Origin of the sequence: Variovorax restrictus (genome assembly GCF_051216715.1) — a bacterium.
Taxonomy (GTDB): domain Bacteria; phylum Pseudomonadota; class Gammaproteobacteria; order Burkholderiales; family Burkholderiaceae_C; genus Variovorax.
Window position 1 is genome coordinate 56,593 of record NZ_JBPJZH010000009.1, and the last position, 45,108, is coordinate 101,700.

The following is a 45,108-nucleotide window of genomic DNA, read 5'->3' on the forward strand; positions in this document are numbered from 1 at the left end:
GCGGCGTGCGAGGAGAACTGGATCGCTGTCAGTCCTGCGTTTACTCTGGGCAAGACGCCCTTCGGGGCGGCCGCACCCCATAGCGCGGCGCTGCTGTACATGGAGATCGCCTCTGGGCATGCCTCGAGGACGACTGCAATGCCACGCGCGCTGTTCACGGCCGCCGCAAGCTGCAGCAGGACCTGCGCAGTGTCAGTGCGCGTCTTCTGCGCCAGCCATTCCTCGTTCTCGTCCCACTGGCGTGTCCCGAGCCCGGCGGCCGTTCCCTCAGCCTTGCGTTGGGAGAACGAAGAGAAAAAGCGGGTTGCGATCCTCAGCAGCAATGGCTCAAAGCCGGGCACGGCGGCGATGCTGGCAGGAACCCAGGCACCATCCTCCTCGGTGATTGCGGCGTCGCAGACCCCAGCAAGCGCCGCAATGTTCGGAAGCGCATCCGCACAGTACAACGCCACGTCAGCCATCATCCCACTCGGCTTCGCTGGGCAGCAGACCGTATCGGGCACATTGAACCAACCCGCATCCAGCATCGAATCGAGCCAACCGATCGACTGATCGAAGGCCTTTTCTCGAACCATGGCGATCGAGGTTCTCGGCGGCAGGACTGCCAGGACACTCAAACGGTAGGCGTGCCCTACGTCAAGCGCAGTTGATCGCTCGTGGGGCACTAGGCTGCGGTGAGAAGGGATGGCTGGGTAACAAGACTGCAGCGGGAACTGGGACATCGTGCAAGACTCAAGCAATAAACTAAATTAGAGCGCGTCATATCAAATTCCCTTATGGGTTAAATGATGATCACGACGCTCAGTCGACGCGCGGAATTGAACGGCGACTTGCAGTAATTGATTCTAGTGATCTGACATCACTCGCAAACAGAACAAAGTCACGATCTACCCTTCCTTGGCGCCACCCGGCATCCGATACTAATAAGTAAGTTGTACGCGTCGCGCACAACAATCGAAATCCATCAATGATTAAACGTTCTGGCCGACGTCGCACTTCTCCGGAAATTCCTCGCAATTGGAACGAGCTTATCTCGCGCCATTCGGATGAGCACTCTCCAGCATGAAACGCACGCGCTGGCTATCGAACCACGCACACTAGGAACTTCTGCAGTACTGCGGTCCGTGAAGGGCTGGGTGACGGAGGCGAAACGACACTCGAAAACCTAATACCAATGCTGTAGCTATCGGCAGAAGTGGGTCTGGTCTGTAGGAGCCTTCCCACACAGGGCGTGATCAAAGTCACAGTATTTCTCATGTGTTTGCAAATTACACAGAGTGACTCCGGGGGCTGTGTTCTACTTTCCTCAAGTTATCTAACACCGGAACTCAAGTGAATTTTCAGACTGGCGATGCTGTTGACCCGGCAATGGACCGTGAAATTGGCGATATCAATTTGGCGTACATGCTATTGGCGCAAAAGTTGGTTAAACAGGACCGCGCTGCAGCAATGTTTCGGCTGGGAATTTCGCGTGAATTGGCTGATCTGCTTTCCGCAATGTCCCTCGGCCAGATCGTGAAAGCAGCTGGCAGCAGTGAACTGCTCTGCGGATTCCGCCTGCAGAATCTTCCGGTCACTGCATCCGTCAGCGAGGAGCAGTCGGCCAACCTGCAGCAGGCCCACATGTCCATACTGATGTCGGCCCGGCCCTCGAATGTCGCGCTGGCTTGCGCATGACCGAGAAGACCGTTCTCGGCGACATAGGGCATGTGAAGCTAGCCGTTGAGCTCTTCACCCTGGGCGCGCGACTCCAGTTCGTCGAGTCCGTCACCAGCGTCAGTCGCGAACGGTTGATCAAGCTCTACAAGGAGCTCAAGGGCATGTCGCCGCCAAAGGGCCTGCTCCCTTTCTCGACCGACTGGCACATGACGTGGCAAGCCAATATCCACAGCTCGGTCTTCTACAACGTCTACAAATTCATGCTGGAACAGGCGGGCGAGGAAAAGCTTCCGGCCCTCATCAAGTCTTACAGGATCTACCTGGAACAGTGCACCGGCCAGGACGACGTCCCAGTTCTGGACTTCACCCGCGCTGCCACGATGGTCCGGTTTTTCGACAGTGGGATGCTGGAACTGGTCCCCTGCACCCACTGCGGTGGGCTTTTCGTTGCTCATGCGCATGAGCACCGCCACACCACATACGCCTGCGTCCTGTGCCGACCACCTTCGCGCGCCGGTAAGACCGCGAAGCCGGCCGGCTCAAAGAAGCCGCGGGCGGCCAAGGATGCAAGTTCGAACGCGCTTTCATTCCCTCAGTCCCCGACAGCATTGCACTGATCAGCTTGGCAGGCGCGCCGCGAAGCGCCGTCCACGTCATGCTTGCCTGAATCGAGGCCTAGCGTTGGAGCTCGGTGAGTAGGAGTCGCCCCAGGACCGCTCACCGCCGGCGTACACCGCCCAGGCTATGTCGAATGGCGGATCTCCTTTCCGGCCCTTCTCTGCCACGCTCGCCCCGCGCACGCGGGCCGCGAGCCTACGGCGCAATCGGGGAGGCGTCGACCAGGGAGGGATCTATGTCCGATGTACCGAATCGCGTCGCGTCAGGCGTGATGCGCGTTGCCAGCCTTGCAGCCGCGCTCATGCTTCTCGCATTTGCCGGTGCGAGCCACGGTCAGCAGCCGTCAACGGCGCTCGAGAACTGCAGTGGCGTTGACTTGGGCACCGTCACCGTGTCCAACGTCGAGCGCTTCGTCCCGACTCCTATGGGGAAGGCAACAAGATCCGCGAAGGAAACAGACCGCGGAGGGCCGAAGCCCGCGGAGAACGAGGCGCACCTGCCCGGAGATCTATTGCAGCTTCGCGACACCGTCCGCGTGACGCTAGCGGACCTGCCGATGCTGATGAAAGCTGAGCGCTGCTCCGCGTCGCGAGCTAGGGTCGTACTGTTCCTGGACGGGAGGCCGGTCAAAGGTGCATTTCCGGATCCACCGGGTGATCCGAAGAACGGCGTCTTGCTCTTCCAGATGGAGCGGCGGGAGGACTCACGGCAACTGTGGACTCAAATCCTCGGGCGACCTAGGCTCAGAGACAGGTACGTCACGGTCAGCGTGGGCCTTGAAGACGGCTACGCGGTGGCTCCGACACCGAAGCCTGCGGTCCAGCCGGCGGGCCAGCCGCCGAGTGCCCCCGCACAAGGCATCTACATGCGAGCGCTACCTAGATTCTGGCTGTGGCTCTGGACGGGAACATTGGTCTTCCTGTTGGCTGTATTTCTGGTGCTGGCCGCCAAAAGTGACGTCCTCCGCGATCCGGCTGCGGTTCGAGCAGTGCCAATTGGGGGGGGCCAGCCGGGCGTCGCACCACAGACGCGCCCGGGAAAAAAACCATACAGCCTTGCCCGCATGCAAGCAGCGTTCTGGTTCTTTCTTGTGCTCACGTCTTGGGGATTCCTCGGCCTCGTCACAGGTGACTACGACACGGTGATCACTCCCGAGGCCTTGGCCCTCATGGGCATCAGTGCTGCAACGGCGATCGGCTCTGCGACGATCGACGACGGGCGGGCAGCAGCCTGGCGCGAGCAGAACCCCGGGACGGAGTTCTTCGGGCCGCCCGCTACTGGGCACTGGTACATGGACATCCTGAGCGACGCTTCAGGCGTCAATTTTCATCGCTTTCAGATGGCGGTTTGGACACTCGTGCTGGGGATCGTCTGGGTGCACGACGTGTGGGCGCACCTGGCCATGCCGGAGTTCAGCGTGACCCTCCTTGGATTAATGGGCATCAGTGCCGGCACCTATCTCGGCCTGAAAACGACTAGCGAACGCCCAAAGCCGCCCTGACATCACCTGCCGCGTAGCTCGCGAGTCGAGCTCGAGCGGCCGCGGAATCAAGCGTGGGCGCTGAACCGCCCAAAATGCACAAAATCGAACCGGAAAGTAGACTTCCGGTCATGCCATCCAAAAGCCGCTCACCCGCCTTCACCGCGCTTGCGGGTGACCCACAGCGAAACGGCAGCGTCACCATGTTCCTTGGCAAATCGGTTGTTGTTGAGCCCGATGGGTCGCCGATGGTCGTGTATCACGGGACGAACTCAGACTTCACCCGGTTCGACTCGGTGCTTACGCGTGACGGCGGATTCCATTTCGGCACGGCAAAACAAGCGTCCGTCCGGGTCGCAGGCCCAGGAAGCAACCTGCTGCCGGCGTACTTGTGCATTGAGAAGCCCCGTCGGAGCCGCGACGCCGGCGGCGCCTGGCGCCAAAAGATCCGATCCGCGAAGAGCGCAGGATTTGATGGCATCGTGTACTTGAACCGCTACGAGGGCGTCGACCTGTCCACTGTGCAGCGCGCCCTTCTCGAGCGCGTCGACCTCGACAAACTCACAGACGCGCAGTTCCGGCGCTACGCACCCGAAGCCCGCGATAGCTACATCGCGTTCGAGCCCCAGCAGATCCGATTGGCGCTCGCGCAGGCGGATGCTCACCTCCGCTCCGAGCCCGCCATGCCAGACCCTGTAGCGGGACCTGGCGCCCTCGAGTCCGCCGTACGGGCGCGCACGTGGCTGGAGAGCCAGCAACCTGCTCCCGGACTGCATAGCCGCGCGCGGACTGGTACACCGGAATGACAGCTGTGCCCGCTTCTATCGACCGTGCGATCGCCGCTACGAGGCCTTCCAAGCCCCGCCTGGCTACCTTTCGAGATGAGCCGGTGCAGATTGCAGGATCCAGCGGCGATCTGGCCATGTTCCTGCTGCCAGTCAACGACCCTGCGATCGCAGCTCGCATCGGGGCCGAGCGCATCCTTGGCCGGCGCGCGAAGGACCTTCTGAGGACCGAAGGTGAACTGTTCAGCTCGCCGGCCGGACGTTCGGTGAAAGGAGGCCGTTACCTGCTCCTCGACGGCGAAACGATCGTCGCAGCGCTGAACGTGACCACGATCGGGCGCCAGGGCACTGTCGCCTCGAATTTGTACGTCGCACCAACCCATCGCCGCAAGGGCCTCGCAACCCGCTTGATCGACTGCGCGAAGCTGGATTTCCCGGGGCTCACCGCTGATACGTCTCTCACGTTTGAAGGAGCAGCTTTCCTTGGGTACCGACCTGCGCCGGAGATGGAGATTGGCACGGTTCAGGACACCGCCAGCGACTCGGCCCTTCAGCTCTTCCACGGCACGAACAGTGCGATCGACGCCTTCGATATGAACTTGTCCGGACGCAACTTCGCGTGCTCCGCGGGCGCCATGTTCTTCACGGACGAACTCGCCGTCGCTGAGCAGATCGCGGATTTTGTGGCCGAGAACGAAGGCGGGGTGCCCCACATCGTCACCGCTACGGTCGCCATGAAGAACCCGCTCGTACGGGACTTCTTCGGCGGAGCAATCGACATCCGCACGCTCGTGGAAGAAGCGAAGACACTCGGCCACGACGGCATCGTTGCAATGAACGCACTAGACGGCATGCCGGCGTGGCCAGCGAACCAGTTCATCGCATTCGACCCAGGACAGATCGCGATCGTCAGCACCGAGCCGTCCGCGGGGTCCGGGCTAACGGCAGTCGACGCCCACCGCGCCGCCGGCGCCAAGCGCGCCAAGGAGTGGGTTGCCACGCGAGGAGCGAAGGCGGCTCCACGTGCCTGAGGCACACCTCCAGAATCTGCTGCGCTGGTTCGCCGGTAGTCACGTGGTCACGCCCGACGGCAACCCACGCGTGGTCTTCCACGGAACGGCAGCCGACGTAACGCGCTTCGACCCTGAGTACTCGGGGAGGAAGTCAGAGACAGGCGCGCCTGCCGGTACGTTCTTCTTCACTGATCGTAGCGACGTTGCAAGCAGCTACACCGTCGCATGGCAAGGCGACTTCTCGGCCAAACACCACGACAACGCCAACGTGATGCCCGTCTACCTCAACCTGCGCCGGCCCCTGAAAGTCGATGCGCGTGGCGCGAGCTGGCGCGAGATTCTCTTTCGCGGCGAGGAGATGGACATCAACGAACTTGCGGCGCTGGCGCAGTCTTCTGGGCGCTACGACGGCATGGTAGTTCGGCGAGTGAAGGACAAGGGGGTAGGACACGTCGACTCCCCCGTCTCGACGACGTATGTCGCATTCAGCCCCTTGCAGATCAAAAGCGCGTTAGCCAATTCTGGTGCGTTCGATCCGGGCGATCCGGATATCACAGACCGAGCGAAGCTTGCCAAATCAGCTCTGAAATGGCTCGAACGCCTCGACAGGAAAGCAGCACCACATGCAGCCTGATGCGAAACTGAACTTCACGAGCTGGTTCGGCAACAGCCCCGTCGTGAGCGCAGACAACTCGCCGATGGTGGTTTACCACGGCACGCCCACTCCAGACGACATCACGAGCTTTGTTCCAGGTGGGCGCGCCAACTCGGCGCAGACCGGAGACGCTTACGGCGTCGCCGCGTACTTCACGTCGAGCGCTACCGAGGCAGCTAACTATGCACGGGATTTCGGTGCGGTTATTCCGGTCTTCGTCACCGGTACGCTGCTTCACCTGGACGAAGACCTGCCGCCAGCCCATGCCAAGCGACTGACAGAACTCGCTGCACGCACGCTCCTGCCATCAGACCGAGCGCGCTTCACGATGTCCCATACCACCAGGCGTTTCAACGATCGAGCCGATGCGAGCGATTTTCTTCGCAACCGGCGCGAGAACTGGAAGGTCTTCGGCGACGGCATGGAGCGCGCAAAGCCATGCGCAAGCACCGACGGCACTCAATACTGCGTGGAGTTTGTCGACTTTGATGCGCCGATCGCAATCAGCACCGGAAAGGACGCGGAGACGCTCTTCAAGGCAATCGGTTGGTCCAACCTTACGGCCGCGGGATTCGATGGCCTGGTGATGCAGCGGGACGGCGGCGCCCTGTGGGTCGTGATGCATCGCACCGACGGACTCATCAAAAGCGCGTTAGGCAACAGCGGCGCGTTCGACATTGCCGATCCTGATATCACCGACCGCAGGGCCCTAGCAGCGCACGCCGCGCGAGCGTGGCTGAGTGGCACTCCGGAGTGCAGGATGCCGTATGTCTGAGTCGGTACCGAGTCACACCGACTGGTTCGCCGGCAGCCAGGTGGTCGACGCATACGGTGCCCCACTAGTCGTTTACCACGGCACGCGGACCGCACTTGTGGAGTTCGAGGATCGTCCGACGTTCTTCACGAGCGACTCCCATGTCGCCTCTGGTTACGCCGGCGGCTACGCGTCACGAGCTGGCGACGGCGGTACCGTCATTCCGGTCTACCTGGCAATACGCAACCCCGTTCGACTGGACTTCCTGGCGCCAAACACGGCGCGCTGGTATGCAAACAAGCGCCGCACCTGGATGAATCGTGGTTTCGACGGCGCGGTCATCGGGCAAGACGTCTTCGTCGCCTTCAGCCCCTCGCAGATCCGCAGCACCATTGATTCGAACGCCCTTTTCCACTTGAGGTCCGCGTCTGCGATGCTCGCCTTTGAAGCGTCGGCACGAGCCGCGCTGGACTGGCTGGCGCCCCAACCGCGGAAGCACCCGCATGTCTGACCACACCGCTGAGTTCAAGGGATGGCTCGCACGCAGCGTGGCCGTCGACGAAGACGGCGAGCCGCTGGTGCTGTATCACGGTTCAGCGCGCACGATCACGCATTTCCGCCCTGCACGCGAGCACGACGGCATCTACTTCACCACCGATCCGGTGAGCGCCGAGGTCTACGCTGACATGGCCTCCGATGACGCTGCCTGGTCGGGGCCGGTGATATACCCAGTGCACCTGTGCCTTCGACGCCCTCTAGTCATCGACAACCACGGGTTGATGCTGACAGAGGAGTCGCAGCGCAGGCTTGAAGACACCATCCGGATTGCACGTCTCGAAGGAAGGGATGGTGTCGTGTTCAGGAACGTCGACGACCACGGGATGGATGCGCCCGCAGACATGTACGTCGTCTTCGATTCAGCGCAGGTTCGGAGCGCGCTCGGCGGGAGACGTGCTTTTGCGCTGGAAGCCACGCCGGCGCGCACGCCGACTGGTCAGGCGTTCGTTGCCGACGGCTTCCCTGCCTGGCCGCACGGTGGACCGACGCCTGTGGTCTTCCACGGCAGTACTTCGCCGATCCAAGAGTTTCGTGAGCCGGCTCCACACGGGACCTTCTTCGCAACCGCTCGCTCTGCCGCAGTTGCATACGCGCAAGGCTGGGACGGCTCGCCAGGCTCTGGCCATGTCACTGCCGCCGAACTGCACCTTCGCCATCCTGCCCACATCACACGCGCATCGCTCGAGGCGTTCGCCATCGCCAGGCCTGACCATGTCGCCACCGCGGCGGCGGCTGCGGGAAGCAAGCAACCGCTGCCGGATGCCTTCGAAGATTCTGAGCAGTGGGCTCGCGCTCTTGTGGTGTCCCAACTGCGCGAAGCGGGCTACGAGAGCATGGTGCTGGACAACGACATGCTGCCTGTTGAGCACCTCGCCGGTGACTGGGAGCTGCAGCGTTCTTATGCAGTCTTCACTTTCGGGCAGGTCGTCCAGGTCCCTGACCCCTACGCAACTCCCGCCAGGCGACAAGAGGAGGAGCGCGCGCTGGCGGCGCAGGCCGCACTGACGATGGTTCAAGCCACCATGAGCAACTCGCACCCACAGCCATGAACAAGCCAGTTGATACACACGCCTTCGAGCAATGGTTCGCACGCAGTGCTGTCGTCGATGAGTCTGGCATGCCCCTTGTGGTATTCCATGGCACAAAGGCACACTTCGACACGTTCCGCACACCGGCGTGGTTCACCCCGGACAGGCAAACCGCAGAGCTCTTCGCGATGGCCCCGAAGGACGACGGACCCGATGACGGGCTGACTGCCGACTCGAAGATCATCGAGGTTCACCTCAGCCTGCAGAACCCGATACGAACTGACGACTGGCAGGTGACGGAGTCGCATGCGTCGAAGCGGCCCTGGGTGAACCAACAGATCAAGGCCGGTTTCGATGGCGTGATCTTTACGAGCGACGAAGGCGAAGTGGAATACATCGTTTTCAACTCCTCGCAGATCAGAACGGTCGAGAGCACGCTGGCGCTGGAAGCAGGTGCCGAACGCCCCAGCCATCTCGCGGCGAAAGCTCGCGAGGCTCTCAGATGCATTCAGCGCGCTGAAACGCCACTTGCCGGCTCAGTGAAGGTGGCCCCGGAGTAAGGGGAACAGGCGCATCCCAAGTAAACGCGGCACCACGCCGATTTCGCCATCCCACCAACTTACGACGTCAATCTTGCTCCCTGACATCGACGCCGAACAAGGTCGCCGCATAGTCGATGTCACCCGCTACAGACGCCTCGATGTGAATGTCGCCGCGTATGACCGCGGCGGCGAGTCGGTGATTACCGTCTGTCAACGGCCACCGCACATAGCAGTTCAACGCAGGCACCCCGACGTCGATAGCCACGGCGTCCTCCCATCCATGATGTGCGAGGTGCGCAATGCGCATGATGTGGTCGCGCTTCGTCCACGGGACCTTCGACTGCTCGTCGGAAAACGATCGGCTCAGGAATTCCTTGCTGCGCAATGCCTCACGCACCTCGTGCCGGAGCAGAGGCTGGCCGGTCCATGGGCCGGTGAACGGGTCGCAGATCCGCAGCAGCGCGGTGACGGGGATCGGAACAGACATAAGGTGCAGGAACCGGCTCGGTTAGGGACGGCCGCTTTCAGAAGCTGTGCGAGTGAGAGGTGAGCGACAGACAGGTGTCGCGTTCACAGGGTCTTGAAGAATCGTACCTTCAGATGGACTGCGATCAAAACCTGGCTCAGGCCTGAGCGCTCGATGTTGCAGCGCTGGCAATGCTTAATGGGTCTCTCCGGCGATCCGTACGACCAATAGAATGGGCGGCGGCGCCGTCGTCCTTCCCCTAGCCCTGGGGTTAGTGCCATCCATATTCCTTCAACCGCATGAGCAATCGAAACCTGCCTCGATTAGTCGCGATCTGGCTCGTGTTGGGGTCGGCGCCTACCGTGGCCGCCGATCGCCTGCTACCGAGGCATGATGCCGGTCGCGTCGCCGTCGAGAGCGTCAAGCAAGATGGTGCCGCAGTGGTCGTTCAGGTCTTTAACGGCAGCTCGCAAGTGATCACCGCAGGTGAGATCCGATGCGAGACCAGTCTCCCCGCCGCGGCATCAGCCCTGCCAGCGCCCGCCTCGTCTAGTGCAGTAGAAAAGGGCCTGAGAGACGTAGATCTAGAGGCGTTCCGCAACCCGACGAGCTACGACTGGCGATCGAACTTCCAAGCGGCAAAGCCTTCGGCCCCACTAGTCATCTCGCTCGACGGGCGTCGCATTGGGCCGGGTGGACGTGCCGAGGCTTACGTCGAGGCAGCGTCTACTGTCGGGGATTGCCAGCTCCACGGCCTGCGCGGCCGAGCTAAAAAGCTCTTCGAAATCCTCTGATCAGCGCATGCGCAGCAGCAGCGCCGCAGCAGGTGCCAGCTGATCAGACGAAATCGTAGTCGCTACCCGCATATCCGACAGCGCGTTCGGGAAGTCATCCTGCAGCGACAGCTTTTTTGCTCGAGACATACGCGCCAGGTCATCTCGGGAAATGCTTCCACGTGCGATATATCCCGTTCCCCGCTGGAGCCTCTCCCAGGGGCCAGCGGCGGCGATCTTGACGACGCGCCCATCGATGCTGAAACTGAGATTGGAATCGTCGCCTTCGGGAAAGCGATCGCGCGCCGACGCGGCGACGTCCTTACTGAAGACCGCGGCTACCGCCACGTCGATGCGGGGGCCATTGGAGCTCAGCACGACGATGGTGTCCCGGCCGAAGGCGACTGGCTGCTTGACCGTCACCAACGGCGTGCCGTCTGCGGCCGCGCTGATGGTCCAGGCGGCCAGGCTAGGTGCCCGGTTGTCGACGTTTAGTTGCGCAAGGGTCGGCACGGGCAGCCACTGCATCTGAGCCGGCGGCACCATTGATGCTCGGTCAAGTAAACCGCGGTCCACGCCCATCTGCTCGACGTATGCCGCTAAAGCCACCACGACCTCTTGTGTAGCGCCGTCCCCAAGCGCACCCTGCTTCGCGAAGAACTGGTGCACGCCGAACATCGAACCCTCAGCGACCGATCTATGCTGCCCGCCGATGAACGCCATGGTGCACGCCGACGCGCACTTTGCACTTCGAACGAAGACGGCTTCAACCTCGTTTGAGTTCATCACGCGCGAGTAGGTGGGCGCAAGATAAGTGTCTGCGCCGATGCTGCGCAGGTACTTCCCAAGGATCACACCTCCTGCCAGGCTGCCGCCGCCGCTATCAAAGGCGACGAAGGGGGTCGGCATCCCGGTGTCCTTGAACGATGGCGTCCGGAGAAACGCGGCCAGCTGCTGGGCCGAGTCGAGCTCGATGTCGCCCTGGGCCAGCACCTGCGGTGCGCACACCGCCCCATTCCCGCCGCAGGGGCGGAATACCTCGAAGCGCATGGGCGCCGCGGCGGCGCTTGCGCTGGTCAGCACCGTTAAGACTGCGATGGTCAGTTTGGCGACAACGCTCATGCGGCGATTGTGAAACCACCACCCGTGCGGCGAGGAGTTCTCGATGGAAATCGGCGACTTTTGACACGCTTTCGCGACATGTTGGCCATGGAGTGATGGGGGGCTACCGTGGCTTCGCCGGCAGTGCGGCGTGCACGGATGACGGCTGGACGCTAGCGCACTCTCGCCTTCCGCTTTGAAGCCTCTACCTTCGTGATCGCGTAGCCTGCGTTTGCCAGAGCCTTGGTCAGGAAGCCGAAACCGACCTCACTACCCAGCCATTGCACGACAGTTGCGGCCGCAACCGCCTGTTCACCCGAGTAGTTGGGCACAAGGGACTTCATGATCGGCTCCAACCCTACTGTCCGCTCCTGATTGACATCTTCCCAGCTGTCAGCTAGCGCCTTCTCGCGCTTGCGATCGTCCCAGTCAAGATCGTGCTTGGTTCGGTTGTGGCTCAAGCCCCGATGCGTGATTCGGCTGGGTGTCTGGCGTCCGGACTCGGGCTCGCTCAGCGACAACGTCTTCCCTACTGCAAACGCAAGGGCGGCCACAGTGATGGTGCTCGGAGAGCCCTGCTCCGCTTCGAGCCGCACTACCGTCATACGGCTGGCGCCTGCCGCGACGGCGAGCTCATCCGAAACGGGCCAACACACAGCGCCCTCCTTGACCTCGCAGGCTGCGTCGTAATCGCACAGGTCGTAAAGCGTTCTGCCCATCGGCCTCCGTGATTTGCAGCACGAAATGCGCTACGCAATTAGCATATTCCGGGGGCCTTTGCACCATTCGAAGAGAAGGCGAGACACCTCGCGGGACTACGTTTCCCGCACGCCTGTAGGGGGCCAGCAGAGGTGCTCACCTGCCGCCGATGTGGTCGCTACCGCGGCAACGCTACGCTGTCGGTCGCAACGTCGTCGAGGATGCGCATCGCTCGCTGGCGTGAAAGCACCGCGCGCTCTAGCTCCCGCCAAGGGCCACGCTCTTGCGCATCCAAATGCGTCACGGCGGGCCAACGTCGGCGGTCACGTACTGTTGTGTCGATGCCGAGCTCTATGAGGACCTTCAACTTGGCCAAACGGTCTGATCTTGTGCCCTCGATGGCCAGGGTATGAAGAACGCTCTGCCCCTGCTTGTTGGCGCCCGATAGATCGTGGCCCAGATTGGTGAGGGCTTCGACCGTACGGGCGAATCGATACTCCGCATCTGCGTCGGCAAGAGACAACGACGAGCACCCGACGACCGTATGAAGATCGCCAGCGGGCCGTTCGCGCCGGTCGCTCTTGAATGCGTACGGCAGCATGGAGATGATCTGATGGTGATGCGTCTCCAGCAAGAGCTGCAGGAAGTCGTCCAACGACCGGTTCCAGGCAACCAGGGAGCGTGCACCTGTGAGTTGGCGATCGGCATAGTTCACGAAAGCGGCGCGGTCATCCGCGCTCTCGCCCATGGCTTGAAAAAGGGCGGAGGTCGGCAACCGCTGTCCTGTGGAGCGCGCGTACAGCATGGCATGCGACATCACTTGCGCCCGTAGCGAATTGAGGTCGGCGTTAACCTGGGCATCCGCTGATTTGGTCGCAATCCGGCGCGAGAACGCGTCGAGGACTGCGGAGACCCTCTGAGAGGCGACGTACAGGCCTTTGCCGAGCGTCGGCAGGATCGGGCGCAGGTCGCCCTCCCCTGCCCGTTTTTCGTCGGCACGGAGGTCGGCAAACAGTGCACGGATTGCCTCCGGCTCGAGGCGAGACACTCCATCCGCAGCGAGTTCGAAGTTGCCGTTGGCCAGCGCGAGGCCTACCAGCGTGCGGTTTGCGATGCCATCTACGGGTCGAGCGCGCGCCGAGCCGTTCAATCCGACGCTCGCCTCGCGCGCCAAATCCCATAGGAAGGGGTCGTTGACGCACTGTGCGGCTGAACGCACGATCGCTTCTTTCCAGCGATATCTGTTGTGCCGGTCCTCGGAGCCAGATCCAAGCAAGCGGCGCAGGAGTACCAGTTCCCGCTCCGAGAGGCTTTGGCCCGCGACTGGTAGATCGTCAGCGCCTAGCTGGGACGCAAAAACCCGCGGCAAGAAATCGCTGTACCGCACCTGCCTTTCCACTGCGAGAAGCGTGCCAGCGGCGCCAGGTGAGCGGTCGCGCGGTCGCAACGGCACGGCGTCGTCCTTCTGCAGCACCTTCATCGTTTCGAAGCGCCGATCGACGAGGTTAGCGAACACCTCGATCTGAGCGAGATCCCGCGACACTGCCGCTTCGTAGGCAGCACCCATCAGCACACCCTCTGAGAGATCCAGCAGGGCGCTGTAGGTAGCTTCATCAAGTTTCATGATGCGATTGTCAAAGGCCTGAGGAATACTTGCAAAATTCCAGCTGCACGCTGCATGGGTGGTGCTGCGCGCCAATGCTTTCGCCATCGACACGGCCGCGCGCCGCCTGGAGCATCTGTATGCAATTGCGAACCCTGGTGCTGCTTGGCTGGATAGCGATGGTCGGCATCCCCGTTGAGGCATGGGCCTTCAAGATCAATCCGTGTCTTCGTCGTCTCACCGTCAAAGAGGCCGGACTGGACCAAGCTCCCATACGGATGCGCAACTTGCTCTGCCCGAATGCCCCGCCTCAGCTCAAGTCTGCCGTACATGAGCACATGACCATGGCTGCCATTGGCCTTTATCGCGGGAAGAACACGTGGAGGAACACTCACCGCGACGGCCAGGACGTTATCCGATCCATGCATTGGGCCGAAGACGGCGATTGGTCGAAAGGGCCCGGCCTGCCCCTCCATCGAAGCGCAGGGATCGTGTACGGTACTTGGTGGAACGATGATCCACTGATGCATCTGCGGGGAGGCGACTTCGCCAAAGGCCTCTTCAAGTTCGACGACACGATGAACAAGAGCTTGAAGCAATATCCTGGAGGCGTCCTAGACTGCACAGTCCCTGCGGAACAGCACCTGACGAGGCAATCGCACTACGGCGGACTGCAGCACCTCCACTTTCAGACGCAGCTTCGGTCGAAACCCGGCGGGCAATCGAGTACGCCAGTGGAGCGCGTGACCTCCACGCTGGAGCAGTCGATGGTGTGGCTTGAGTTCGCCTACGCGGTGGCTACGCAATCCCCTGGGCGTGCGGCCACCTCTCCGTTGACACCCGCTGACGAGACGATGCTCAATTTGCCGTCGATCGCTCGAAATCTGTGCCTACGACGAAAGCCACCCACAGTGCTGGTACGTTCGCTCTTTACGCAGCAAGGTGCCAACGGCCCCGAAGATCTCGAGGCGCGCAACCGGCTGACTCCCGACGTCGCTCTTGGATCAATGCTGCACGTCCTGCAAGACTCGTTTTCGCCGGCGCACACCTGCCGGGTCGCAAAGCCTGTGGATGGCCGGGACATCGCCGTGTTGCGCGACGTCTATAACTACGCCGAACAGGACAGTGGGCAGCACGGTGGCCTTGATCTGTACCCCGCGTGGCTCGTGCATCAGGTCCGGGAGGGCCAACACCAGTTCGCTAACGACCCGGTCATCGTCGGCGCTTGGCTAATCGGAGCGGTGGACAAGCGCCTCCCTTGGGAAGAAGTACGTCACCATCTGCTCGGGAGCATTTTTGTTCGCTCAGATTCAGCAGAGGATACGAAGCTTCGCTGCATCACCCTCGACTAGCGACAAGCCGACCGCCGAGGGACGGTGGCTTATTTAGCCTTCAGTTCATCGAGGGTGCGTCCTGCCGCAAGCGCTTCCTTGAACCACGCTGGACGCTTCCCGATGCCTGTCCAGTTGTTTCCTTCTCCATCGCTGTACGCCTGGAAGCGGCGCTTGGTCTTGCGCGCTGCTCCACTCGCAGCCACCTTCTTGCCAGCACGAACCGGCCCATTGGGAGTCGTTGGAGCTGCGACACCCAGCTCCTCCGCGGTGAATCCGTACACAGCAATCGCGTGCTTGATTCGCTCGAGGACACCGGGAGCTTCGCGCCGGCGCGCAGCTGCCTTCTCCTTCTCCAGCTTCGCTATTTGCTTCTCGAGCTGCAGTACGGTCGACATAGGTTTCTCCAAGGATGACGAAAACCGCGATTGTGACGGAACCGTGCTCCCTGAGCTGAGGCGCGATGCGATAGGCTCACCATCCCGCTACCGGACCCGCGATGCCACTCTTTGAATTGACAAAAACGGACTTCAACGCTGTGCAACCAACCACGCTCGCGGCGCTTGGAATTCATGAGCGCAGAGACCTCCAGCGAATCCTTCGCGACACGTTCGATCGCGTTCGGTCCGATCTGCTCGTGATTTCAGAGGAATTCTCCGACTGGAACTCAGCTCGGCGTATGGACCTACTGGCACTGGACCGCGATGGCCACCTAGTGGTCATCGAGTTGAAACGTCATGATGGGGCGCATATGGAGTTGCAGGCCCTTCGATACGCTGCCATGGTCTCCACGATGACGCTCGAGCACGCCATCCGGGTGTATGCGAACTATCGCTTCAAGCGCGGGGAGGATTCCGCGATCTCGGTTGATGCCGCCGAACGAGAGATACGTGCCCACTTCGCCGATCCCGATGCGGTGCTTGCCCTGCAGCAGAAAGTCCGAATCTTTCTCGTCGCAGAGGGCTTCAACCCCGAGATCACCACTACTGCACTCTACCTACGTACGCTCAACTTGGACATCACGTGTTTAAGCTTGACCTGCTACCAGGTGAACCAACGCGTCCTTATCGACGTAGAACAGGTGATTCCGCTTCCAGAGGCTGAGAGGTTCCAGGTCGCATTGGATGTCAAGCGTGCGGAGACCGACGCCGCCGAGGAGCGCGCAAAGAAGCCCCGCGTGCTGTTCTTCGTTTCCTCGCCAACGATACGGACTGAGAACCTCACAAAGAACCGTCTGGTGCTTGAGCTCACCCGGCATGCCGCGGCAGCAGGCATCTCGCCTGCTGCGGTTGCAGCTGCTATCCACTGGCGGGCGGAGGATTTCACACTTAGCGCGCCTGGCTCTGTCACGGGGCAAGCAGTGGTCGAATCGCATCCCACCAAGACGATGCGACGGTGGTTTGTGAAGGACCAAGAGACGATCCGATTCGGTGGGGCCACCTACGTGGTGAGCAACCAATGGGGCGATCGAACGGAGGAAGCTGCCGGAATCATCGCGGCGATGCTCAGCCCCTTGATAACGTTCGGCCGCATGAACACAGAGGACGCCGTTGAGTAATGCCTATCGAAGGCGGAGGTGGACTGATCACCGTGACCAGCCGGCGACAAACGTACTGCCACTCCGAATGACGGTTGAGTAGCGGACCTCAGTTGCGGCAATGGGTCTCGCGAATCCACCAGTACGGCCTGCCGAGCCTTGATCTATGTCCCCCCCGCCGAGGCGAGAAGCCCTTACGGCACGTCGCGCGAAGTAGTGAGAATGTGGTGACCGGAACCTGCTGGGCAGGGGTAATTCCAATCGTTGTAGTTATAGAAGCCCTTCACACACACCCAGACTGTGTACTCCTGACCATTGTTAAGGACAGAGAACTTTGTGATTACGCCAGCACTCGCAGCGGCAGCTTCCGCTGCACCAGCACGCGCGTTTGCATTCTCTGCCGTCTGATACGCGATCGAGCCGAGGTTGTACGCCGAGTTGGCGGTGTTGTATGCAGTGCTGCCCAGGTAGTAGGCCGCGTTGCCGATATTCACGGCTCCGTTGCCAATATTCACCGCGTTGTTGATCTGGTTGTAGATGTCGCCTTGATTGATCGAGACGCCCGCCCGTGGGCCGCCGGCGACCGAACTGGCGGGCATCGGCGGTGCCGCGACGACACCAAGGCTCGCGGACACGATCAATGTCCCCACAAAAAGTGAGCGGGTGAGGTGGTTCAGGGCGTTTTTCATTTGAAGGTCCAGGGCAAGGCGCTATGGCGCGAAATATAGCTTTAAAGCGGAGAGCGCGCAAAAAGCTGATCAGTCCACGTGGCAAACCCAGGCGATGCCCGTCGTGGGCTTCCATCGTCGGGTCGTGCTAGGACGCCGTTCGCCCGACGGCCCGGGCACGGTGGTCTCAGGACATGTAGCAGAACTGCTGTGCGACCGCGGCCGCACCGCCCGTTCCTGCCAGCGGTTGTCCTGCGCCGTTCAGCAGCTTGACTTGCCAGTACGTGCCGTAGTCAAGCGCGTAGTGGTTGGTACCACCATCCGGCGACGACTCCATGGTCGGGATGAGCTGGATGATTGGCGTACCGCCGATTCCGCAGTTCGTTGGTTTCGCAACGATTGAGTCGTTCGTGACCTCGGTGGCTCCGAAGAACACTAGGTGGGTGGTGACATCCTGGATTCGATACCACTGCAGTGTTCCGCCGTTTAAGTTGGCGCGGCAGATGAATGCCGTAGAGCGTGCGCCAGGGACAGGGACCGAGTAGCCGACTGCGCCGGCAACGACGCACGCGCCGTTCTGTACGGCACGCTGCAGAAAATCGCTCGTTGGCGTCCAGATGTTGTTGAAGCAGTAGAGCTGACGCCCAGCCGAGTCTGACGCAACCTGGCCCTCAAGCGCGCACGCGCCGCCAGTGATTGCTGCGGTATTCACCGGTGTCCACTGCAAAGATCCCGAAGCGCCTGTGCAAAGCACAAGGCTGCCAGCCGCGCCGTCTGTCGACAATGCAGATGCGCCGGGCTCGAGGCACGCGGTGCCGGGTGAGTATGAACCCGTTGGCACCAGGCGGTTCGCCGCAAGCTTTCCTGAGGTGGCCACCAGGGCCTCTCCGGTGGCATTGCCGCTGTCCATCACGGCGAACCGACCGTTGTTCCCGGTGAACGCACCTGGCGCTTCTGAAACGAGCATCTTGCCGTTTGCGACCACGTCGATCGCTCGGACGCCACCGTTGTAACCACCAGGCAGGTCGTTGGGGTCGAGGCAGTTGAAACCCCCGCGGCCATCAACTTGCAGTTTCACGCAGTTATTGACAGTCACATCGCCGGTTGTGTCGAGCGTGTTGTTGATCGTCACCGGGCCGTTCAGCGTTGAGGTGCCGCCGACGATCAGATTGCCTGCAAGTGTCAGGTTGCCTTGAAAATTGGGGTCGCGCGGATCGTTGACCACGAGAAACCGACCGAATCCGCTCGCGCCGTAGCCTGCGCGCGCGCCGACAACCCCGGCAGGTCCGCCGGCGACTGGATTCGGAGCAACGGCACCATTGATCCCGCGCATGTTGGCGGGATCGATATTCACCGAGGCGAGGACGTCTCCACCAACCCGGTCAATCAGCGAGCCGATTTTTACGCCATCGATATCGGCAGTGCCAGGCTTTCGCACCGGCTCGTCGATGTACACCAACGCCGTCACGTTGCACGCCAAAGCAACGCACCCGGCGGGGATCTTGCGCAGCTGGAAGCGATAACGGCCAGAGTTGATCAGGGCAGCATCAGCAGTTCCCGTAGGCAGGTATTCCATGGCCACCAGGTTCGCAACCGTGGGCGCGTTGGACTGTCCTGCCCCGGTTCCAGCGGCCAACGTTACGCCTTTGACGGTGACCGGCTGATCTTGCTGGAGAGCGGGGTAGTTCTCCATCGTGTAGTTGTTTGCGGCGTCCTTGAGCAGGTTGAGCACGTCGCCCTCGTTCCGTCCCATGGAGCGCTGCGACTCAAGCTGAGTGGCCTGAATTTGCGCTGCGGCGATGAACGCGCCGATGACCAGCGCCAGCAGAGCCGACAAGATCGACATGCCGGCCTGACGTTTCATGGAACGACCGCGTCGCGTAAGGGAGTGCATTGGCTTCATGACTAGGGACTGGACGCCTGCGAGGAATTGGGGTGGTTGCCGCGGAAGGGTGAGACCCGACAGACGCGTTCCACAGGAAGGGGGGCGGTGCCGTCGCTGTGTGGCGACGGCACGCTAGTGCGCGGATTTACTGGCCGCGGCCGAAGGCGAAGTTGATGTTGCTGAATGCGTTGGCATCGCACGCGGTGGAGAGCGCAGGCACATCGATCGCGCCGTCTGCCGCCTTAACCGCTGTGCCTCCGACTGCCATCCGACGCATGAGCTGATCGCTGCCGAGAATCAAGTCTTGGCAGTCTTCGCGGCGGACGTTGCCGTAGGTCAGCACCAGCGAGTCGTTCGGCGAAGTGATGGTCGCCGGTGCGAACTCGATCGCGCCGTTGTAAACGTTCTGCGCAGTGTTGGTGCCGGCGATACGCAAGCGTGCCGGCACGATCGACGTGACAGCGGTCGCCGTCGTCACCACGCCGTAAAGGTTCGTATTGCCATAGAGCTTCTGCGCGCTTGCCACCATGGTGACGATCTCGGCCTGGGCTTGTTCAACCCGTGCCTTGCGCACCGAGTCGCTGTACTGGTTGTAGATGACGGCGGCGACGGCGGCCGTGATGGCCAGGCCCAGCAGGACCGACACGACACTCATGCCCTTTTGGGTAGAGGCGTTCGAGGTGGCGCGCTTACGGAAGGTGAATTTGGATTGCATGAAAGGACCTTTTGGTTGGGAAAGTGAATGAGTGAATTTCAGGGCGTTGGCGAGGCACGCTGGGCCCGCTCCATCAGCTTTGCGGTTGGATTGCTCGCATCGCTCAAACCTGTGGTGATCGTCATAAGTCCAATGGACAGCGTGACGCCGACGGAGCCGACCCCCACCAACAGCGCCCAGCCGAGTGCCTTGGCGGAGATCTGCACGCGCTCTTCGAGTCGGCCGACCTCCTTCGTGCCCAGCTCGACCATGGCGTCGCCGAAGGACTTCACCGAGTCCATCAGCTCCGCAAGGCGTGCTCGCACGGAGACAGGCATCAGGCCGCGCCCAAAAGCGGTGTCGTAGTCCGACGGGTTGTCGTCGAGCGAGGCGAGGATGCGGGCGAGATGCCAGCGCAACCACGGGGTCCCCGACTGGCGCAAGGCCTGCAAAGCTTCGCGAAGCGACTTGCCTGATCGAAGCATCATGGCCAATGCGCTAAGGACAATCGCGGCGTTGTAGTCACGGTAGAGCGCCATGGCGGGCCAGTTTTCGACCTTCAGGCGCAGGGGCCCGGTCCACCGCGGCAGCGCTGCAATCAACGCGGCCGTGGCAGCAACGATGAACACGACGATCATGATTGCGTACGCATTGATGAACTCGGAGATCATGCGAACCACGCCGTTGAACCCAGTCCACACGGAGTCGGCTGACCCACTCGCCACCAGGTCGGTCACGATCCTCGCGGTCAGGATGCAGATCACCGCGACGATCGGCGTGCCAACGACTGGAACGAAAAGCTCCTTGACCAGCGTTTTGATTGCGCGCTGCTGGAATTCCACCGCTGCGGCACCCAGCACCATCGCCTCGACCTTGGCTTTGCTCGCGTCGTCCACCGTGCGCAGAAACAGCTGGTCTGACTGCGGTGCGATTCCGTAAACCAGTTCGGACAAGGTGTCGCCCTTGCCCGCTGCCAGACGGCCCGACATCGCACGGACAACCCGGTAAGAGGTGTCATCCTTGAGCATCCGGGCATTCGATGCCTGCCGCTCGAGGAAGTCGCGCAGGCCGACCTTTCGCTGAAGGCTGTCAGCGAGGTTCCGGTAGAAGTACGCGCGCCGGAACGACCACAGGAAGAAGTTGAAGCGCAGGAATAGGTTGTTGAGCATCAGTTCGCCGCCGTGGTTCGTTGCGAGGCGCCAAGCTTCTGGCGGCGTACGTATCGCGACCAGAGGTCGAAGCGCGCGCACTCGCGTGCGTCCACGTTGCCCAAGAGCGCCTTATGCAACGTGTGTTCGAACACCGTCTTGCCGGTCATTTCGATCGACTTGAGGTCGCCGTTCGAGTAGGAGGAATAGACAGCTGCCGCTTCGGCATCGTCGCCCTTGCGCACCGCGCGCAGCCAATCGTCATCTGGCATCAACATTTCTGCGACGACCGTGAGGCCGACGGTTCCGCGCTGGCTGCATTTGTCGCATCCCCCTACCCGCTTCCACCGCAGCGGCTGCGCATCAACCTGGATGGCGGCCATATGACCTGCGATGGTCTTAATCAGCGGATCCTTCGCGACCGCCTCAGGCAAGTGCATGGCGCAGTGCGGGCAAAGCCTCGGAACCAGCGCCTGATACGCGAGCAACGACAGCGTATTGGGGCCGGTGAGGGTCTCACGGTTCATACCGATCTCCGGGTTGACCAGTCGCGGCACCATGCCGGACAACAGGTGGGCATGGAGGGTGCCCAGCGCCATGGCACCGGTCTCGGCGAACTGCTGGGCGCTGTTCGCGCTGATACGGTCGCGGATTTCGCCGACGATGACGATGTCGTTGTCGCCCCGGACGATCGCAGCGGCGGCTTCGCCGTAAGCGCGAGCCGAGCCCACCGGATCGGCCAGGTCCCGCTGGATCGGGATCTGATGCGCCTTCATCGAATACTCGACGGGATCCTCGACGGTGTAGACCGCACACTGTTCCGAGTAAGGGTTCAGGTCGACCCACGTCTTCAGTGTCGAGCTCTTGCCAGAGCCGGTGACGCCGGCGATGAAGCACATGCCCGAAGGCGTCTGCATCACCTCGTTCCAGATCTGGATCTGGGAAGGCGCGTAACCCAGCTCTTCGAACGTGCGCGCCTTCTGCTGATCGCCGACGGGCAGCAGACGCAGAACCACTTTCGGCCCCTCGGCACCGCGGAAGCCCTGGAATCGCAGCTTCAGGTCGTTACCCGGGATGTCCGAGTAAGGAATCATGCAGTAGTCGAAGTTGTCCTTGGAGAACAGGGGCGAGTTGTTCGACTTCTTCTGCTGCTCGCTGTTGAACAGCTGCATCATCACCTTCTCGAGGAAGGCGGCCGGATACTCGCCGTGTCCTTCGGTCCGCATCGCCTCCATGTAGCCGTCGATGCGAAAGCGAACCCTGCCAGCGGTGCCGCGGATCTCGAGATGGATGTCGGTAGCACGGTTGGCAACAGCGTAGGCGAGCAGCTCGTGAGCAACCTGCATGTATTCGTTGGCCACGCGGGTATGTCCGTCCTGACCCGCGCTGGCCTTCGTCAGCTCAGCGATCACGGCAGGATCAGCATCTGCGACCCGGACGCTGTACTGTGCCGAGCGCAGCTGGCCGGTCAACGAGTGCAGGAGCGTGTCGCCAGCCTTGCAGTGAAGGATCAGGGCGTTCTTGCCCCCCGTGAGCTCGACAACCGCAACATGCCGGCTGTCTTCCTTGCTCAGCTGCACCGTCGGCTTGTCGCCGATGCTAAGGAGGCGTGAGTACGGCGGAATATCGCTGAACGTCTTGATGCGGGGTGCGGGTGCGCCTTCACGAACAGCGACGTTGGGCTTGTTTGCTGCAGGGGCTGCTGGCGCACGCGCCGCCGCTGGGGCTGGTGGCTTGCTGGTTGCACGATTGAAGAGCATCGCTCAGAACCCCTCGCCAACGCGCAGCACACGCGTCCCACACTGAGCACCGCGGCGCACATGGCCGGCGTCACAGGGCTTCGTGAGAAGAAGTCCGCGGCTGTCCACGCCCGCAATCTGTTGGCCGTACAGCGTCATGCCGATCGCCGGATCGATCCGACGCTGTCCGAAGGTAAGTTCGGCGATCCATTGCCCGTTGCGCGACGTCAGCGAGTGCAGCACGACGCGCGGGCGCATCGCCTCCGCGGCACGGCGAGCCGCATCCCGCACCTCCGCTTCCGATGGGGGCGCTGGCGGCGGCGGTGGAGGTGGCGGGTTCAGCTCGGCCTGCGCATCCGCGGCTTCCTTGGCCAGGCGGGCGATTTCCACCGTTTGCTTCAAGCGCTGCGCGTTCGCCAAGTCTTCAAGGGTTTGCGCTTGCGCAACGCCGCCGACCAGCAGCGGCAACAGGAGCAGGGAGACGGCGCGCATGCAATCAGTGGTTCGAGACATAGAAGTTCCCTGTGAGAAGCGCCTTGGCGCGAGTGAGTGGTTCCTGTTTGACGTCACCGACATCCACCGCCCATCCGGTCCAAACCACGTTGGGGGGAGCGGTCATGAGGGCTTCCACCAACTGGGGGAGAGCCGTCGAATTGACTTCGAAGCGGCCGGCTGCCAGCGCGGTCGGGTGCCGAAAATTCGGCGGCACGCCAGGCGTCTGCGGCCACAGCGCGCCAGCGCCCATCTGCACCGCCAGCCCAGCAGCAAGCCACGTTTGCAGCTTCGAGGCCTCAACGCCTTGGAGGAACGCGGTCAAGGACGGCAGCGGCGTCGCCGGGTCGAGGCGCTCAGGCGGAAGCTCCTGCTTCCAGGTCAGACGGGCCTCGTTGAGGTTCATCAGCGACGACGGCTGCAACTCCAGGAACGGGAGCGCGGCGCGGAGCGACGCGTAGGTCCCTGTCGTGCGCAGCAGCATTACCTCGCAGCCGCTGGCGGCGGAGCAGCCAACGCGAGTCACACGCCATCCGTCGGGAATCAGCGGCAGGCGCTGGATGAAGGCAAAGGACGCCCTCAGAGCGCCTCGCTGGATGCCAACGTGCTGGCGCTCTTCGGCGAGCGCCTTGAGGTACTTGGGGAGCGGGTCGGCTGCTTGCGCGGCCGCAATGCGCGCCAGCCGCTGCTTGTCCTTTTCCCATTTCTGGTAGTACAGGACACCACCGACCATGCCGGCCAGGACCAATGCCAGCAGAGCAACCTTGGCCATGTCGACGGGCACTGCCTTGATGGCCGTAGCCTTGCCGGCGTGAGCTGCGATATCGACCAGCAGGTTGTCGCGCTGCAGCGCATTCGGGTACTTGTCGTCGTCGTCGGAGTAGATCGAGATCCCGGGATGATCAGTCAGGTACGGGCGGGCGCTTTCCCACGCCTGCATGCTGTCCCCTTCCAGACGGTCGTGCACCGGCAACCCGTTGATGACGACGATGACCGCGTGCTTGCCGCTCTCGGTGCGCACATTGAGTAGTGCGTGGTCGTGCCCGGCGGTCCACAGCGCAAAGGCCGCAGCTAGCGAATGCGCGCCCTTTACCGGCTTGCTGTCGTCGGGAGTCGTGAAAAAGCCAGCCTTCAGGCGCCGGACCATCCGCGGCTTGCCGCGAAACTCAACGGACTCCTCGGAGGTGGCGATCGCCACGGCGGCATGCCGCGCGGTCCGCTGCTTCGCGTGTTCCCGTACGCTGGCAGCAGGACTGCCGGCCATGGAAAGCAGGTGCCAATCGAGCTGTCCGTAGAAGACTTTGCCGTCAGGCGATTGATATGCAATGGATGCCATCCAACACCCCTTACATCTGCACCGCGCGCACGACGATCATGAAGTCCTCACGCTTGTGACCTACCTTCCGCGAACCGCCCAAGCCGATCGACAGGCCCTCGGCGAGCGTGCGCGCGTCGCCCGACGCGGTGCGGCGCGACAACCCGGTGACAACCATCGCCTCGCCCGGCATGAGCCGAATCGTGGTTTGGTCGTCGGTACCCGACGTCACGGGCGTCTGGACCTTCTGGAAAGTTTCGCCAGAGCCCGCCGAGACGTCGAACAGGCTCAACAGCTCGGTCAACGAGACGCCGAACTTGAGCAAGATCGCGCCGTTGTCCAAAATCGCCGGCTGCACCAGGAACTTGTCGCCCGTCACGATCGAACTGGTCTTCAGGCCCGGAGCGCCGGAGCCGACGGAGGACGCCGTCGCGGGAGTGGTTTCAGACAGGTAGCCGTCCGTCTTGAGGTTCGCCTTCCGGGCCCACTGCCGGTTCATGGCAATCATCGAGAACGGTCGGTACTGCGCCGTGTTCGAGGCAGTGTTGAGGAGGTTCAGAACGGCAGACGAGTCGCCAAACCGACGGGCGCTGTCACCGTTGCCACCATCCTCAGGTCGCAGGATCGAGTAGCCAATGTTGCCGCTGATCGCACTCGTGAGCGTTGCAGGCGAGCTCACCACTGCGCCCCAGCTCTTGGAGAGGCTTTGGTACACCACATTCCAGTTCACGCCACGCTCGTCGCCGTCGGTCGTCGTCACGCTATACACGTCGATCTGGATGTGAGCTTGGCGCTGCATTGCCTCGCTCTCATGCTTGAGGATCTCGCGCACACGTCCCATCACGTCCTTCGTGGCGGTCACGGTGAAACGCCCGGTGCCCTCGCTCAGCGTGACGTCGCCGCCGGACGGCTTCACCATGTTCTCGATGGACTTTCGCAGGGAATCCAGTGCGGCGATCTTGCCGGTCTCGGTCAGGTCGAGCGAGGTCGTCGTCGACCCGTTGTTGCCGCCGCCGCCGCCCGCGCTGGAGCTCGACTGGCCGTTGTTCTGGCCACTCAGGCTCATCTTGAAGTCCTGGCTGCCGACGAACGTCGCCAGCTCGAAGCTCTCCGAGATGAATCGCTCGATCACGACCACGCCATCACGGTAGGTCCAGCTCAGATTCAGCCGGCCCGTGACCTGGTCCAGGAATGACACGAGAGTGCCGTCATGGCGCATCTCGATCGAATCGATGTCGGTGACGAACTCGCGGTAGGGCGTCGGCGTCAAGAACACACCGGGCGGAGCTGCCAGCGGCGTACCCGCGGCCGGCAGGTCCGGCAGACCCGCCGGCGTCTTCTTTGCACCTGGAAGGTTCGGCATGAGCGGCGGCACGACAGCGCCGGTGCTTGGCGAGAAAGCCATGCCCTGCTGCGCCATGTTGCCGGTGGGGCCGTTGGCGCCGGTGGGGCCTTGGTACACGTCCTGCTTCACGCGCACCGGCACGTTCGTCAAACGCGCGATGCGCTCTGCGACGACGCCGATCTTGACTCGACCGTTGGCATCGTCGAAGTTGAACTTGAAGTTCTCCATGAAGATGGGAGGGAGCACTTCGTCGCTCTGCACGTCTGCCATCCGCGCACCGATCCAGGCGCGGGAAGCGCGGCGCGCGACGGGCGCATTGCGCGCCTCGCTGGCGCGGCGGTCGACGTAAGCCGTGGAGCCAGGCGTCGCGGCGTCGACCAGAAGGGGGTCTTGCCGGATGCCCGAGCGAACCTGACCGGCCTGATCGTTGATCTGGCCACCCTCCTGCGCGATGCGGTGCGGGATACCGCAGGCGGCCAACGTGCCTGTGGCGGCCAAGGCGAGAGCGAGTCGGGTGAGGCGGTGGGTGATCATTGGCATTCCTTGACTTGTTCGCCCTTGCGCGTGATGCGCGCCAGCGGGGGGGTGTTCGGGTAAAAGCAGACTTCCAGCGGGTACGCGCTATACGCAATGCCTGGCGAGGCAAGCTGGGCGGTGACCGCGTCTTCGAACGAGCCGTTGAAGGTGTCGGGCGCTTCCACCATCACGTTCTTCGCTGCGTCCCAACGCACGCGCCAGCCCGCCTTCGCGGCCCAGCGCTGGAAGGTGTTGGCCAGATGCACGTCCTTGATTGCGACATCCCACACCGCAGCAGCTGGCGGCGGCGGCTCCTTGGCCTTTGCCGGCGTGATGGCGACAGCCATCGCAGCTGCCGCGACTTGCGGCGCTGCCGAGACTGCCGGCGCTGCCGAGACTGCCGGCGCTGCGGAGACTGCCGGCGCTGCAGACGGCAGGCTGGCAGCCACAACACTGTTGGCACGAGCTGGCGTGCCATCTGCACCGCGAACCTGGTTGCCTGCGCTCGGCGGCTCGGACGCGCGCACGAGCGTCACGCTGTTCTGTGGTGTGGGCGGCAGCGCCGCGCGCACCACGGTGCCCTGCGGCAACAGCGTCGCCGCAGCGGGCGCGACCGGCGCCGCCGCTGCCGCGGCCTGAGCATCGGCGCCTGCGGCACGCGCCGCTGCAGCACCCGCTTTTGCGCGCTCGGCAGCGAGGTACAAGGCCTCCGTCGAGGACGGCAAGGCTTGCACCGGGGCGCCGCCAGGCGAGCCAGCGAACTGATCCGCGCTCACCGGACCCTGAGAAGCCGAGAAGCTCTGGCCGAGTGCGACCGTCTGCGCGGCGCAGGTCCCGCCCAGAGCGAGTGCCGCCAAGCAGGCGAAGAAAGGCAAGGTTTTCATGGTCATTCAGGAGTTAGGGAGCTTGGAAAAGAGGAGCGGCGCCGGCGTCTGCCGCGGCCGCAGCGTCTGTGACACGCTGGACGTAGCCATTGGCGAAGCCATCGGCAAAATTCCCGGTGTTGTACGAAGAGATGGCATGTCGGAGTGCGACCTGCCCTGGCTGGAACTTGCGGGCCGCCCGGAGGTATTCATCGGTCAGGATGTCCCCGGCCGCGCGGACGTTTGAACAGGGGTCGAATGCCGACACGGCATCGAGGCCATAACGCTCGAAATTCGACGAATTCACTTGGGCAGGGCCCGCATCGAAGCGATATCCATTGGCTAGAAGCCATTTCGCCCAGGAGATCGCTTCGACGGTGTCGCGAGGCTGGCGAGCCAGTCGTACCTTGCCGCCCGGCCCGCGCACGAGGTATCCGATCGCGTGCGGCCTGAAGCCCGACTCAACGCGCAGAATGGCGCTCATCGTCACTGGGGATACGTTCGGAGCACATTGAGCCACCAGCGCAGCCACAACCAACGGCATCATGCGACGCTCCCAGCCAATGGGCACAGAAGGCCAATGTCAGGCCGACGCATTTTCCGATGACGACGAGGAACAGGCACCGCTCTCCAGTAGAAAAATGGTAGCGCTGGGTTTAGCGCTCTAATGCCACAAAGTATAGAACCGGCTTCGGCCTGATTTTCCCCGGCGCGGTCAGGGAACCCCGGAATAAATAGGCTGAAAGAGTTTTGCTGGTTGCAGGAGCTCGCCGCGGAGCCCCTCGTCGGGAGGGTCGGCAAGCAGCTCCGAAACCGCCTACCGCTAAACCTCTTGCATGAGCCTGGACGCCGTGTTCCGTGTGCGATGCGCACGGACGATCGCCATCCAGTCGTCACGCCACTCGGCCTTGAGCTCGGTGCGAGCTGTGCGACCCCGCGCATTCTTGAGTTCTCCGTCGACGCCGTGGTCTAGGAGCACGGGGAGCTTTGCCGCGCGCTCATGGCTACGCGCGTCGTGCGCCAGGGCATGAAGGAGCAGGCTTCGCTCCAGGTTGACGCCCTGCTGTGTAAGGACGGTCAATGTGAGCCGAAGGTGTTCCTCGTGACCCTCAAGCGCAGCCCCATCAGGAGATTCGATCGGCATGGAGTCCCAGTCGACAAGCCAGCTCAACTGGATTGCCTGCGCGTGCGGCGCGGCATCGATGCTCTCGCGCAATGCGTCGGCGCTGAGAGCGACAACCGGCGCGCAGTGGGCTCGCAGTGCTCCCCTTAGCGCGACCAGCGCATTGCGGCCGCCCTCGCCCAGGTCGACCCGATAGTCATTGAGCCAGCAGCCAAGCCTGCTTCCAGGGATCGCGTCGATGGTGCTGACTCCGAATATGGCTGCCAGCACAGTGGCGCGCCAAGGCTGGCGCCGGCGCGAACACACTTCGAAGTAGCCGGCCAACACTCCCGCCCGCACCTCGCGGGCGTTGGTCCAGCCAACCTTTGACGTGAGTGTCTCAAGGAAGAGGCGTACCGCGTCGTGCGCACCCATGTGGGCGCGTTGAGCAAGCCTTAGGCAGTCGAGCGAGTCGTGCGAGCCAGACAGGTGAGATGTCTGTTCTCTCGTCGCCATGATGTCCGCGTAGCCGAGCGCCATAGCGGCGTCCAGGCCGCCGAGCATGAAACTCGCCGCCTCCACACGACCCCACAGCACCGCCTCGCGATATAGCGGCTGGTTCGGGTGGCATCCGTGGCCAAGTGTCTGACTAGCGGCACTTGGCGCCACCCCTGCGTCGAGCAGCATGCGAAGCACCTCGACGGATCCGACGTGACGGGTAACGTCGAAGGCGAAATCCGTTAGCAGCTTTGGATTTTCGCTCCTGCGAAGTAGTGCAACTACGTGCCTCGCCAGCGCCGTGTGCTGCGCGGTCCAGGTACCCGGTTGAGCCTGGCTGCTAGTTCCCCGAGCAACCAAAGCCGAGGCGAGTACTGCAGTAAAACGGACTGAGCGCTGCGGGCTGTTCGCCTGTTCCGAATCGGCACTGACTGGCACCTTTCTGTTCGCGCTAAGCAAGAGCGGGACGCCGTGCTCAGCCGAGTGGAGCAGAAAGGCCTCGAGAGCATCTAGGTTCCCGCTGGATGCGTACCCGTCCAAAGCGGCCAGCACGGCGTGACTCGAGGTTCGCGCGAGCTCCGCGAAAAGCGAAGCGTCTAGGCCTGCCATTTTGCGTGCGAGGGGTTAGAGTTTGCAGCGCAGAAGGTGGCCCCCACGCGGTGATCAGTCGTCTTGCTCATTTCGCGCTCGATAATAGGAGTTTGGTCGACGCGGAAGGAAAATCGACTGTCTCACAGCCCGCGAATAGCCGATTATCTCGATTATCACTCCTCGTGCGAAGGCATCACCCCTGTTGCTCTCGCCGGCGGCCCGAATGAACACCCGCACGCTGTTATCAGTACATCTGACCAGCGTGTTCTCTTAAAATCTCAATGCCGCGCGCTTATGCCCGTTGGCTGTCGACGCTCAGTCGGCATTCATTTTTTAACAGGAAGATTCACTTGAACCGTCTGGAACTCGTCGAAAAGATCGTCGCCGCACATGGCGTCACCAAAGCTGAGGGGGCGCGGATCCTCGAAACCATTACCAGCGCGGTCATCGCCTCTGTGAAGAAGGGCGACCCTGTACAGATCGTCGGTTTCGGCACGTTCAAGCAGGTCGCGCGCGCAGCACGCTCCGGCCTCAACCCGGCGACGGGTGAAAAGATCAAGGTCGCCGCGACCAAGGTCCCGAAGTTCATCGCTGGCACCGCGTTCAAGGCCGCAGTGGACCCGAAGGCCGCCAAGCGCAAGGCAGACAAGGCCAACGCCAAGCCGCCGGTCAAGAAGAAGTAATTCGACCCCGCGCGCAAAGAGTGAGGCTCCTGACAGGAGCCTTTTTTGCGTCGCCACCTACGGCCTCAAGCTGTCGGAGCAAAGGCGTCCAGGAGCTGAGAGGTCTTGCGCCGGGCGTGAAAGGAGCGTTCGACCGCTTTCCAGTCCTCCTTCGCTGCTGCGCCCGAAACATGGGACAGCGGCCGCCAACCTCGGGTGTCCTTCGCCTCCGTCGACGCGCCCATCTCGAGCAGCACCACCTGCTTCACAGATCGATGTGGCAGCATCGACTTGGCGATCACGTGCATCGCAGAGAGTGGGTTCTGGGACCCCTTCTCGTACTCCGCAACCTCCAGCGAATGCCCATGGTGCAAGAGCAGACCAATGGTGGCCTGCAAATGCTCGCTGACACATGGATAGTTCCCCACGCCTTGATGTCGCAGAAAGTAGCCGGACTGGTCTAGTGCGGCGCCGATCGAGACGTCTCCATGGATGAGATTGTCCCGGCCCGCGGCCACCACCCGTGGGCGCAGCGCTAGGACCGGCGCACAGTGCGCACGCACCGCCGCGCGTGCCATCTCCAGTTCGGGTTCGCCGGATGCCGGAAACTCATCGTTCAGCTGCGCTGCCGCTCTCGCGACGCCCGACCGTGCCGCGTCCAGGCCATCGGGGCCGAGCAGCCGCAGCAGGACGCTCTCTTGCCAAACTTGGCCGTCGCGCACGCACCTTGCCAGGTAAAGAGTGACCATCGCCATCTGCAAGGTCGCCACCACGTCCGGCCCGCTCTTCTCCTCCAGAGCATTCCAGAACTCGGTGAGGAGGACGCCTGCGCGTGGCGTCGCTGCGGTGGCGCAGCCCAAGAGCCCGTTCGGTGTCTCCACTTCGCTCAGCCGGCCCCGGCAGAGGATCGAGTTGATGGCAGCGTTGGACATCCTGTGAACCGAGTTTTCAGGGATGACTCCGAGCATCGACGTGACCGCAGCAAGGTTGCCTTTCGAAAGAGCCTGATTCAGCGCGTTCTCGAGCTTGCCGCCGCTGGGCTCGTAGTGCGAATCCTCCAAGTTCGCATCGACCGCGGCCAAAGCGAGGAACGCCCGGGCGTCGCGGACGTCCGCGGCCAGGTGGGAGGCGAAGGTCCCAAGAAGCCTCTCATGCTCTGGCTGGAACTTGAGCAGGTCGACGTACCGTGTGAAGAGTCCGGTCTGTGCAGGCGTCCACTCGCTCGCCTGGAAGGGTGTGGGATCCACGGGCCTGAGTGCCTCTGACACAGCCGCGCTCATCGACCACCAGAACGTGATGGGCGACGCGACATCGTTGCGTTTGCAGACTGTCTCGCCCCGAGCGTATTCCCCGACCACGGTCAGCAAGTGATCCATGGTGTCCAGATCGTCCCGATCGGCTAGCTGGACCGCCGTGGTGCATAGAGCAGACGAGGAGGCGCGGACAAGGCGGCGAAAAAAGTGTGCGTCGTAGTCGCTCATGGTGCGTTAGTTCGGGTTGCGAGCGAAGCTTGGTCAAGGTTGGCAAACAGGGTTGCGGCTTTGGAACGTGCCGCAAAGGACGCTGTCACCGCGCGCCAGGACGCTTTTCCATCCTTACCCTCGATGTATGTGCACGGTCTCCGAGAGCCGTCAGCCGTGGCCTCGGGATCGGCGCCGAGCTCCAACAGCTGAACGAGCATCGCGTCCCGGTGGCTCGCAGGCGATGTCTTGGCCAGCTGAACAAGCCCAGATGGCGCCTCAGTCGCGATGCCGTGGAGCGCACGCGCATCCAGTGGGTAGCCGAGCTCGCCCAGCAGCTCCACAGTGCGCTTGAAGCGTCCCATCTCGCGTGGCGCCCATTTCATCGCCGGCTCGAACGCGTTGTAGCACCCGCACATGCGTCGCAGCGCCTCTTCCATCCCTTCCAGCACCAGGTGGCAATGGCTTCCAAGCGCGTTGGTGAGCACCGCCGGCAACGGATCAGTGGGGGTCGTTACGTCGCGTGCAATCCGCCACCCCTCCTGGCCCCTGATCATCCGCCGCGTCGTGATGTCGCTGATGAATGCAACCAGCGCTGCGCGATCCTGCACCCCGCAAATGTCCAGGACGCGCTCCTCCCGCCACGGCGGGCCCGGCTCGCTTGAATCGAGGTACTGTGCGAGTACGCTTAAGCGCACGAGCGCCTGGATGTCCGGCTCCGTCAACAGCGAAGCCATATCGCAGAGTCGCGCGGCTGCCTCCGAATCGCGACGCGTGGCTTCGGACAGTCCGTAGAGTGCGCGGCGGTCGTTACCAGGGAACCCAGGGAATAGTCCCCGCGCCCATGCGTCGAGAGCCGGCCCTTTGGCCCTCTTCGCCAGCTCCAGTAGTGCCACGGTATTGCCCGCCTCGGCAGCTTGGCTCAGGTAGCTTTGCAGAGCTTGCAGATCTGACGTGTCGACGAGGGAAAGCACACGTGAATCCACGACGCAGGATGCGGCTGCCGTCATGAACTGGGCGTGAGCCTTCGGGCTGCGCGTGAACACGTCTTCGCCGACGGCGAAAAATCCCGCTTGGTCCGCTGTCCACTGCGTCGCCTTGCTACGGTCCACATCAGCCGGCGGCGCCAGCACCTGGGCGAAGACGTCAGAGAACGAGCGTTGATAGGCGCCCCGCCCGGGCTCGCGCTCAATCCCAGCGGAGGCGCACTCGACAAAGTAGGGCGTGGCGCGAAGATCGTTGGCGAAGATCGAGAGCACATCCATCATTCCGGCTGCGTCCCGACCGCGAGCGTATGCGTCCGCTACCGCCAGTAGTGCCTGCGGGCTGAGCGCGGCGACTTGCCGAAGAGAGGCACGATCCAACTTGGCTTCTGTCATGGTCGGGCAACCTCTAGCGATTCGCCGCAAGGACCAGCAAGGGCTTTCACTGCTGCCTGGCGTGCGCGCCATCCTCGGACGACGTCATCCCAGCGCGTTTTGGCCTGGGTCCCGGAGGCGAAGGCATGAACGTCGAATGGCTTGTCGTGTTTCACCCCTAGCTCCAACAGTGCCACGAGCATTGCGTCGGTGCCGGCGTGTGCGGGCTGCGAGGCAAGATGTCTGAGTGCCGAGCTTCGGACTAGCTTCTTGCCGTTTACGACCGTGTCGAGGTCGACGCCGCAGGCCATCAACGATTGGAGAGTGGATTTGAACGCCTCGGTGTCCACACAGCGGCTGAAGTAGGTAGCGTGGTAGAGGAAATCACGCTCGGCCGGTGCAGCCTTCACGAGCGGGCTTAGCGCGTCCACAAGCGGAGCCACATGTGCGCCGATGGCGCGAAGCAGCAGTCGCACTCGAACGTCGTTGCTGGGGCCAAGCTTCGGCTCCCCGAAGAGGCGCATCAGCTCAACCGCACGCGTTGCCTCGCCTTGAAGCCTGGTGCTGGATGGATCCAGCCCGCCACGGCCAGCAAGCAACGTGAGGTGTGGTACGGAAGGAGCCCCCTGAGCAAGATCGTTCACAAGATGGAGGTACCGTCGCATCAGGTCCATGCGAACCGCCATACCTGCTGCCTCACCCGCCTTCGCTTCGAGCTGGTTCACGAAGTCAAGAATCCCGCCCTGCTCGGCAAGATGTGGTGCGTCGCAGATCGCCGTGTGCAGGGCGCCAAGGAGCCCGCCGTGGGACGGGTCGGCTTCCATGTCCGCCGGCAGAAGGCGATGAGCGTACGCCAGGGCTTGATCGTTGGAGACATGTGTGAGAAGCACCGACAGGGCGACGGTGTTGCCGGCGCCTGTAGCCAGATCGAGTAGCTCGTTGCCGCCGCCCAGGACATCAGGGGCCACGTGGGCGAACACCTGTGGGTCGCTGACGCACAGCACTGCAGATCGCATGAACGTTGCCAGCTGCTTCGGCTCTCCAAACACGCGCATGGCCCGGGCAAAAACGTCCGCCTGAGGAGCGGACAGCTTCGAGCGCTGATGAAGTGGCTCCGCATCGAGAGGCCGAAGTGCCTGAGCAACCGCGTGTTCGAACGAGCCAGAGCGGGTGTCGGAGGCCTGGACCGCACGTGACGAAGATCCGCTTACGAAGACCTGCTTGCCCGCGCTCAGCAGTCGGCCAGGTTCCGAATCGGCCAGCACCAGGAGGATAGCGGAGAGCTCAGTGAATTCACAGGCATCTGCCGCAGTCCAGGCGCAGGCAAGAAGGGCATGCTCAGAGCGGCGCGCCATCTCGCGGTAGAACGAGACAAGGCGCTCATCTGGAGGCAGAAGATCAGAGGCGGATAGGGGGAGCATGCACGTCATCGAGTCGAGTCCGCCTGAAGTCTATCCATCGGGTGAAAGGCTGCAGTTTCACCCGGCCCTCGCAATTTCGGTTGAGTCGGAGAGCGTGTTCCGGGGACCGCGCGCGCCCTTCAATCGTGGAGTGCGTCGAGCGAAGCGGCAGCGAAGACGGCAGCCCTAGGGCAAAGCGAGCAAGGTACCAATCGCTCGGCTGGCGGCCTCACGGGCGCTGAATGAGCGCAAGAGGTCGTCCCACGCCTCCTTCTCCCCAGGCTGTAGCGACGCCCATGCCGGACGACCAAGAAACGACTGCGATGGGTGTGCCCCGAGCTCAAGAAGTACGCGAGCCATCTCGAGCTTGACCGCGGGCGGGTTGGCGGACTTGGCCAGCAGCACCAGCGCAGGAGGGTGGCCGGTTTCGTGACGGTCTATCCGGTGCCCGCACGCGAGCAAAGCCTCAATGGTCTCGGTGAACTGAGTAGGACACACCGCTTGGCGGACGATCGCTGAACTTCTGCCAGCCGAGCTGGCGTGCCCCCCTCCGCCCTTAGGCTCGCCACCGTAAAGGACGCGGAACAACGGATCTTCCTTCGTCCGGTAGTCGAGGTTCGCGTCCGCACGAAGGCGGGTGGTGAAGATCTGAAGCACCGGCGCGCAGTGCGAAGCCAACGCATGGTGGTACAGCTCCTCCCAAGGCACGCCCGGTCCCTTGTTCGAATCGCGCACGGTGTCGACGTCCTTAGCGGCCTGCACAGCCATCGCTTCGTAGGTCGCTGAGCCAGATCGTCCGATCGCAACCTCGATGGCTGCGGGTGACCAGCGGCGGCCTTCCGTCACACAGCTGTGAAGATAGTAGGAAAGCATCCGTGCGCGCACTTGCGTCGTCGCGTGGACCCCGCACAGAGCGTCCAGGTCGGACAGGAATTCTGCAGTCAGGCTGGGATGATCCCGTAGCGCAATGGATAGGCCAAGCGGCGAAGAAGGCGCGCCTCCGAACTCCGAAAAGGGCATCACCAAGCCGCCGAGGCCGTGCTGCTCCAGTTCCTGCGCACCCGGCATCAGCGCGCGAAGTGCCACTACGTTTCCACGCATGGCGGCCAGGTGCCAGACACCATCATCTCCGTACTTGCCGTCGATGCCGGCGGATCCACGGGCCCCGCGTGTGGCACCGAGCGCAAGCAACCCTTCAAAAAACGCACGGTCGCCAACCTCACGCGCTGCGCGCACGAGAACCGCGTTCGCGAACGCTTTTGAGTTGGACGCACCAAGAGCTCGCTGAAGGCCTGCCGTGAGTTCGAGGCCAAGTGCGCGCGTGGCAGCATCCATCTCTGCCATCGGAAGAGCAGGCAGGCCATCGATCAGCAGGTCAGCGAGCGCTCGAATGCCCGACTGACTTCCAAGTAGCCCCGTCAGGACAACCCCATCCTGCTTGAATAGCTCAACCAGGCCCACGATCACTGTGGAGTCGCCCGGTACTGACACACCTTTGGCAAACTCCATCAGCACGGAGTCGGATGCCTGGTGAACGGTGCGCAGCAATGGCACGTCGATCGGCAGCGCGCCACCTTTTACAGCGCCCGGGGCACGCTTCGTCGCGGTGCTTGAAATCATGGCCGAGGAGACTTGGAAGCACTTGCGAGCGCTAGCGATGACTCGATGTCTGGAAAGTCTTGATGACAGAAGTGCAGCGCGCGCTGGCAGCCCTTCACCACCGTTGCCAGAGCGTCCAAGTTCGCCTCCAGGGTAGGAGGCAGGTTGGCGACAATTTCGCGCGACTTGTTCGCGATGCCCGTAGCCACGCCGTGCATGATCTCCGGGATGTCCTCGGAGCTCAGCCCCAGCATGCGGCCGATACTGTGGAAGTGCTTGGCGGTGTAGTTGTTCGTGCCCTGGAAATCGAGCGCCATGGTCTCCGCCCGCGCGTTGGGCCCAGCCTTCGGATTGAAGAAGACCGTGTTCATGATGTCGTAAGCGGGTGCCAAGACGGTCGAGCTGAAGCCATCCAAGCTGGGCTTGGCTTGGCGGAGAAGCGCAGCGTTCTTCAGGTGGAAATCACCGTTCTCGAGAAGCTTGTTGGCGTACACCAGCTTGAAGAAGTTCAGGCAGTCGACCTCGGGCTGCGTGCTCAGACGCTGGAGCGTGTCGATCATCCCCTCGACCGTTCCGAAAAACTTTCCCGTCGGTGTCATTCCCATCGCCGCGCAGAAGTCCTCGCAAAACAGCAGGCGGTCGTCTGCTGGCCCGACTGGCACGTCGAAGCGCTCGGTCACATACCCCAGCGCACCGCCTGGAAGCTCGATGAGAGCGAAATCCGCCGTCGGGACGCCGCCCGCCTTGGCGAGCGTCATGGACATCCACTCGACGGCGCCGCGGACCTGGCGCGAATCGTTGGCCATCCCAGGCAGCTTCAGGATGTGAGTGAAGGGCTTGTCGTCCGCCGGCGCGATAACGCCGCTTTCATCGAGGTGGCAGGGTAGCTTGGTCTGGCAGCCAGAGAGCCGAGGCGCACCATGCTGATAGCTCAGCTTGGCGAGGTCGTTGAGCATGTTTCCGTCAATGGACGGCATGCCGCTGAAGGCACCGCAAAATACCGAGTCCGTGGAATGATTCTGAAGTCGGCCCTCCAGCCGATCTGCCACGACAGCACCGACTCGGGCTTCGTCCTTGGTGATGACGATATTCGAGAGATAGCGCTCCGACTTCTGCAGCACTTCCCCCATCGGAACCATGCGTTCGGCGCGGCCGTTTTCAGACTCGGGCAGCAGATTGACGAGGAACGAAGGAATCTGTCCTTCATCTTCGAAATGCCCACCTGAGAGCGGGAGCATCCAGCCGGTGTCGTAATTGAACGACCAGGTTGACCCATGGTCGACGAGCTTTGCCACCTTGCGCCCGTTCCACGCAACGTGAAACGCGAGGGTGGCCTTTTCGTCGGAGTTCGATTGCGTGTCGTTCATATGAATACCCTTTCGGGTCAAAGCGACACAATGTTAATGCTTGGCCCGAATTCGCGCCAAAACCTCGGGTGAGGTCAAGCCTTCGAGCGACGCCAGGATCGCCTCTCGATCGAAGGGCACGAGACCCGCTTCGTCTGGTGCTGGTTGCGGCCGTTCACGACGCACGGGTGGCAGGTCGAGCCGAGGGAACGCGCCAGCAACCAGCCCCTTCTGTCCCGGATGCACGAACGCCGGAAGGTCGGGAAAATCCGCTCGGCAGAAGTATGCAGCGCGCGCGAGCGCGTCCAGCACCAGCAGCTTGATGTCGTCGTGCCCGCGGAGGGCTGGTGGCAGGCGGTCAGCGAACGTCTGCGCCGCGCGGGACATCCTTGATGCGGTGTCTTTCAGCGCATCCTCCGTCTGAGAGGGCGTGAGGCCCAGCACGGTCCCGATCTCGCGCAGATCCTGCAGGGTCACCAGCTCGGTTCCCTTGTATCCGAGCACCATCGTCTCGCGCCGCTGATCCTCGACGCCGAAGTCAGAGAAGTAGCGTGTGTTCATGATGTCGAACGCCGGCGACAGGCGAGTCGATCTGAAACGAGTGAGGTTGGGCTCTGCAACCCTCGTCACGGCTGCGTTCTTGAGATGGAAGTCGCCATTCTCGACCAGGGCGTTGACGTAGATCAGACGCAGCAGCTGCTCGGCGTCCTGGATGTTCGGCGTGCAAACGCGCTTGTAAAGCGCGACCACATCCATGATCCCGTTCTTGGAGATCAGTTTCGATTCCGAGGAGCGCCCTGATGCCGAGCAGACGTCCTCGGTGAAGATCATGCGCATGTCGTCTTGGTGCTGGGGGATGTCGAAGCGCTCGACCAAGCATCCCAGGGTGCCGTTCTCGAGATCCACCAGGGCAAAGTTCGCGGTCAGCACGCCAGCGCCGCGCGCCATTGCCATTCCGACCCACTCCAGCGCACCGCGCGCATTGCGCATGTCGCGGGTGTACCCCGGGAACTTCAGAATATGCGTGAACGGACGATCGAGTGCCGGCATGAGTTGTCCGGCCTCATCGAGGAAGCAAGGCAGCTTGGCTTGATTTCCTGATATCCGCGGCGTCCGAACGTCTACCGTAAGTTCGTCCAGCGCCGTGCTCACCTGCGCGTCGAATGCGGGCATGTCGCACAGCTTGCCTTCGAAGACAAGCATGTCCGTGCAGTGATCGTTGAGACGCCCATGCAAAACGTCACGTGGGAGAAGAGCCAGTCTGGAAGGGTCGCTCACAACCGCGATGCTCGACAGGAAACGCTCTGCACGCTGGAGCACAGTGCCCGCGGCCTCGTCATGGCTCAGGACGCGCTGCAGAGCACTGGCCTGGTGCCCTTCGGGAAACATGTTGTGGATGAAGGCAGGCATGCGGCCAGGCGTATTGGCGTCACAGCCGAGCGACAAGGACCAGTCGCTGGCGTAGTCGAGGTCCCAACCCACGCCGTTCATGGCCAGCCGACCAATCGGACGTCCATACCAAGCGACTGTCGCGGCGAAAACATGGTTCCCGAGGGAGCGTCGCATCGACTGCTGATCCTGGCTCAGGTACTCCTTCGCCGCGGTCAGGTGGTCGCGCAGTTCGGGTACCGAGTCAACGATCAACTCCAGCTGGGCGACCAGACCGGTACCGTGGCGCATGAGCAAGCGATGTTGCAGCTCAGTCATCAGGGCGTCGGGTAGGAAACGCTCTGGGTAGTAGCGCCGGCTGCCGAAATTCTGCAAGAACGTCAGCTCGTCGCCGGCGCACAACATCTCCATATGTCCGAGCAGGTGGTCCTGGTGATCGTCGACTTCTGGGCAGAACTTACGAAGCCGGGGATCCGTCATCGCGGCCGTCTGCACAATCTCAAGATGAGGCAGCTTGACGGTGCGCGTGTAAGTGCTCCCGACAAAGAGGCGGTACGTCGGCACTCCGCGCTTATCGCGCTCCGCCTCCACTGGCCCCTTGTTGTATGCGCTCAGATGAACCAGAACAGCTTTGTGCAGCAGGTGGTCCGCGATGCGTACGGCGTACTTCTCCATGAACGCCGGCAGATCGTCCAGGTCCGACGGATCGCAGTACACACCGCGCGCCAGCGGCACCTTCTCGCCGCTGCGGCGCCCACGCGATGCTTTCGCAGCGTTGAAGTCTGGGGATCGGTTTGCGAGGTACAGCACGGGTTAGGGGCGCATGCGTCTCGCGGCGCCGCTCAGCTGGTTTGGCTTGGCTTGAAGTGAGGCGACTGCTCGCACGAGCTCATCATCCAGCATGGTCTGGCGCGTTTCGCTGCCAGCCTTCTCGACGACTTCCTGCAGCCGGTGGGTGTCACCGACCAGGCACACATCCTTCTTGCCGCGCGTCATCCCGGTGTAGAGGAGCTGTCGGTTGTTCATGTTGCTGTGAGCCGCGACCACCACCATGATCACAGCGGGGAACTCGCCGCCCTGTGTCTTGTGGACGGTGTTGACGTAGGCGTGATCGATGTCGGACAGCTCGCGAAATTCGATTTCTGCAATGCGCCCGTCGAAGTCGAGCGACACATGCTTGCTCTCGTGGTCGATGGCATGCACGTAGGCGATGTCCCCATTGTAGATATCGCGGTCAGGGTCGTTTTCGGTGTACATCACCCGGTCGCCCACCGAGAACACCTTCGGATTGCGGTAGCTGCGAGTGGTGATCGACGCATCGGGATCTTCGGTAACCGGGTTGAGCAGGTTCTTCATCACAGCGTTGAGCGCGTTCGTTCCGAGCGCGGTCTTGTGACGCATGGGAGTGAGGATCTGGATGTCCTCAGGCTTGTGTCCCTTGGCCAGGTAGGCCTTGAACTGCGCCACGACGGCACCTACTTGCCGGCGCTCAGCCGCGAGCTGCTCGTCCTCGGGCGCGTTCGGTCGCGCACTGCGTACCTCGCGCATCTGAAAGTCGTCATTCTCGCCAGGGCCCGGCTGCAGCGGCGGGAGGCGGTCGCAAACTCGATACGCGTTCGGGTTGATCGAGCTCTCTGCGCTGGTGCGGCCGCTCTTGGTCAAGCGGGAGACGGGGAGCACTCCGCTCTCGATGACGTCTGACAGGCACTTGCCAGCACCGATCGACGCGAGCTGCTCGACGTCGCCGACGAGCACCAGCGACATACCAGGGCGCATCGCCGAGAGCAGGCGATCAGTGATCATGGTGTCGCTCATGGAGCACTCATCGGCGATCACCACATCACACTGAAGCGGATTGTCTGGCCCATGCGCGAACATGTTCGCACCCCGGCAGCCCAGGCCCCGGTGGAGCGTGGTCGCGCGCTGACCAGTCGCCGCGGTAAGCTGGTTCGCCGCGCGATTTGTGGGGCCCATCAGCAGCACTTCCAGGCCTGCAGCCCGCATTGCCTGCACGATCGCCTTGGTAACCGTCGTCTTGCCGCAACCCGGTCGCCCTGTGATCACGGAGACCGTCGAGGCCAGGGACGTGCGTACGGCTGCCTGCTGCTCCGGCCACAATCTCTCGAAGAATGCGCCGACAGGCCTCGCGCCCCGCGATTCGGGCGTGCACGGTTGCGCCAGGAGGTCGGCCAGCTTGCGTGCGATTCTCCGCTCGGCGCCGGCGTAGGAAACGAGTGAGACAACCTTTTCGTAGCGGCGCTCCCTCTGCGCAACATAGCGGCCATCGTCTTGAGGAATCGGCACCACCGACCGTTCGCGAACAATCAGCTTGCGTGAGCTCTCCAGTTCTGCGTCCACGACGTGACTCAGACGGATCGGATCGATGAACGACCCGCGGCTTTCGCCGTGATCAGCGCTCAGCAGTTTCGCCATGCGCTCTTTGAGATCCGGGATCTGAAGGTATGTCCAGCCCGCCTTGGCGCCTGCCTCGAGCACCGCTTCAATGGCTGCGGCGATTCGCTGGTCGGAGTCGGTGGCCAGCCCGCGCGCACGGGCCACTTCATCCGCTTTGGAAAAGCCGATCGAGGCGACGCGCGTCAGCTCGTACGGGTTTCGCTTGATCATCTCGACCGCCCCGGGGCCGAGCTCCTGCAGAACCTTGTGCGAAGCTTGGATTCCGAGCCCCACCTCGGCGAGAAAGCTCATCAGACGGGGAAGCTCTTTTTTCTCGCGAATGTTCCGCACGAGGGCCGACACCTGTGCCGGCTTCACGATGTTTGCCTGGTAGAGCTTCTCGGGTGCGAACTCCGCTATGTCAAAGAGATGGCGGTCGAACTTGTCGCACAGCGCGCGCGCCGACTGTGGTCCGATGCCCTTTACGTAACCGTTCTCAAGCAGTCGCTGAATGCCCATTCGAGAGGTCGGAATGACCTCAAACAGAATGGCGCCGTCGATGACGTTTTGTTGACCGTAACGCTCTGAGCGCTCGACCTTGAAGTTTCCGACGACCACGACCTCTCGACCGGGGACCAGATCAATGCCGTGTCCCTTGACGAGATACTCGTCGTCTCGAGACTGAGCGTCGTGTGGCGCGACGCGGACAAAATAGAAGCCGCTGTTCTCGAAGAGGACCTTTTGGACACGCCCGAGCACCTTCATACGCCCTTCAGCGTTGATAGTGGCATTGAGGCGTTGGCCGTCCGTGACGATCGGCGTCCGCGTTGCTTGCTGCGCCGGTCGGTGAGCCGGCTGCTGCGCCGGCCGTGGCGCGGGCTGGCGGGTTAGTTGCGCAACCGACTCAGCGGCCGCGCGCGCGCGTGCAGCCGCGGCAGCTGCCTTCTTGGCAGCCAGGTCCTTCTGAATATCCGCGCTGATCGCAGCGAGGCGCAGGCGCTCCGTTGCCGCCGTCGAGCCCGGGGCGGGGGAATTGGCCCCTGCTGGCAGGTTCGTTGGTGGCTGGTATCCGCGATCCATCTGTTGCTTTGACCATTCGGCTGAGGGTCGGCTCCGGGGCGGATCCGTCCAAGTCGGGGCATTCTGGCCGATTAAGGTCAACTCGACAAAAAGAGCACTTTTCACGCGGTGCTTGCGGCGGCACAGCGCTTTTTTGCGCCTTGGCGATGCGGCGGCGAGAATGGGCGCTGCACGAAGGACTCCAATGAGCATTAAGCAACCGGCCGATTCGCGCCTTGACCAAGAGCAGCACTTTCTGGCCACCATTACCGCCGTTGAGCAGGGCGTCTTCAACGCGCAGAATGCCACCGCATTCGCAGTCGCCAGTGATCGGGTTTTGGCTCAGATCAAGGCGGGGTTCGACGTCACCCAGGGGTTTCAGACTCCAGCGGTCGCGGATTACACGCCGCTTGGGCTCTACAACATGCTCGCGAAGGATCTTGCCCTGTCCGACGGCGAGCCGCGGTCCGACGGCATGTCACTCCAGGACGTCAAGGTCGCCAATGGCGTAATCGTGAAGGCCTACCGATCGGTCCTGGCGACATCTGCCGACCTATTCGGCACCCTTCGGATGCACACGGTCGAAGGCGACCCCGAGATGGATGAGCTTTCGAGCATGGTGGGCCTCCGCGATGTAACGGACGCCGATCTGTTGGCGCGCTGCCTTGATGGCGGGATCACGTTCGACCCAGAGCCGCTGTTGGAACTGCCCCACTCGGTTCTTGTTGAGCTGGCGGGCACACCGCGGCTGCTCCGCGAGTTCTGCGCCTCGCCACCCTCGGGCCCCCTGCTGGCTCGGTTCAACGACATCAACGCGCTCATTATGGCTACGCCTGAGGAGCTTGGCGCCCACCTCCTAGGGCCGTCACGCGTCCTGCTGCGAGCCGAGCGGCTGAACCACGGCTTTCACTGTGCCATCGCTGCGCATGCGCCAGCGGAGAAGGTGGAGATCTGGCTTGAGGGGGGTGCATCGCTAGACGGCAGTGCCTCCCCCCAATTCACCCAGTCCCTTCTCGGGAGCGCAATCGTCGCAAGCCCGAAGGTCGACTGCTTGGCCCCAGATGACGAGCAGCTCGCTGAGCAGCCATCTGATGCACCGGACGTGGACGCGCAACGATGCGTCGTAGAACTCCTCTTGGAGGCAGGTGCTGACGTCAACACGCCACTAGGTGGCCTGAGCCCGTTGGCGGAGGCATACGCAAAGGGCAGCTCGGCCCTTGTCGACCTTCTCGTAGAACATGGCGCAACGTTTCGAAGCAGCGAAGAGCATATCGACAGCATGCTCGCAGCCGCAGCAATCGGGGCCGACGCGTTGGTCGCCCGCTGCGTTGCCGAAGGCGTTCCGATCGAAGCAGTCGTCACCCGAGAATCACGTAGCACCAGCTCTGGCGCCCTACTGCGCAACGAGTACAGCGCGCTGTCGATGGCTTCGATGTTCGGCAAGGGGCACGTGGTGGCGGTTTGCCTCGAACTGGGATCGAACCCTGAGCGACTGCTGCATCGCGAGACTTCCGGGCCCCAGATTGACGTGGTCGAGGACGTCAACTTTCTCCAGGACGCATTGCGGGTTGATCATCCGGAGGTACTGGAGGCAGCCATTCGCGTGCTCGGCTTCGACAGGGTGAATCGTGAGCCCATCCCACGCTCCGCGCGCAAGTCGCGCGGCTACTTGCAAGCCGTCGTGGCGGCATGGGCGGCCGACGACAAATCTGTGAAGGGGCCAACACCATGACGGACGCTGCTTCGCTCAGCTGGATGCAGCGCCTGCAGGATGCACAAGGGAGGCCAGACCCATGTATCGAGGGCTCCCCGGTCGACCTGGTCGGCATGGATGTTTCATTATCGGCTGATGGCCTGACCGTCACTCCTATCGAGATCCGCAATCCTCGTAATGACGTAGGAGGGATTGCGATCCTGTTCGACATTCGCAAGAGCAACAAGTGGACGTCCGCGCGTGTTTCGTGGGCCCACGTGGGCGTCCGCGTCGACGCCATCGGACGTGAGCCGGGGCCCGGCGGTGCACTCACCTCGCGCATCTGGTGCACGGCCGAGTACGCGCAGGAAAATGTCGAGGTCTTGAAGCGCCACCTCGACGCTCACATTGCAGAGTCGATTCGGTCGCTTAACAACACGATCCATTCCCTGATGGCTGAGCGTGAGGTACTGGCCGCGCCCGCGCCAAAATCGAACACGCCCCGGCCGTGACCACCGCCTTCGAGCGCACGGCGGCTGCCTTCTTTCAGGCAGCGAAAGATGGCTCTGCGACCGAGCTGGAGAAATTTCTCGATTCGGGCCTCTCGGTGAATCTCAAGAACACCTCGGGTGAAACAGCGCTACACATTGCTGCAGCCCACAATCGTGTTTCTGCTGTCGCCTTCCTGCTGGGCGTAGGCGCCAGCGCGGACTTACCGTGCACCTCGATCCTTCAGTACACGCCTTTCATGTGGGCTTGCTCATTAGGTCGTGCGGAAATTGTCAGCTTGTTGCTGCCGCATGTCGACCTCGCACAAACCGACCGTGTGGGTGAGACGGGGCCGGCAAAGGCAGTGCGTTACGGTCATAAATACGTCGCCGAAGTGATCCGCTCATATCGTGCGCGCGCAGCAGCCATGGACTTGCTGCAGGCTTGCAGCCCAGCGTATGTGTGCGCTGACCCAACGCGTCGAAGCGATTAAACGACGTGCGGCGGTTCCGCCTTGAATGCCCGTTCCTGGTCGCTGACGGTTGGCAGTGAAGCCACAGCACGGCCGAACGATGCAGCAGCAGAGCGCCTTGGAGCAGCTGTCGCGGACCGTTCGCCAAGCGCGGGGCAACAAAATTGGCCCGTGGAGCCAAAAAGCTCCGCGCACCAGCAATGTAGGCCTATCAGGATGCGGAAATACTCCCCTCCAAAGCGAGTCTTCCTCTTCGTCGAAGACTCACTTTTCACATGGTGCAGTCAGCAGCGCTTTCGGGAGTCGCTTTGCGCAGATTTGAGGTGTTT

41 protein-coding genes (1 of these 41 only partly in view) are annotated in these 45,108 nt (G+C 62.6%); 17 read left to right on the forward strand and 24 right to left on the reverse strand.

The annotated features are described in order from the left end of the window. Positions 1 to 575, reverse strand: the beginning of a protein-coding gene (locus ACSFA0_RS25250) for a hypothetical protein (protein ID WP_435453016.1). 856 nt of this gene lie to the left of the window's left edge; only the first 575 of its 1,431 coding nucleotides appear in the window; its start codon is at positions 573 to 575; the stop codon falls past the left edge of the window. A 757-nt stretch (positions 576 to 1,332) separates the two neighbouring features. On the opposite strand from ACSFA0_RS25250, the gene flhD reads away from it, so the two are divergent. The 10 genes from flhD to ACSFA0_RS25300 all read left to right on the forward strand — a co-directional run bounded on the left by flhD (position 1,333) and on the right by ACSFA0_RS25300 (position 9,110). Then, a complete protein-coding gene (flhD, locus tag ACSFA0_RS25255; RefSeq protein ID WP_435453017.1) occupies positions 1,333 to 1,677 on the forward strand; it encodes a flagellar transcriptional regulator FlhD in 345 nt (114 codons plus the stop codon). Beyond that, positions 1,674 to 2,276, forward strand: coding sequence for a flagellar transcriptional regulator FlhC (gene flhC / locus ACSFA0_RS25260; protein WP_435453018.1), 603 nt, complete (start codon positions 1,674 to 1,676; stop codon positions 2,274 to 2,276). Before flhD ends, flhC begins: the two co-directional genes overlap by 4 nt. A gap of 236 nt (positions 2,277 to 2,512) precedes the next feature. Further along, positions 2,513 to 3,778 (forward strand): hypothetical protein, encoded by a 1,266-nt coding sequence (locus ACSFA0_RS25265; protein ID WP_435453019.1) that lies wholly within the window; start codon positions 2,513 to 2,515, stop codon positions 3,776 to 3,778. Between the two features lie 74 nt (positions 3,779 to 3,852). Beyond that, positions 3,853 to 4,563 carry an ADP-ribosyltransferase-containing protein gene (locus tag ACSFA0_RS25270; protein WP_435453020.1) on the forward strand — a complete coding sequence of 237 codons (711 nt, stop codon included), beginning with the start codon at positions 3,853 to 3,855 and terminating at the stop codon, positions 4,561 to 4,563. 5 nt (positions 4,564 to 4,568) lie between these two features. Further along, a complete protein-coding gene (locus tag ACSFA0_RS25275; protein ID WP_435453021.1) occupies positions 4,569 to 5,573 on the forward strand; it encodes a GNAT family N-acetyltransferase in 1,005 nt (334 codons plus the stop codon). Beyond that, a complete protein-coding gene (locus tag ACSFA0_RS25280; RefSeq protein ID WP_435453022.1) occupies positions 5,566 to 6,189 on the forward strand; it encodes an ADP-ribosyltransferase-containing protein in 624 nt (207 codons plus the stop codon). The genes ACSFA0_RS25275 and ACSFA0_RS25280 overlap by 8 nt, the downstream gene beginning before the upstream one ends. Further along, the gene (locus ACSFA0_RS25285; protein WP_435453023.1) at positions 6,179 to 6,985 is read left to right on the forward strand and encodes an ADP-ribosyltransferase-containing protein; all 807 of its coding nucleotides are present in this window, start codon (positions 6,179 to 6,181) and stop codon (positions 6,983 to 6,985) included. The genes ACSFA0_RS25280 and ACSFA0_RS25285 overlap by 11 nt, the downstream gene beginning before the upstream one ends. Then, complete coding sequence (locus ACSFA0_RS25290) at positions 6,978 to 7,475, forward strand: ADP-ribosyltransferase-containing protein (protein ID WP_435453024.1); 498 nt, start codon at positions 6,978 to 6,980, stop codon at positions 7,473 to 7,475. Before ACSFA0_RS25285 ends, ACSFA0_RS25290 begins: the two co-directional genes overlap by 8 nt. Further along, positions 7,468 to 8,571 (forward strand): ADP-ribosyltransferase-containing protein, encoded by a 1,104-nt coding sequence (locus ACSFA0_RS25295; RefSeq protein WP_435453025.1) that lies wholly within the window; start codon positions 7,468 to 7,470, stop codon positions 8,569 to 8,571. Before ACSFA0_RS25290 ends, ACSFA0_RS25295 begins: the two co-directional genes overlap by 8 nt. Continuing rightward, positions 8,568 to 9,110 carry an ADP-ribosyltransferase-containing protein gene (locus ACSFA0_RS25300; RefSeq protein WP_435453026.1) on the forward strand — a complete coding sequence of 181 codons (543 nt, stop codon included), beginning with the start codon at positions 8,568 to 8,570 and terminating at the stop codon, positions 9,108 to 9,110. Before ACSFA0_RS25295 ends, ACSFA0_RS25300 begins: the two co-directional genes overlap by 4 nt. Positions 9,111 to 9,177: 67 nt before the next feature. Here ACSFA0_RS25300 and ACSFA0_RS25305 read toward each other — a convergent pair whose 3' ends face one another. After that, positions 9,178 to 9,579: a hypothetical protein gene (locus ACSFA0_RS25305; RefSeq protein WP_435453027.1), complete on the reverse strand. Its 402-nt coding sequence runs from the start codon at positions 9,577 to 9,579 to the stop codon at positions 9,178 to 9,180. A gap of 278 nt (positions 9,580 to 9,857) precedes the next feature. Here ACSFA0_RS25305 and ACSFA0_RS25310 point away from each other — a divergent pair, with 278 nt between their 5' ends. After that, positions 9,858 to 10,352: a hypothetical protein gene (locus ACSFA0_RS25310; RefSeq protein ID WP_435453028.1), complete on the forward strand. Its 495-nt coding sequence runs from the start codon at positions 9,858 to 9,860 to the stop codon at positions 10,350 to 10,352. On the opposite strand, the gene ACSFA0_RS25315 is transcribed toward ACSFA0_RS25310, so the two are convergent. From ACSFA0_RS25315 to ACSFA0_RS25325, 3 genes are all read right to left on the reverse strand, one after another. Next, positions 10,353 to 11,453 (reverse strand): COG3904 family protein, encoded by a 1,101-nt coding sequence (locus tag ACSFA0_RS25315; protein ID WP_435453029.1) that lies wholly within the window; start codon positions 11,451 to 11,453, stop codon positions 10,353 to 10,355. It abuts the gene before it with no gap. 152 nt (positions 11,454 to 11,605) lie between these two features. After that, positions 11,606 to 12,151, reverse strand: coding sequence for a hypothetical protein (locus ACSFA0_RS25320; RefSeq protein ID WP_435453030.1), 546 nt, complete (start codon positions 12,149 to 12,151; stop codon positions 11,606 to 11,608). 158 nt (positions 12,152 to 12,309) lie between these two features. Continuing rightward, on the reverse strand, positions 12,310 to 13,755 hold the full coding sequence (locus ACSFA0_RS25325) for a hypothetical protein (protein ID WP_435453031.1): 1,446 nt from the start codon (positions 13,753 to 13,755) through the stop codon (positions 12,310 to 12,312). 119 nt (positions 13,756 to 13,874) lie between these two features. On the opposite strand from ACSFA0_RS25325, the gene ACSFA0_RS25330 reads away from it, so the two are divergent. Beyond that, the gene (locus ACSFA0_RS25330) at positions 13,875 to 15,086 is read left to right on the forward strand and encodes a hypothetical protein (protein ID WP_435453032.1); all 1,212 of its coding nucleotides are present in this window, start codon (positions 13,875 to 13,877) and stop codon (positions 15,084 to 15,086) included. Positions 15,087 to 15,115: 29 nt separating this feature from the next. On the opposite strand, the gene ACSFA0_RS25335 is transcribed toward ACSFA0_RS25330, so the two are convergent. Next, the gene (locus ACSFA0_RS25335; protein ID WP_435453033.1) at positions 15,116 to 15,463 is read right to left on the reverse strand and encodes an H-NS histone family protein; all 348 of its coding nucleotides are present in this window, start codon (positions 15,461 to 15,463) and stop codon (positions 15,116 to 15,118) included. A 101-nt stretch (positions 15,464 to 15,564) separates the two neighbouring features. Between ACSFA0_RS25335 and ACSFA0_RS25340 the strand changes: the two genes are divergently transcribed. Continuing rightward, on the forward strand, positions 15,565 to 16,623 hold the full coding sequence (locus ACSFA0_RS25340) for a hypothetical protein (RefSeq protein WP_435453034.1): 1,059 nt from the start codon (positions 15,565 to 15,567) through the stop codon (positions 16,621 to 16,623). Positions 16,624 to 16,796: 173 nt separating this feature from the next. Here the strand turns inward: ACSFA0_RS25340 and ACSFA0_RS25345 are convergent, their stop codons facing one another. The 11 genes from ACSFA0_RS25345 to ACSFA0_RS25395 form a co-directional block, all read right to left on the reverse strand. Beyond that, complete coding sequence (locus ACSFA0_RS25345; RefSeq protein WP_435453035.1) at positions 16,797 to 17,291, reverse strand: hypothetical protein; 495 nt, start codon at positions 17,289 to 17,291, stop codon at positions 16,797 to 16,799. A 166-nt stretch (positions 17,292 to 17,457) separates the two neighbouring features. After that, on the reverse strand, positions 17,458 to 19,134 hold the full coding sequence (locus tag ACSFA0_RS25350; RefSeq protein WP_435453036.1) for a hypothetical protein: 1,677 nt from the start codon (positions 19,132 to 19,134) through the stop codon (positions 17,458 to 17,460). Between the two features lie 166 nt (positions 19,135 to 19,300). Then, positions 19,301 to 19,870 (reverse strand): type 4 pilus major pilin, encoded by a 570-nt coding sequence (locus ACSFA0_RS25355; protein ID WP_435453037.1) that lies wholly within the window; start codon positions 19,868 to 19,870, stop codon positions 19,301 to 19,303. A gap of 38 nt (positions 19,871 to 19,908) precedes the next feature. Then, positions 19,909 to 21,018 carry a hypothetical protein gene (locus ACSFA0_RS25360; RefSeq protein WP_435453038.1) on the reverse strand — a complete coding sequence of 370 codons (1,110 nt, stop codon included), beginning with the start codon at positions 21,016 to 21,018 and terminating at the stop codon, positions 19,909 to 19,911. Beyond that, positions 21,018 to 22,757 carry a GspE/PulE family protein gene (locus tag ACSFA0_RS25365; protein ID WP_435453039.1) on the reverse strand — a complete coding sequence of 580 codons (1,740 nt, stop codon included), beginning with the start codon at positions 22,755 to 22,757 and terminating at the stop codon, positions 21,018 to 21,020. The genes ACSFA0_RS25360 and ACSFA0_RS25365 overlap by 1 nt, the downstream gene beginning before the upstream one ends. 3 nt (positions 22,758 to 22,760) lie before the next feature. Then, entirely contained in the window at positions 22,761 to 23,228 is a 468-nt protein-coding gene (locus tag ACSFA0_RS25370; RefSeq protein ID WP_435453040.1) for a hypothetical protein, read from the reverse strand. Between the two features lie 4 nt (positions 23,229 to 23,232). After that, complete coding sequence (locus ACSFA0_RS25375; protein ID WP_435453041.1) at positions 23,233 to 24,564, reverse strand: type IV pilus inner membrane component PilO; 1,332 nt, start codon at positions 24,562 to 24,564, stop codon at positions 23,233 to 23,235. Positions 24,565 to 24,574: 10 nt separating this feature from the next. Beyond that, positions 24,575 to 26,422 (reverse strand): hypothetical protein, encoded by a 1,848-nt coding sequence (locus ACSFA0_RS25380; RefSeq protein WP_435453042.1) that lies wholly within the window; start codon positions 26,420 to 26,422, stop codon positions 24,575 to 24,577. Next, on the reverse strand, positions 26,419 to 27,288 hold the full coding sequence (locus ACSFA0_RS25385; protein WP_435453043.1) for a TcpQ domain-containing protein: 870 nt from the start codon (positions 27,286 to 27,288) through the stop codon (positions 26,419 to 26,421). Before ACSFA0_RS25385 ends, ACSFA0_RS25380 begins: the two co-directional genes overlap by 4 nt. A 13-nt stretch (positions 27,289 to 27,301) precedes the next feature. Next, a complete protein-coding gene (locus ACSFA0_RS25390; RefSeq protein ID WP_435453044.1) occupies positions 27,302 to 27,814 on the reverse strand; it encodes a lytic transglycosylase domain-containing protein in 513 nt (170 codons plus the stop codon). A gap of 276 nt (positions 27,815 to 28,090) precedes the next feature. Continuing rightward, on the reverse strand, positions 28,091 to 29,056 hold the full coding sequence (locus ACSFA0_RS25395; protein WP_435453045.1) for a hypothetical protein: 966 nt from the start codon (positions 29,054 to 29,056) through the stop codon (positions 28,091 to 28,093). Between the two features lie 752 nt (positions 29,057 to 29,808). Between ACSFA0_RS25395 and ACSFA0_RS25400 the strand changes: the two genes are divergently transcribed. Next, a complete protein-coding gene (locus tag ACSFA0_RS25400; RefSeq protein WP_435453046.1) occupies positions 29,809 to 30,141 on the forward strand; it encodes an HU family DNA-binding protein in 333 nt (110 codons plus the stop codon). Between the two features lie 65 nt (positions 30,142 to 30,206). On the opposite strand, the gene ACSFA0_RS25405 is transcribed toward ACSFA0_RS25400, so the two are convergent. The 7 genes from ACSFA0_RS25405 to recD2 form a co-directional block, all read right to left on the reverse strand. Further along, a complete protein-coding gene (locus tag ACSFA0_RS25405) occupies positions 30,207 to 31,601 on the reverse strand; it encodes a hypothetical protein (protein WP_435453047.1) in 1,395 nt (464 codons plus the stop codon). Beyond that, positions 31,598 to 32,848, reverse strand: a complete 1,251-nt coding sequence (locus tag ACSFA0_RS25410) for a hypothetical protein (protein ID WP_435453048.1) — start codon at positions 32,846 to 32,848, stop codon at positions 31,598 to 31,600. The genes ACSFA0_RS25405 and ACSFA0_RS25410 overlap by 4 nt, the downstream gene beginning before the upstream one ends. Positions 32,849 to 32,955: 107 nt before the next feature. Continuing rightward, positions 32,956 to 34,359, reverse strand: coding sequence for a hypothetical protein (locus ACSFA0_RS25415; protein WP_435453049.1), 1,404 nt, complete (start codon positions 34,357 to 34,359; stop codon positions 32,956 to 32,958). 165 nt (positions 34,360 to 34,524) lie between these two features. Further along, the gene (locus ACSFA0_RS25420) at positions 34,525 to 35,958 is read right to left on the reverse strand and encodes a hypothetical protein (RefSeq protein WP_435453050.1); all 1,434 of its coding nucleotides are present in this window, start codon (positions 35,956 to 35,958) and stop codon (positions 34,525 to 34,527) included. After that, on the reverse strand, positions 35,955 to 37,304 hold the full coding sequence (locus ACSFA0_RS25425) for a type II toxin-antitoxin system HipA family toxin (protein ID WP_435453051.1): 1,350 nt from the start codon (positions 37,302 to 37,304) through the stop codon (positions 35,955 to 35,957). The genes ACSFA0_RS25420 and ACSFA0_RS25425 overlap by 4 nt, the downstream gene beginning before the upstream one ends. A 33-nt stretch (positions 37,305 to 37,337) precedes the next feature. Further along, positions 37,338 to 39,482 (reverse strand): type II toxin-antitoxin system HipA family toxin, encoded by a 2,145-nt coding sequence (locus ACSFA0_RS25430; RefSeq protein ID WP_435453052.1) that lies wholly within the window; start codon positions 39,480 to 39,482, stop codon positions 37,338 to 37,340. Between the two features lie 3 nt (positions 39,483 to 39,485). After that, positions 39,486 to 42,146: an SF1B family DNA helicase RecD2 gene (recD2, locus tag ACSFA0_RS25435; protein ID WP_435453053.1), complete on the reverse strand. Its 2,661-nt coding sequence runs from the start codon at positions 42,144 to 42,146 to the stop codon at positions 39,486 to 39,488. A 184-nt stretch (positions 42,147 to 42,330) separates the two neighbouring features. Between recD2 and ACSFA0_RS25440 the strand changes: the two genes are divergently transcribed. The 3 genes from ACSFA0_RS25440 to ACSFA0_RS25450 are packed head-to-tail and all read left to right on the forward strand — an operon-like array spanning position 42,331 to position 44,800. After that, positions 42,331 to 43,857 (forward strand): hypothetical protein, encoded by a 1,527-nt coding sequence (locus ACSFA0_RS25440; protein WP_435453054.1) that lies wholly within the window; start codon positions 42,331 to 42,333, stop codon positions 43,855 to 43,857. Beyond that, entirely contained in the window at positions 43,854 to 44,330 is a 477-nt protein-coding gene (locus tag ACSFA0_RS25445; protein ID WP_435453055.1) for a hypothetical protein, read from the forward strand. The genes ACSFA0_RS25440 and ACSFA0_RS25445 overlap by 4 nt, the downstream gene beginning before the upstream one ends. Then, positions 44,327 to 44,800: an ankyrin repeat domain-containing protein gene (locus ACSFA0_RS25450; protein ID WP_435453056.1), complete on the forward strand. Its 474-nt coding sequence runs from the start codon at positions 44,327 to 44,329 to the stop codon at positions 44,798 to 44,800. The genes ACSFA0_RS25445 and ACSFA0_RS25450 overlap by 4 nt, the downstream gene beginning before the upstream one ends. Positions 44,801 to 45,108 lie beyond the last annotated feature (308 nt).

Coding starts and splice junctions, on each gene's coding strand:
- flhC (WP_435453018.1), top strand. CDS start 1,674: ATGACCGAGAAGACCGTTCTCGGCGACATAGGGCATGTGAAGCTAGCC.
- ACSFA0_RS25265 (WP_435453019.1), top strand. CDS start 2,513: ATGTCCGATGTACCGAATCGCGTCGCGTCAGGCGTGATGCGCGTTGCC.
- ACSFA0_RS25270 (WP_435453020.1), top strand. CDS start 3,853: ATGCACAAAATCGAACCGGAAAGTAGACTTCCGGTCATGCCATCCAAA.
- ACSFA0_RS25285 (WP_435453023.1), top strand. CDS start 6,179: ATGCAGCCTGATGCGAAACTGAACTTCACGAGCTGGTTCGGCAACAGC.
- ACSFA0_RS25290 (WP_435453024.1), top strand. CDS start 6,978: ATGTCTGAGTCGGTACCGAGTCACACCGACTGGTTCGCCGGCAGCCAG.
- ACSFA0_RS25295 (WP_435453025.1), top strand. CDS start 7,468: ATGTCTGACCACACCGCTGAGTTCAAGGGATGGCTCGCACGCAGCGTG.
- ACSFA0_RS25300 (WP_435453026.1), top strand. CDS start 8,568: ATGAACAAGCCAGTTGATACACACGCCTTCGAGCAATGGTTCGCACGC.
- ACSFA0_RS25305 (WP_435453027.1), bottom strand. CDS start 9,579: ATGTCTGTTCCGATCCCCGTCACCGCGCTGCTGCGGATCTGCGACCCG.
- ACSFA0_RS25310 (WP_435453028.1), top strand. CDS start 9,858: ATGAGCAATCGAAACCTGCCTCGATTAGTCGCGATCTGGCTCGTGTTG.
- ACSFA0_RS25315 (WP_435453029.1), bottom strand. CDS start 11,453: ATGAGCGTTGTCGCCAAACTGACCATCGCAGTCTTAACGGTGCTGACC.
- ACSFA0_RS25320 (WP_435453030.1), bottom strand. CDS start 12,151: ATGGGCAGAACGCTTTACGACCTGTGCGATTACGACGCAGCCTGCGAG.
- ACSFA0_RS25325 (WP_435453031.1), bottom strand. CDS start 13,755: ATGAAACTTGATGAAGCTACCTACAGCGCCCTGCTGGATCTCTCAGAG.
- ACSFA0_RS25330 (WP_435453032.1), top strand. CDS start 13,875: ATGCAATTGCGAACCCTGGTGCTGCTTGGCTGGATAGCGATGGTCGGC.
- ACSFA0_RS25335 (WP_435453033.1), bottom strand. CDS start 15,463: ATGTCGACCGTACTGCAGCTCGAGAAGCAAATAGCGAAGCTGGAGAAG.
- ACSFA0_RS25340 (WP_435453034.1), top strand. CDS start 15,565: ATGCCACTCTTTGAATTGACAAAAACGGACTTCAACGCTGTGCAACCA.
- ACSFA0_RS25345 (WP_435453035.1), bottom strand. CDS start 17,291: ATGAAAAACGCCCTGAACCACCTCACCCGCTCACTTTTTGTGGGGACA.
- ACSFA0_RS25350 (WP_435453036.1), bottom strand. CDS start 19,134: ATGAAACGTCAGGCCGGCATGTCGATCTTGTCGGCTCTGCTGGCGCTG.
- ACSFA0_RS25355 (WP_435453037.1), bottom strand. CDS start 19,870: ATGCAATCCAAATTCACCTTCCGTAAGCGCGCCACCTCGAACGCCTCT.
- ACSFA0_RS25360 (WP_435453038.1), bottom strand. CDS start 21,018: ATGCTCAACAACCTATTCCTGCGCTTCAACTTCTTCCTGTGGTCGTTC.
- ACSFA0_RS25365 (WP_435453039.1), bottom strand. CDS start 22,757: ATGCTCTTCAATCGTGCAACCAGCAAGCCACCAGCCCCAGCGGCGGCG.
- ACSFA0_RS25370 (WP_435453040.1), bottom strand. CDS start 23,228: ATGCGCGCCGTCTCCCTGCTCCTGTTGCCGCTGCTGGTCGGCGGCGTT.
- ACSFA0_RS25375 (WP_435453041.1), bottom strand. CDS start 24,564: ATGGCATCCATTGCATATCAATCGCCTGACGGCAAAGTCTTCTACGGA.
- ACSFA0_RS25380 (WP_435453042.1), bottom strand. CDS start 26,422: ATGATCACCCACCGCCTCACCCGACTCGCTCTCGCCTTGGCCGCCACA.
- ACSFA0_RS25385 (WP_435453043.1), bottom strand. CDS start 27,288: ATGAAAACCTTGCCTTTCTTCGCCTGCTTGGCGGCACTCGCTCTGGGC.
- ACSFA0_RS25390 (WP_435453044.1), bottom strand. CDS start 27,814: ATGATGCCGTTGGTTGTGGCTGCGCTGGTGGCTCAATGTGCTCCGAAC.
- ACSFA0_RS25395 (WP_435453045.1), bottom strand. CDS start 29,056: ATGCTGCTCGACGCAGGGGTGGCGCCAAGTGCCGCTAGTCAGACACTT.
- ACSFA0_RS25405 (WP_435453047.1), bottom strand. CDS start 31,601: ATGAGCGACTACGACGCACACTTTTTTCGCCGCCTTGTCCGCGCCTCC.
- ACSFA0_RS25410 (WP_435453048.1), bottom strand. CDS start 32,848: ATGATGGATGTGCTCTCGATCTTCGCCAACGATCTTCGCGCCACGCCC.
- ACSFA0_RS25415 (WP_435453049.1), bottom strand. CDS start 34,359: ATGCTCCCCCTATCCGCCTCTGATCTTCTGCCTCCAGATGAGCGCCTT.
- ACSFA0_RS25420 (WP_435453050.1), bottom strand. CDS start 35,958: ATGATTTCAAGCACCGCGACGAAGCGTGCCCCGGGCGCTGTAAAAGGT.
- ACSFA0_RS25425 (WP_435453051.1), bottom strand. CDS start 37,304: ATGAACGACACGCAATCGAACTCCGACGAAAAGGCCACCCTCGCGTTT.
- recD2 (WP_435453053.1), bottom strand. CDS start 42,146: ATGGATCGCGGATACCAGCCACCAACGAACCTGCCAGCAGGGGCCAAT.
- ACSFA0_RS25440 (WP_435453054.1), top strand. CDS start 42,331: ATGAGCATTAAGCAACCGGCCGATTCGCGCCTTGACCAAGAGCAGCAC.
- ACSFA0_RS25445 (WP_435453055.1), top strand. CDS start 43,854: ATGACGGACGCTGCTTCGCTCAGCTGGATGCAGCGCCTGCAGGATGCA.